Annotated in this window: 53 protein-coding genes, 1 tRNA gene and 1 rRNA gene (1 of these 55 running past the window's edge); 38 read left to right on the forward strand and 17 right to left on the reverse strand. The window is 70.9% G+C overall.

From position 1 onward, the window contains the following. Positions 1-74 (forward strand): 5S ribosomal RNA (gene rrf, locus ACQ5BE_RS00005); the annotation flags it as partial. Positions 75-231: 157 nt separating this feature from the next. On the opposite strand, the gene ACQ5BE_RS00010 is transcribed toward rrf, so the two are convergent. After that, positions 232-1,512 carry a hypothetical protein gene (locus ACQ5BE_RS00010; protein WP_430294944.1) on the reverse strand — a complete coding sequence of 427 codons (1,281 nt, stop codon included), beginning with the start codon at positions 1,510-1,512 and terminating at the stop codon, positions 232-234. Between the two features lie 156 nt (positions 1,513-1,668). On the opposite strand from ACQ5BE_RS00010, the gene ACQ5BE_RS00015 reads away from it, so the two are divergent. From ACQ5BE_RS00015 to ACQ5BE_RS00060, 10 genes are all read left to right on the forward strand, one after another. Then, positions 1,669-2,559, forward strand: a complete 891-nt coding sequence (locus ACQ5BE_RS00015) for a hypothetical protein (RefSeq protein WP_430294945.1) — start codon at positions 1,669-1,671, stop codon at positions 2,557-2,559. A gap of 1 nt (position 2,560) precedes the next feature. Further along, positions 2,561-3,541, forward strand: a complete 981-nt coding sequence (locus tag ACQ5BE_RS00020; RefSeq protein ID WP_430294946.1) for an HAD-IIA family hydrolase — start codon at positions 2,561-2,563, stop codon at positions 3,539-3,541. A 66-nt stretch (positions 3,542-3,607) separates the two neighbouring features. Then, entirely contained in the window at positions 3,608-3,802 is a 195-nt protein-coding gene (locus ACQ5BE_RS00025) for a hypothetical protein (protein WP_430294947.1), read from the forward strand. Between the two features lies 1 nt (position 3,803). Beyond that, a complete protein-coding gene (locus ACQ5BE_RS00030) occupies positions 3,804-4,646 on the forward strand; it encodes a TlyA family RNA methyltransferase (protein ID WP_430294948.1) in 843 nt (280 codons plus the stop codon). After that, the gene (locus tag ACQ5BE_RS00035) at positions 4,643-5,662 is read left to right on the forward strand and encodes an NAD kinase (RefSeq protein WP_208712277.1); all 1,020 of its coding nucleotides are present in this window, start codon (positions 4,643-4,645) and stop codon (positions 5,660-5,662) included. The genes ACQ5BE_RS00030 and ACQ5BE_RS00035 overlap by 4 nt, the downstream gene beginning before the upstream one ends. 14 nt (positions 5,663-5,676) lie before the next feature. Beyond that, positions 5,677-7,425, forward strand: coding sequence for a DNA repair protein RecN (gene recN, locus ACQ5BE_RS00040; RefSeq protein WP_430294949.1), 1,749 nt, complete (start codon positions 5,677-5,679; stop codon positions 7,423-7,425). Between the two features lie 31 nt (positions 7,426-7,456). Beyond that, a complete protein-coding gene (locus ACQ5BE_RS00045) occupies positions 7,457-9,190 on the forward strand; it encodes a CTP synthase (protein WP_208712279.1) in 1,734 nt (577 codons plus the stop codon). Between the two features lie 9 nt (positions 9,191-9,199). Then, positions 9,200-9,883 (forward strand): NUDIX domain-containing protein, encoded by a 684-nt coding sequence (locus ACQ5BE_RS00050; RefSeq protein WP_430294950.1) that lies wholly within the window; start codon positions 9,200-9,202, stop codon positions 9,881-9,883. 2 nt (positions 9,884-9,885) lie between these two features. Beyond that, positions 9,886-10,902: a site-specific tyrosine recombinase XerD gene (xerD, locus tag ACQ5BE_RS00055; protein ID WP_430294951.1), complete on the forward strand. Its 1,017-nt coding sequence runs from the start codon at positions 9,886-9,888 to the stop codon at positions 10,900-10,902. A gap of 13 nt (positions 10,903-10,915) precedes the next feature. Beyond that, positions 10,916-11,398, forward strand: coding sequence for an 8-oxo-dGTP diphosphatase (locus ACQ5BE_RS00060; RefSeq protein ID WP_430295723.1), 483 nt, complete (start codon positions 10,916-10,918; stop codon positions 11,396-11,398). 34 nt (positions 11,399-11,432) lie between these two features. On the opposite strand, the gene ACQ5BE_RS00065 is transcribed toward ACQ5BE_RS00060, so the two are convergent. Genes ACQ5BE_RS00065 through ACQ5BE_RS00080 form a run of 4 tightly spaced genes read right to left on the reverse strand, consistent with a single transcriptional unit; the run spans position 11,433 to position 15,705 of the window. Then, a complete protein-coding gene (locus tag ACQ5BE_RS00065; protein WP_430294952.1) occupies positions 11,433-12,584 on the reverse strand; it encodes a bifunctional 2-methylcitrate synthase/citrate synthase in 1,152 nt (383 codons plus the stop codon). A 31-nt stretch (positions 12,585-12,615) separates the two neighbouring features. Beyond that, the gene (prpB, locus tag ACQ5BE_RS00070) at positions 12,616-13,521 is read right to left on the reverse strand and encodes a methylisocitrate lyase (protein ID WP_344297607.1); all 906 of its coding nucleotides are present in this window, start codon (positions 13,519-13,521) and stop codon (positions 12,616-12,618) included. Next, on the reverse strand, positions 13,521-15,041 hold the full coding sequence (locus tag ACQ5BE_RS00075) for an MmgE/PrpD family protein (RefSeq protein WP_430294953.1): 1,521 nt from the start codon (positions 15,039-15,041) through the stop codon (positions 13,521-13,523). Before ACQ5BE_RS00075 ends, prpB begins: the two co-directional genes overlap by 1 nt. Further along, positions 15,034-15,705 carry a GntR family transcriptional regulator gene (locus ACQ5BE_RS00080; RefSeq protein ID WP_430294954.1) on the reverse strand — a complete coding sequence of 224 codons (672 nt, stop codon included), beginning with the start codon at positions 15,703-15,705 and terminating at the stop codon, positions 15,034-15,036. Before ACQ5BE_RS00080 ends, ACQ5BE_RS00075 begins: the two co-directional genes overlap by 8 nt. 265 nt (positions 15,706-15,970) lie before the next feature. On the opposite strand from ACQ5BE_RS00080, the gene ACQ5BE_RS00085 reads away from it, so the two are divergent. Further along, the gene (locus ACQ5BE_RS00085) at positions 15,971-17,839 is read left to right on the forward strand and encodes an AMP-binding protein (protein WP_430295725.1); all 1,869 of its coding nucleotides are present in this window, start codon (positions 15,971-15,973) and stop codon (positions 17,837-17,839) included. 31 nt (positions 17,840-17,870) lie between these two features. After that, positions 17,871-18,413 (forward strand): acyl-CoA thioesterase, encoded by a 543-nt coding sequence (locus ACQ5BE_RS00090; protein ID WP_430294956.1) that lies wholly within the window; start codon positions 17,871-17,873, stop codon positions 18,411-18,413. A 5-nt stretch (positions 18,414-18,418) separates the two neighbouring features. On the opposite strand, the gene ACQ5BE_RS00095 is transcribed toward ACQ5BE_RS00090, so the two are convergent. Both ACQ5BE_RS00095 and ACQ5BE_RS00100 read right to left on the reverse strand, forming a co-directional pair. Beyond that, positions 18,419-19,819 (reverse strand): DUF1731 domain-containing protein, encoded by a 1,401-nt coding sequence (locus tag ACQ5BE_RS00095; RefSeq protein WP_430294957.1) that lies wholly within the window; start codon positions 19,817-19,819, stop codon positions 18,419-18,421. A 4-nt stretch (positions 19,820-19,823) separates the two neighbouring features. Next, a complete protein-coding gene (locus tag ACQ5BE_RS00100; RefSeq protein WP_430294958.1) occupies positions 19,824-20,342 on the reverse strand; it encodes a MarR family winged helix-turn-helix transcriptional regulator in 519 nt (172 codons plus the stop codon). Positions 20,343-20,445: 103 nt separating this feature from the next. Here ACQ5BE_RS00100 and ACQ5BE_RS00105 point away from each other — a divergent pair, with 103 nt between their 5' ends. From ACQ5BE_RS00105 to ACQ5BE_RS00135, 7 genes are all read left to right on the forward strand, one after another. Next, a complete protein-coding gene (locus tag ACQ5BE_RS00105; RefSeq protein WP_430294959.1) occupies positions 20,446-21,024 on the forward strand; it encodes an NADPH-dependent FMN reductase in 579 nt (192 codons plus the stop codon). A 173-nt stretch (positions 21,025-21,197) separates the two neighbouring features. After that, complete coding sequence (locus ACQ5BE_RS00110; protein WP_430294960.1) at positions 21,198-22,046, forward strand: NAD-dependent epimerase/dehydratase family protein; 849 nt, start codon at positions 21,198-21,200, stop codon at positions 22,044-22,046. A gap of 199 nt (positions 22,047-22,245) precedes the next feature. Next, complete coding sequence (locus ACQ5BE_RS00115; protein WP_430294961.1) at positions 22,246-23,580, forward strand: MFS transporter; 1,335 nt, start codon at positions 22,246-22,248, stop codon at positions 23,578-23,580. Between the two features lie 116 nt (positions 23,581-23,696). Then, entirely contained in the window at positions 23,697-24,344 is a 648-nt protein-coding gene (locus ACQ5BE_RS00120) for a GntR family transcriptional regulator (protein ID WP_430294962.1), read from the forward strand. 56 nt (positions 24,345-24,400) lie between these two features. Next, positions 24,401-25,189: an aspartate/glutamate racemase family protein gene (locus ACQ5BE_RS00125; protein WP_430294963.1), complete on the forward strand. Its 789-nt coding sequence runs from the start codon at positions 24,401-24,403 to the stop codon at positions 25,187-25,189. Further along, positions 25,189-26,658, forward strand: coding sequence for an amidohydrolase family protein (locus ACQ5BE_RS00130; protein ID WP_430294964.1), 1,470 nt, complete (start codon positions 25,189-25,191; stop codon positions 26,656-26,658). Before ACQ5BE_RS00125 ends, ACQ5BE_RS00130 begins: the two co-directional genes overlap by 1 nt. Position 26,659: 1 nt before the next feature. Then, entirely contained in the window at positions 26,660-27,385 is a 726-nt protein-coding gene (locus ACQ5BE_RS00135; RefSeq protein WP_430294965.1) for a maleate cis-trans isomerase family protein, read from the forward strand. A gap of 20 nt (positions 27,386-27,405) precedes the next feature. On the opposite strand, the gene ACQ5BE_RS00140 is transcribed toward ACQ5BE_RS00135, so the two are convergent. Next, complete coding sequence (locus tag ACQ5BE_RS00140; protein ID WP_430294967.1) at positions 27,406-28,092, reverse strand: SGNH/GDSL hydrolase family protein; 687 nt, start codon at positions 28,090-28,092, stop codon at positions 27,406-27,408. A gap of 292 nt (positions 28,093-28,384) precedes the next feature. On the opposite strand from ACQ5BE_RS00140, the gene ACQ5BE_RS00145 reads away from it, so the two are divergent. Continuing rightward, positions 28,385-31,285, forward strand: a complete 2,901-nt coding sequence (locus tag ACQ5BE_RS00145) for a chitobiase/beta-hexosaminidase C-terminal domain-containing protein (protein WP_430294969.1) — start codon at positions 28,385-28,387, stop codon at positions 31,283-31,285. Here ACQ5BE_RS00145 and ACQ5BE_RS00150 read toward each other — a convergent pair. The 6 genes from ACQ5BE_RS00150 to ACQ5BE_RS00175 all read right to left on the reverse strand — a co-directional run bounded on the left by ACQ5BE_RS00150 (position 31,282) and on the right by ACQ5BE_RS00175 (position 35,257). Next, entirely contained in the window at positions 31,282-31,860 is a 579-nt protein-coding gene (locus tag ACQ5BE_RS00150) for a nucleotidyltransferase family protein (protein ID WP_430294970.1), read from the reverse strand. The two genes, ACQ5BE_RS00145 and ACQ5BE_RS00150, sit on opposite strands and share 4 nt — an antisense overlap. Positions 31,861-31,945: 85 nt before the next feature. Beyond that, positions 31,946-32,149: a cold-shock protein gene (locus ACQ5BE_RS00155; protein WP_208712300.1), complete on the reverse strand. Its 204-nt coding sequence runs from the start codon at positions 32,147-32,149 to the stop codon at positions 31,946-31,948. A gap of 212 nt (positions 32,150-32,361) precedes the next feature. After that, positions 32,362-32,562, reverse strand: a complete 201-nt coding sequence (locus tag ACQ5BE_RS00160; RefSeq protein WP_413250641.1) for a hypothetical protein — start codon at positions 32,560-32,562, stop codon at positions 32,362-32,364. Positions 32,563-32,625: 63 nt separating this feature from the next. Continuing rightward, a complete protein-coding gene (locus ACQ5BE_RS00165) occupies positions 32,626-32,796 on the reverse strand; it encodes a hypothetical protein (protein ID WP_208712302.1) in 171 nt (56 codons plus the stop codon). 143 nt (positions 32,797-32,939) lie between these two features. Next, positions 32,940-33,656: a response regulator gene (locus ACQ5BE_RS00170; protein ID WP_430294971.1), complete on the reverse strand. Its 717-nt coding sequence runs from the start codon at positions 33,654-33,656 to the stop codon at positions 32,940-32,942. Then, positions 33,653-35,257, reverse strand: coding sequence for a sensor histidine kinase (locus ACQ5BE_RS00175; RefSeq protein WP_430294972.1), 1,605 nt, complete (start codon positions 35,255-35,257; stop codon positions 33,653-33,655). Before ACQ5BE_RS00175 ends, ACQ5BE_RS00170 begins: the two co-directional genes overlap by 4 nt. A 132-nt stretch (positions 35,258-35,389) precedes the next feature. Between ACQ5BE_RS00175 and ACQ5BE_RS00180 the strand changes: the two genes are divergently transcribed. From ACQ5BE_RS00180 to betT, 9 genes are all read left to right on the forward strand, one after another. After that, positions 35,390-36,769, forward strand: coding sequence for a cation:dicarboxylate symporter family transporter (locus ACQ5BE_RS00180; protein ID WP_430294973.1), 1,380 nt, complete (start codon positions 35,390-35,392; stop codon positions 36,767-36,769). Between the two features lie 247 nt (positions 36,770-37,016). After that, the gene (locus ACQ5BE_RS00185; protein ID WP_430294974.1) at positions 37,017-37,916 is read left to right on the forward strand and encodes a ParA family protein; all 900 of its coding nucleotides are present in this window, start codon (positions 37,017-37,019) and stop codon (positions 37,914-37,916) included. Between the two features lie 136 nt (positions 37,917-38,052). Then, positions 38,053-38,865, forward strand: a complete 813-nt coding sequence (locus ACQ5BE_RS00190; RefSeq protein ID WP_430295727.1) for a segregation and condensation protein A — start codon at positions 38,053-38,055, stop codon at positions 38,863-38,865. After that, on the forward strand, positions 38,855-39,412 hold the full coding sequence (scpB, locus tag ACQ5BE_RS00195; protein ID WP_430294975.1) for an SMC-Scp complex subunit ScpB: 558 nt from the start codon (positions 38,855-38,857) through the stop codon (positions 39,410-39,412). The genes ACQ5BE_RS00190 and scpB overlap by 11 nt, the downstream gene beginning before the upstream one ends. Positions 39,413-39,540: 128 nt before the next feature. Then, entirely contained in the window at positions 39,541-40,575 is a 1,035-nt protein-coding gene (locus ACQ5BE_RS00200) for a pseudouridine synthase (RefSeq protein ID WP_430294977.1), read from the forward strand. A gap of 14 nt (positions 40,576-40,589) precedes the next feature. Then, positions 40,590-41,690 (forward strand): prephenate dehydrogenase, encoded by a 1,101-nt coding sequence (locus ACQ5BE_RS00205; RefSeq protein ID WP_430294978.1) that lies wholly within the window; start codon positions 40,590-40,592, stop codon positions 41,688-41,690. Continuing rightward, positions 41,672-42,499, forward strand: a complete 828-nt coding sequence (gene cmk, locus ACQ5BE_RS00210) for a (d)CMP kinase (RefSeq protein WP_430294979.1) — start codon at positions 41,672-41,674, stop codon at positions 42,497-42,499. Before ACQ5BE_RS00205 ends, cmk begins: the two co-directional genes overlap by 19 nt. A gap of 31 nt (positions 42,500-42,530) precedes the next feature. Next, complete coding sequence (der, locus tag ACQ5BE_RS00215) at positions 42,531-44,078, forward strand: ribosome biogenesis GTPase Der (protein WP_430294980.1); 1,548 nt, start codon at positions 42,531-42,533, stop codon at positions 44,076-44,078. Between the two features lie 177 nt (positions 44,079-44,255). Further along, complete coding sequence (gene betT / locus ACQ5BE_RS00220) at positions 44,256-46,502, forward strand: choline BCCT transporter BetT (protein ID WP_430294981.1); 2,247 nt, start codon at positions 44,256-44,258, stop codon at positions 46,500-46,502. Between the two features lie 27 nt (positions 46,503-46,529). Here the strand turns inward: betT and ACQ5BE_RS00225 are convergent, their stop codons facing one another. Continuing rightward, a complete protein-coding gene (locus tag ACQ5BE_RS00225; RefSeq protein ID WP_430294982.1) occupies positions 46,530-47,654 on the reverse strand; it encodes an ABC transporter permease in 1,125 nt (374 codons plus the stop codon). A gap of 101 nt (positions 47,655-47,755) precedes the next feature. Between ACQ5BE_RS00225 and ACQ5BE_RS00230 the strand changes: the two genes are divergently transcribed. The 7 genes from ACQ5BE_RS00230 (at position 47,756) to ACQ5BE_RS00260 (ending at position 54,358) form a co-directional block, all read left to right on the forward strand. Beyond that, positions 47,756-48,352, forward strand: coding sequence for a TetR/AcrR family transcriptional regulator (locus ACQ5BE_RS00230; protein ID WP_430294983.1), 597 nt, complete (start codon positions 47,756-47,758; stop codon positions 48,350-48,352). Positions 48,353-48,780: 428 nt separating this feature from the next. Next, positions 48,781-48,854 (forward strand) — tRNA-Pro (locus ACQ5BE_RS00235). A 237-nt stretch (positions 48,855-49,091) separates the two neighbouring features. Further along, complete coding sequence (locus ACQ5BE_RS00240; protein ID WP_430294984.1) at positions 49,092-50,030, forward strand: wax ester/triacylglycerol synthase domain-containing protein; 939 nt, start codon at positions 49,092-49,094, stop codon at positions 50,028-50,030. Next, a complete protein-coding gene (locus ACQ5BE_RS00245) occupies positions 50,018-50,470 on the forward strand; it encodes a WS/DGAT domain-containing protein (protein ID WP_430294985.1) in 453 nt (150 codons plus the stop codon). Before ACQ5BE_RS00240 ends, ACQ5BE_RS00245 begins: the two co-directional genes overlap by 13 nt. A gap of 187 nt (positions 50,471-50,657) precedes the next feature. Then, positions 50,658-52,559, forward strand: coding sequence for an FAD-binding monooxygenase (locus ACQ5BE_RS00250; protein WP_430294986.1), 1,902 nt, complete (start codon positions 50,658-50,660; stop codon positions 52,557-52,559). A 104-nt stretch (positions 52,560-52,663) separates the two neighbouring features. Beyond that, entirely contained in the window at positions 52,664-53,713 is a 1,050-nt protein-coding gene (locus ACQ5BE_RS00255; RefSeq protein WP_430294987.1) for an LLM class flavin-dependent oxidoreductase, read from the forward strand. A gap of 51 nt (positions 53,714-53,764) precedes the next feature. Further along, positions 53,765-54,358, forward strand: a complete 594-nt coding sequence (locus ACQ5BE_RS00260) for a dienelactone hydrolase family protein (RefSeq protein ID WP_430294988.1) — start codon at positions 53,765-53,767, stop codon at positions 54,356-54,358. On the opposite strand, the gene ACQ5BE_RS00265 is transcribed toward ACQ5BE_RS00260, so the two are convergent. Then, on the reverse strand, positions 54,303-55,400 hold the full coding sequence (locus ACQ5BE_RS00265) for a hypothetical protein (protein WP_430294989.1): 1,098 nt from the start codon (positions 55,398-55,400) through the stop codon (positions 54,303-54,305). The genes ACQ5BE_RS00260 and ACQ5BE_RS00265 overlap by 56 nt on opposite strands. A 155-nt stretch (positions 55,401-55,555) precedes the next feature. Here ACQ5BE_RS00265 and ACQ5BE_RS00270 point away from each other — a divergent pair, with 155 nt between their 5' ends. Further along, complete coding sequence (locus ACQ5BE_RS00270; RefSeq protein WP_430294990.1) at positions 55,556-57,088, forward strand: acetyl-CoA hydrolase/transferase family protein; 1,533 nt, start codon at positions 55,556-55,558, stop codon at positions 57,086-57,088. Here the strand turns inward: ACQ5BE_RS00270 and ACQ5BE_RS00275 are convergent. Continuing rightward, positions 57,081-57,227 carry the final stretch of an Fpg/Nei family DNA glycosylase gene (locus ACQ5BE_RS00275; protein ID WP_430294991.1) on the reverse strand. The gene runs 777 nt beyond the window's last position, so the window shows 147 of its 924 coding nt (coding positions 778-924); its start codon lies off the right edge, out of view; it ends in the stop codon at positions 57,081-57,083. The genes ACQ5BE_RS00270 and ACQ5BE_RS00275 overlap by 8 nt on opposite strands.

The following is a 57,227-nucleotide window of genomic DNA, read 5'->3' on the forward strand; positions in this document are numbered from 1 at the left end:
ACCCGGAAGCTAAGACCCACAGCGCCGATGGTACTGCACCCGCGAGGGTGTGGGAGAGTAGGACACCGCCGGACAACACCACCAGGTCGAGCCCCCCAGCACCCGCCGGGGGGCTCCCTGCATTTAAGGACAGCTCTGCAGGGCGAAGGCAGCCAACGTAGACTTGATGGCGCGTGCGTCGGTCAGGTTCACGGCTGCGGTGCGCCTCCGCATCGAGACTGACAGCTTTATTCAAAGTACATAGGGACGTGACGGCGCCAAGTCGCCGATCACCAAGGACATCAGGGAAGAGGAGCCACCATGGCAGACGAGAACGGGCGAGGCAACAGGGGACGGGGATTCGACGGTCCTCGCCGGGGTGGCTCCGATCGGGGCTCCGATCGGTCTGGCGCTCCATTCCGGGGCACCAGCAACTCTGGCGGCCGCCCGCGTGGCTTCCGTGACCGTGATCGGGATGGCCAGGGTGGTCCCGTAGGGGAGCGGCGTTCGTTCGGTGACCGCGACGACCGCGGTTCGTACGGTGAGCGCGGCCAGCGGGGCTCCTACGGTGACCGTGGTGAGCGTCGTCCGTTCCAGCGGGATGACCGTGGTGAGCGTCGTTCCTTCGGCGACCGTAACGACCGCGGTGACCGTGGTGAGCGTCGTCCGTTCCAGCGGGATGACCGTGGTGAGCGTCGTTCCTTCGGCGACCGTGGTTCGTCTGGCGAGCGGGGCTCCTATGGTGATCGTGGTGAGCGTCGTCCGTTCCAGCGGGATGACCGTGGTGAGCGCCGGTCGTTTGGTGATCGTGGTTCGTCTGGTGAGCGTCGCTCCTTCGGCGACCGAGGCGACCGTGGTGAGCGTGGTGAGCGTCGTCCGTTCCAGCGGGATGACCGTGGTGAGCGTCGTTCCTTCGGTGATCGTAACGACCGGGGCGACCGTGGTGAGCGCCGGTCGTTTGGTGATCGTGGTTCGTCTGGTGAGCGTCGCTCCTTCGGCGACCGAGGCGATCGTGGTGAGCGTGGTGAGCGTCGTCCGTTCCAGCGGGATGACCGCGCGGGCGGTGAGCCCCGTTCCTTCGGCAACCGTGGTTCGTCTGGCGAGCGCGGCGCCTACGGTGACCGTGGTGAGCGCCGTTCCTTCGGCGACCGTAACGACCGGGGCGATCGTGGTGAGCGTCGTCCGTTCCAGCGGGATGACCGTGGTGAGCGTCGCCCGTTCCAGCGGGATGACCGTGGTGAGCGTCGTTCCTTCGGCGACCGCGGGGACCGTGGTGAGCGTCGCCCGTTCCAGCGGGATGACCGTGGTGAGCGTCGTTCCTTCGGCGACCGTAACGACCGGGGCGACCGTGGTTCGTCTGGCGAGCGTCGCCCGTTCCAAAGGGATGACCGCGCGGGCGGTGAGCGTCGTTCCTTCGGCAACCGCAGGGACTTTGGCGGCCGACCTGGGCGCGATGACCGTGGCGATCGTCAGGACCGTGGCGATCGCGGCGAGCACGGTTTCGAACCGCGCGAGGACCGGGAGCGCCGCCACAACGCCGCTGATCTCAGGGTTTCGAACCGGCCCGATCGCGAGCGGTCTCCGGAGATCGACCCGGACGTGACGGGTCGGGAGCTCGACCGCGCTACGTTCGGACAGCTTCGCACTCTCGAAGGCAACAACAGCGAGTGGGTCTCGAAGCACCTGGTCATGGCAGGCCGGCTCATCGATGATGACCCGGAAGCCGCCTACCAGCACGCCCTTGCCGCGAGCCGGCGCGGGGGGCGCATCGGCGCCGTCCGCGAGGCCGTCGGGATGACGGCCTACGCCGCCGGGCGCTACGACGACGCGCTCCGCGAGTTCCGGACGTTCCGCCGCATCACCGGTTCGAGCATCCACATCGCACACATGGCCGACTGCGAGCGTGGTCTCGGGCGCCCCGAGAAGGCACTCGAGCTCGCCCACTCGGATGAGCGCAACATGCTGGACAACGCCGGCAAGGCGGAGCTCGCGATGGTCGCCTCCGGGGCCCGCGCCGACATGGGGGACTACAAGGGCGCTGTCGAGGAGCTGGAGATCCCGCAGCTTGACATCAACCGCGCTTTCTCCTTCAGCCCCCGCCTCTTCGAGGCGTACGCCGACGCCCTGTCCGCAGCAGGGCGCTCCGACGAGGCGGCCAAGTGGTACCGACAGATCGGCGTTGCCGAGAGTGCTCTGGGCGTCGGCGAGTTCGAGGAGCCCGAGATCATGGACCTCGGCTGGGACGAGGAGGAGGAACGCCGCGAGGAGGAGGAACGCGCGGCGCGTTCGGCGGCCGCCGCCCCTCAGGACGGGGACGGCTCGCCCGAAGGCAGCGATGCCGATTCGACCGGAGGCGATTCGACCGGAGGCGATTCGACCGGAGGCGATTCGAGCGATGCCGATTCGAACGGAGCCGAGCCTGTTGGACTCGACGCCGTTGGCGAAGAGGACGCAGCGCCCGAGACCGGCCTCGCCGAGGATGAGATCGGCATGACCACCTCCGAGACCCTCGACCAGGAAGACCTCGCCCCGGAGTTCCCCTCCGTGGAGGACGACGAGCGCCCGCAGGGCGACGCCTAGGATGGGAGCCCTCATCGACGGCTTCGACGCCGTCCTGTCCGACCTGGACGGAGTCGTGTACGCCGGTCCGCATGCGATTCCCGGCGCCGTCGACGCGCTCAGGGCCCTCGCCCCCCGCGGCGTGCGGCTGGGCTACGTGACGAACAACGCGTCGCGCACCCCCGCCGAGGTGGCCGCCCATCTGAGGGAGCTCGGCGCGCCCGCTGCGGATGACGACGTCGTGAGCTCAGCCCAGGCGGGCGCCGACCTGCTCGCGCAGCACGTCCCAGCGGGCGCGCGCGTCCTGGTGACAGGCAGCGCGGCGCTGGCGCGCGAGGTCGAGATGCGCGGGCTCGTCCCCGTCCGCTCGAGCGAGGAGCAGCCCGACGCCGTGATCCAGGGCTTCAGCCCGGACCTCGGCTGGAGGGACCTCGCCGAGGCGGCCTACGCGGTCGCCCGCGGCGCCCTGTGGATCGCGACCAACACGGACCTCTCCATCCCGCAGGCCCGGGGGATGGCCCCGGGCAACGGAACGCTCGTCGAGGCGGTCCGGGCGGCAACAGGACGTGACCCTCTCGTCGCGGGGAAGCCGGAGGCGCCGCTCTTCCTCGCAGCGGCGGACAGGCTCGGGGCCAGCCGGCCGCTCGTGGTGGGCGACCGCCTCGACACGGACATCCTGGGCGGCAACCGCGCTGGCTTCGCCACCGCCGCCGTGCTGACCGGAGTCGACACGCCCGAGAGCATCCTTGCTGCGCGCGCCGCGGAGCGACCCTCGTTCATCCTGGGCACGCTGGACGACTTCTTCGCTCCCTATCCCGAGTCCGTCGCGCACGACGGCGCGTGGCGGGTGGGCGGCGCCGTCGCCCGGGCAGAGGGCGCGGCCGTGAGCGTCGAAGGCGAACCCGGCGACCTCAATGCGTGGCGTGCAGCCTGCGCGGCATGGTGGGAGGCCCACCCTGACGCCGACCTCCCCACCGCACCGGAGGTGCGCTGGGCAGGCTGAGCCCTCAGGCCCGCTCCATTGGCAGGGTCGGCGAAACTGCCGCCCGGTCTCGATAAGCTGGGGTCCATGAGCGAGGATCCACAGCTTCCGGGACCGGGCGCTGCCCGCGGACGCGAGCACGAGGCCGTGGTCCCCGAAACGGAGCAGGCGCTTGCTGCCCTCGACGCGGCCGAGGCGCTGCCCCTCGCGGAGCGTGCCGCGGCCTTCGAGGCGTTCCACGCGGCGCTGTCCGGCGTCCTCGGCGTGGAGCCGGGGGAGTAGGGTGGCGCGGCTCGACCTCGAACTCGTCCGGCGCGGGCTCGCGCGTTCGCGCACCCACGCCGCTCGCCTCATCGGTGACGGTGCCGTGCGCGTCGATGGATCGTCCGTCACCCGCGCGTCCCAGACCGTGGGCGAGGGCGCCGACATCCACGTCGAGGCCACCGAGCACGACCGCTATGTGAGCCGCGCGGGCCACAAGCTCGCCGGTGCCCTCGCGAGCTTCCCGGACATCGACCCCCGCGGGTCCCGCTGCCTCGACGCCGGGGCCTCGACGGGCGGCTTCACCGACGTCCTCCTCCAGTCCGGCGCCGATCATGTCGTGGCTGTCGACGTCGGCCACGGGCAGCTCGTCGACAGCCTGCGCAGCGATCCCCGGGTCGAGGTCCACGAGGGCGTCAACGTCCGCGACCTTGATCCTGCCGCCATCGGCGGCCCCGCGAGGCTGACGGTCGCGGACCTCTCGTTCATCTCGCTCACCCTCGTCCTCAGCCCCCTCGCGGCCTGCACCGAACCCGGCGGAGACCTCCTGGTCATGGTCAAGCCCCAGTTCGAGGTCGGCCGGGAGCGGCTCGCGCGCACCGGCGTCGTCGGATCCGACGGCGAGCGACGCCGCGCGGTGACCGCGGTCGCGGAGGCGGCGGTCGCTGCTGGCCTCGCCCTGCGCGGCCTCGCCAGGAGCCCCCTGCCGGGACAGGACGGCAACGTCGAGTACTTCCTGTGGCTCACCCGCCCGCCCGGGCAGCCGCCCGCGCCCGAAGTGCCGGCCGGGGCGTGGGTCGAGGCGCACTGGCCAGCCGAGCAGGCACAGACAGCAGCAGAACGTCGAGGCAAGGAGCGCGCATGAACCGGAGGGTCCTGGTCCTCGCCCATACCGGCCGCGAGGATTCGATGGTCGCGGCGAGGGAGGCCTGTGCCCAGCTCTACGGCTCGGGGCTCGCACCCGTCATGTCGGCTTCGCAGCAGCGTGATCTCGAGGCGCACTTCGGCGGCCTCGACCATCCCACGGAGATCCTGGGAGAGGACGTCGAACTCGACGAGGTGGAGCTCGTGATGGTTTTGGGCGGGGACGGGACGATCCTGCGCGCCGCCGAGCTCGTCCGGAACGTCAAGGTCGATGTCCCCCTCCTCGGCGTGAACCTGGGGCACGTGGGCTTCCTTGCCGAGAGCGAGCGGGCCGACCTCGCGCAGACGGTGCAGTGGGTCGCCTCGCGGAGCTACTCGGTCGAGGAGCGCATGACCATCGACGTCACGGTGTGGCACCACGGCACCAAGGTCGCCCACACGTGGGCGCTGAACGAGGCCGCGATCGAGAAGGCCGCCCGCGAGCGGATGATCGAGGTCGTCACCGAGGTCGACGGGAAGCCGCTGACGTCGTACGGCTGCGACGGCGTCGTCCTCGCCACCCCGACGGGAAGCACCGCCTACGCCTTCTCTGCCGGCGGCCCCGTCGTGTGGCCGGAAGTCGAGGCGCTCCTCATCACGCCGATCAGCGCCCACGCGCTGTTCGCGAAGCCGCTGGTCGTCTCGCCCAGGTCCCGACTCGCCGTCGAGATCCTGGGGCGCACCGACGCACACGCGGTCCTGTGGTGCGACGGCCGCCGGTCGGTCGACCTCCCACCGGGCGCACGGGTCGAGGTCACGAAGTCCCCGGTCCCGGTCCGCCTCGCGAGGATCAGCGCCACGCCGTTCTCGGCCAGGCTCGTACGCAAGTTCGAGCTCCCGATCCACGGCTGGCGCGGACCCGTTCCGGCCAGGCCCGGCGCTGGCCCGGAGCCGGGCGTACCCGAGGTGCCCGCCGTTCCATGGGGGGCCCGCCGCGAGGGCGACGTCGCCCCGGCCGGAGACGACCCGACGAACTGAAACCAGGAGGACACGTGATCGAGGAACTCAGGATCCGCGACCTCGGCGTCATCACCGAGGCCTCCCTGCCCTTGGGACCCGGGCTGAGCGTGGTGACGGGCGAGACCGGTGCCGGCAAGACCATGGTGGTCACCGCGCTCGGGCTGCTCCTGGGCGGCCGCTCCGACGCCGGCGCGGTGCGCACAGGCGCCAAGTCGGCCCTCGCGGAGGCGAGGGTCCGGCTGGAACCCGGCCACGCCGCCGTCGTGCGCGCCCAGGAGGCCGGGGCTGACATCGAGGAGTACGACGGCGCCGCCGAGCTCCTGCTGGCCCGTACGGTCGGCGCCGACGGGCGCAGCCGTGCCCACGTGGGCGGACGCAGCGCGCCCGTAGGCGTCCTCGCCGAGGTGGGCGGGGCGCTCGTGGTGATCCACGGACAGTCCGAGCAGCTCCGGCTCAAGAGCCCGGCAGCCCAGCGGGAGGCCCTCGACAAGTTCGCGGGGGAGAAGCTCGCCGCGGTCCAGAAGGACTACGCGGAGACCTACACCCGCTGGACGGCGGCGCGCCGCGAGCTCGACGAGCTGGTCTCCTCCTCGCGCGAGCGCATCCGCGAGGCCGAGTCGCTCGAGGCGTCCCTGGCCGAGATCGCCGAGGTGGACCCGCAGCCCGGCGAGGACGAGGAACTGCGGGCCGAGTCGGCGCGCCTCTCGAACGCGGAGGCGCTGCGCGTCGCCGCCCAGCAGGCGCACGAGGCCCTCGTCGCCGAGGACTTCGCTGAGGGCGCCGATGCGACCACGCTCGTGGACACCGCCAAGCGCACGCTCGAGCAGGTCGCCGAGCACGACGCCGAGCTCGGCGCCTCTGCCGAGCGGCTCGCCGAGGTGGGCTACCTCCTTGCCGACATCGCCGCCTCCCTCGCGAGCTACGGCGCGTCCCTCGACTCCGACGGGGCCGGCCGCCTCGCCGAGGTCGAGGAGCGACGGGCGGCCCTGACAGGCCTCACCCGCAAGTACGCCCCGACGCTGGACGAGGTCATCGCCTGGGCCGAGACTGGCCAGAAGCGGCTCTTCGAGCTGCAGGACGACGACGGCCGCATCGAGGTGCTCACCGCCCAGATCGCGGCCGACGAGGCCCGCCTGCGGGAGCTCGCGGCCGAGATGACCGCGCAGCGCCGGGACGCGGCCGGCGCCCTCGCCGCCCGCGTCAGCGAGGAGCTCACGGCCCTCGCTATGCCTGACGCGACCCTCAAGGTCGCGGTCGAGGAGACGGACGAGCTCGGGCCGGAGGGCGCGGACACGATCGCCATCCTCCTCCGGCCGCACGCCGGCGCGCCGGCGCGACCGCTCGGCAAGGGCGCCTCCGGCGGCGAGCTCTCGCGCGTCATGCTCGCAATCGAGGTCGTCCTCGCGGCCGTCGACCCGGTCCCCACGTTCGTCTTCGACGAGGTGGACTCGGGGGTCGGCGGCCGCGCGGCGGTCGAGATCGGGCGGCGCCTCGCGATGCTCGCACAGCACGTGCAGGTCCTCGTCGTCACGCACCTCCCGCAGGTCGCGGCCTTCGCCGACCGGCACATCACTGTGATCAAGAACTCGGTTGCCACCGGCCGGACCTCGGACGGCGTCCAGGGCGTCACATCGAGCGACATCCGGGTGCTCGGCGAGGAGGAGCGGGTGGTCGAGCTGGCCCGCATGCTCGCGGGCCAGGAGGACTCTGCGTCGGCGCAGGCCCACGCCCTCGAACTCCTCGAGGACGCGCAGGCCTCGAGGGCGACGGCGGCGCGCTGACCGGCGCGCCGGCCCATTGCCCGGCGCCGGGGTGATATGCTCGAATTCCGTGGTGCAGCGTACTCATTCCCGTTTTTCAGACTCCGCCCAGACGACCAAACAGATCTTCGTCACCGGCGGCGTGGCGTCCTCGCTCGGGAAGGGTCTGACGGCATCCAGCCTAGGCCACCTGCTGCGGGCCCGCGGCCTCTCGGTGACCATGCAGAAGCTGGATCCCTACCTCAATGTGGATCCGGGAACCATGAACCCCTTCCAGCACGGCGAGGTCTTCGTCACTGAGGACGGCGCAGAGACCGACCTCGACATCGGCCACTACGAGCGCTTCCTCGACGAGTCCCTCGACGGCTCGGCCAACGTGACCACCGGCCAGGTCTACTCGACCGTCATCGCCAAGGAGCGCCGCGGCGAGTACCTCGGCGACACCGTCCAGGTCATCCCCCACATCACGGACGAGATCAAGCGCCGCATGCGCCTTCCGTCCGAGGGCGAGAACGCCCCCGATGTGATCATCACGGAGATCGGCGGCACGGTCGGGGACATCGAGTCCCAGCCGTTCCTCGAGGCCGCGCGCCAGGTGCGCCAGGACGTCGGCCGGACCAACGTCTTCTTCGTCCACGTCTCCCTCGTGCCCTACATCGGGCCGTCCCAGGAGCTCAAGACCAAGCCGACCCAGCACTCCGTCGCGGCCCTGCGCTCGATCGGCATCCAGCCCGAGGCCATCGTCATCCGCTCCGACCGCGCGATCCCGGATGCGATGCGGGACAAGATCGGCCGCATGTGCGACGTCGACACCGACGCCGTGATTAGCTGCCCGGACGCGCCGAGCATCTACGACATCCCCAAGGTCCTCCACTCCCAGGGCCTGGACTCGTACATCGTCCGCGCCCTCGACCTGCCCTTCAAGGACGTGGACTGGACGAAGTGGGACCGCCTCCTTGCGGCGGTCCACCACCCCTCCCACGAGGTCGAGATCGCGCTGGTCGGCAAGTACATCGACCTCCCGGACGCCTACCTGTCGGTGACCGAGGCCCTCCGCGCCGGCGGCTTCGCCAACGACGCCAAGGTCAACATCCGCTGGGTCGCCTCCGACGAGTGCCAGACGCCCGCAGGGGCGAAGAAGGCGCTTGCCGGCGTCGACGCGATCCTCGTGCCCGGGGGCTTCGGCATCCGTGGGCTCGAGGGCAAGCTCGGGGCTCTCACGCTCGCCCGGGAGACCGGCCTGCCGACCCTGGGACTGTGCCTCGGGCTGCAGTGCATGGTCATCGAGTACGCCCGCAACGTGGTCGGCCTCGAGGGTGCGTCCTCGAGCGAGTTCGAGCCCGACTCGAAGTACCCCGTGATCGCCACCATGGAGGAGCAGCTCGACATCGTCGGCGGCAAGGGCGACCTCGGAGGCACGATGAGGCTCGGCCTCTACGACGCGGTCCTCGAGCCCGGCTCGGTGATCGCCGAGACCTACGGCGCGACCAAGGTGGCCGAGCGCCACCGCCACCGCTACGAGGTCAACAACGCCTACCGGGAGCAGATCGCGGGCAAGGGCCTGAAGTTCTCCGGCACGTCCCCCGACGGGAAGCTCGTCGAGTTCGTCGAGCTGCCGCGCGACGTCCACCCGTACTACGTGGCGACGCAGGCCCACCCCGAGCTCGGCTCGCGCCCGACCCGCCCCCACCCGCTGTTCGTGGGCCTCGTCAAGGCGGCCCTCGAGCGCCAGAACGGCGCCACGGAGACCGCGAAGGTGCCCGCCTCGGCCGCCAAGGGCAAGTAGGCTGCGGACATGACGAAGCACGCGCCGCGGCCCCACGACGCCCCGGCGGTCGAACACACTGCCACGACCGTCGAGGATGCCGTGAGCCCGCGGCGCGTGCTGTCCTCCCATACCGTCTACGAGGGCCGCATCTGGGACGTCCGCAGCGACGCCTTCGAGCTCTCCGAGGGGTCCGGGACGCTGCACCGCGACTTCATCGACCACCCCGGAGCCGTTGCCGTCCTTCCCATGGACGACGACGGCCGCATCCTCCTCCTGCGCCAGTACCGGCACCCTGTCGGGATGGACCTCTGGGAGATCCCCGCCGGGCTCCTCGATGTCGACGGCGAGTCCAACCTCGCCGCCGCCGCGCGCGAGCTCGCCGAAGAGGCGGACCTCGCCGCTGACGAGTGGCACGTCCTGGCCGAGTTCTTCACCTCCCCGGGCTCCTCGAGCGAGGCGATCCGCATCTACCTCGCCCGTGGCCTGCGCGAGGTCCCGCACCACGAGCGCCACACCCGCACCGACGAGGAGTCGGAGATCGAGTTCGCCTGGGTCGAGCTCGACGACGCCGTCCGGGCGGTCCTCGAGGGCAGGCTGCACAACCCCAGCGCGGCAGTCGCCGTCCTGGCCGCCCACGCGGCGCGCGCCGCGGGTTTCTCTTCGCTGCGCCCCGGCGACGCCCCGTGGCCGGCGCACCCCACGCAGCGGTGACCGTGCCCCCGGTTCAGGCCCCGGACCCGGCGCTAGCCGCCGCCGCGGCGAGCCCCGCCCCCGCCGCGGGGCCAGCAGAGCCGCCGCCCGCCGTCGCCCGTGGCGTCGAGGACTACCTGCGGCACCTCGCGGTGGAGCGGGGCCTCGCCGCGAACACCCTTGCCGCGTACCGCCGCGATCTCGCCCGCTATGGCGCCTATCTCGGCGCGGCCGGCCTCACCTCGCCGGCGCACGTCCAGCGGCAGCACGTGGGCGCCTTCGCGCAGGCTCTCCGGGACGGGGCCGACGGCGGAAGCCCGCTCACCGCGAGATCGGCGGCCCGGACCGTGGTCGCCGTGCGCGGGCTCCACCGCTTCTGGGCGCTCGAGGGCACGACGCCGAACGACCCCGCCGTCGACGTCCACCCCCCGCTCGCCGGCCAGCGCCTCCCCAAGGCCATCACGGTGCACGAGGTGACCCGGATCCTCGAGGCAGCTGCCGCGGACACGCCCTCGGGCCTGCGCGACCGAGCGCTGCTCGAATTCCTCTACGCGACGGGTGCGCGCATCAGCGAGGCGGTCGGTCTCGACGTCGACGACCTCCGGCTCGATTCCGCGGACGGCGGCCCCCCGGTCGTGCGGCTCTTCGGCAAGGGCTCGAAGGAACGACTCGTCCCGATCGGCAGCTTCGCCGCCCGGGCGCTCTCGGCCTACCTCGTCCGCGCACGCCCCACCCTCGTGTCCAAGGGCCGCGGTACCCCTGCGCTGTTCCTCAACGCCCGGGGTGGCCGTCTGAGCCGCCAGAGCGCCTGGACCATCCTGAAGGACGTCGCCGGGAAGGCCCAGATCGGCCGGGACGTCTCGCCCCACACGCTGCGCCACTCCTTCGCGACCCACCTCCTCGAGGGCGGCGCGGACGTGAGGGTGGTCCAGGAGCTGCTGGGCCATGCCTCAGTCACCACTACGCAGGTCTACACGCTCGTCACGGCAGACACGCTGCGCGAGGTCTACGCTGCGGCGCACCCGAGGGCCAGAGGATGATGCGGAGCCACCGCTGATGGGCGCCCCCGTCGCACTCTGCTTCCTCCTGCGCGAGGCTCCCCTCGGCCGCGAGGTGCTGCTGGGCCGCAAGAAGCGCGGGTTCGGCCTCGGCAAGGTCGTGGGCCTCGGAGGGCACATCGAACCGGGGGAGACCCCGGCGGAAGCGGCCGTGCGCGAGCTGGCCGAGGAGGCCGGCGTCGTGCTCGACGCCGCGCTCCTCGCCCCGGCGGGCAGCGTCGACTTCCGCTTCCCCGCCCGCCCGGCCTGGGACATGGAGTGCACCATGTTCACCTCGACGGTGTGGACGGGGGAGATCGGCGAGACCGAGGAGATCGCCCCGGCGTGGTACCCCGTGGACCGGCTCCCCGTCGAGCACATGTGGCAGGACGCGGACCACTGGCTGCCCGTGGTCCTGTCCGGGACGGTCGGGGACTTCTACGTGGAAATGGCCGAGGACAACGAGACGGTGGCCCGTTTCGTCGTCCTCGGCCAGTGACCGCCCCGGCTGGCGCCGGGACCTCAGCGGAGGGTCAGTCGAGGTGCCGCTCGTCCGGCCCGTTGTAGGCCGAGAGCGGGCGGATGAGGGAGTTGCTCTCGAGCTGCTCCATGACGTGGGCCGTCCAGCCCACGATCCGGCTTGCCACGAACAGCGGCGTGAACGTCGGGATGTCGAATCCCATGAGGTGGTAGGCCGGGCCGGTGGGGTAGTCGAGGTTGGGCTTGATGCCCTTGGCCTCGTCCATCGACTGCTCGAGGCCGTCGTAGAGCCCCAGGACCTCGGGCCGCCCGTAGAACGCGATGAGGTCGTCGAGGGCCGCCTTCATGGTCGGCACGCGCGAGTCGCCGTGCTTGTAGACGCGGTGGCCGAAGCCCATGACCTTCTTCTTGGCAGCGAGCGCGGCGTCCATCCACGCCTTGGCGCGGGTCTTGGCCTCCTCATGGGATTCGTCGGTGCGGATCCCGATCTCCTCGAAGGTCTCCATGACGGCCTCGTTAGCCCCGCCGTGGAGGGGTCCCTTGAGGGCTCCGATCGCAGCCGTCACGGCGGAGTGCAGGTCGGACAGTGTCGAGGTCACGACGCGGGCCGTGAACGTCGAGGCGTTGAACGAGTGCTCGGCGTAGAGGATCATCGACACCTCGAAGGCGCGCACCACCTCCGGGGCCGGCTCCTCGCCGAACGTCATCCAGAGGAAGTTCGCCGCGTAGCCGAGGTCGCTGCGGGGCTCGATGAGGTCCTGGCCGCGGCGCCGGCGCTGGTCGTAGGCGACGACGGCGGGCATGGCGGCGAAGAGCTCGAGGGCCTTGGTGAGGTTGGCCTCGCGCGACGAGTCCGCCGCGAGCGCGTGCCGTGCACCGTGCACGCTGGCCGCCGTGCGGCACACGTCCATCGGGTGGGAGGTGGTCGGCAGAGCATCCACGACCTGCTTCACGACCGGGTCGAGGGAGCGGCCCGAGCGCTCCCGCGCCTCGAACTCGGCGAGCTGGTCCTGGGTCGGGAGCTCGCCGTTCCAGAGAAGGTAGGCGACCTCCTCCATGCTGCAGCGGGCGGCGAGCTCCTGGACGGGGTAGCCGCGGTAGAGGAGGGAGTTGGTCTCGGGGTTGACCTTGGAGATGGCGGTGTAGTCCACCACCACGCCGGCCAGGCCCTTCTTGATCTCTTCGGTATTGGGCACTTGCGTCATCGCAGGACTCCTATTCTGTGGTCCTTGGCACTCAGTATCGGCCGGGAACCTGGAAGTTGAACACGCCGGTGTCGAAGCGGTTGTACGCCTCATAGTCGACCAGCTCGTAGAGGCGCGAGCGGGTCAGCATGTTCTCCACCTCGGCCTCCTGCGTTCCGTCCGCCCTGATGGTATCCAGCGTACGTTCTGCCGCCCCCATCGCAATGCGCAGGAGGGTGACCGGGTAGATCACGAGGTTCACGCCGATCCCCGCGAGCTCGTCGCGGGTGAAGAGCCGGCTCTTGCCGAACTCCGTCATGTTGGCCAGGATCGGCACGTCGACGGCGTCCCGGATCGCCGCGAACTCCTCGAGGCTCGCCATGGCCTCGGGGAAGATCGCGTCGGCCCCGGCGTCCACGAGCGCCTTGGCGCGCTCGACCGCCGCCTCGAGCCCGTCCGCGGCGCGCACGTCCGTGCGCGCCATGATCAGGAAGTTCGGGTCCCGGCGCGCGTCGGCCGCGGCGCGGATCCGCTGGAGGGCCGTGTCGAGGTCGACGACGGCCTTGCCGTCGAGGTGGCCGCACCGCTTGGGATTGACCTGGTCCTCGATGTGGCAGCCGGCGAGTCCGGCGTTCTCGAGTTCCTGCACCGAGCGGGCCACGTTCATGGCCTCGCCGAAGCCCGTGTCGGCATCCACGATGGCGGGCAGGTCGGTCATGCGAGCGATCTGCCCGGCGCGGGTGGCCACCTCGGTGAGCGTCGTGAGGCCGATGTCCGGCAGTCCGAGGTCGTTGGCCAGGACCGCACCGGAGATGTAGACCCCGGGGAACCCCTTCTCCTCGATCAGCCGGGCGGACAGCGGGCTGAACGCTCCGGGGAACTGCTGGAGCGTCCCGGAGGAGAGGATCTCGCGCAGCTTCACCCGCTTCTGCTCGGGCGTGGACTTCGAGTACAGCATCAGAACAGTCCCTTCGGGGCCGCGGCGAGGTCGATCACGCCGTCCTTCGCCACGATGTTGAGCGCGTCGAGCTCGCGCGCGCCGAGCTCGGGGAGGCGCTGGACCGCATCGAGGAAGCGGTCGATCTCCTCCGGTGCCACGGCCTCGGCCGCGAGCGTGCGGAACTTGGCGATGTACTGCTCGCGCCCGAACGGGCGGGCCCCGAGCGGGTGCGCGTCGGCGACGGCGATCTGGTCCTCGATGACGGTACCGTCGGTGAGCGTGATGACCACGGAGCCGCCGAAGGCCTTCTCGGAGATGTCCAGCGAGTGGTAGCGGCGGGTCCACTCCGGGTCCTCCTCGGTGGCGACCTTGTGCCACAGGGCCACGGTGTCCGGCCGCCCGGCCCGCTCGGGCGAGTAGGAGTCCACGTGGTGCCACGCGCCGTCCTGGAGGGCAACGGCGAAGATGTAGGGGATCGAGTGGTCGAGCGTCTCGCGGGAGGCCGTCGGGTCGTACTTCTGCGGGTCGTTGGCCCCCGAGCCGATGACGTAGTGCGTGTGGTGGCTCGTCCTGATGAGGATGCTCGCCACGTTCGCCGGGTCGGTCACCTCGGGGTGCTCGCGGTTCAGCTTCCGCGCCAGGTCGATCCAGGCCTGCGCCTGGTACTCGGCCGAGTGCTCCTTCGTGTACGTGTCGAGGATGGCGCGCTTCGCCTCGCCGTCGGCCGGGAGCGGGACCTCGTACGAGGCGTCGGGGCCATCGAGGAGCCAGGCGATGACGCCGTCCTCGCCTTCGTAGATCGGCACGGGCGAGGTCTGGCCGCGCATCGCCCGGTCCACGGCCTCGACGGCCATCTTGCCCGCGAAGGCCGGAGCGTGCGCCTTCCACGTCGAGATCTCGCCCTTGCGCGACTGGCGGGTCGCGGTGGTCGTGTGCAGGGCCTGGCCCACGGCCTGGAAGATCGTTTCGACGTCGAGGCCGAGCAGCGTCCCGATCCCGGCCGCGGCGGAAGGGCCGAGGTGGGCCACGTGGTCGATCTTGTGCTTGTGCAGGCTGATGGCCTTCACGAGGTCTACCTGGATCTCATAGCCGGTCGCGATGCCGCGGATGAGGTCGCGGCCGCTCGAGCCGACGTGCTGGCCCACGGCAAGGATCGGCGGGATGTTGTCGCCGGGGTGGGAGTACTCCGCCGCGAGGAACGTGTCGTGGTAGTCCAGCTCGCGCACGGCCACCCCGTTGGCCCAGGCGGCCCACTCGGGGGAGACCCGCTCGGTGACGCCGTACACGAGGGCGCCACGGCCGCCGGACGACGGCGCGTGGGCCAGTGCCTGCGCCCGCGCGGCGACGATGGGGCCGCGGTTGAGGGAGGCGATGGCGACGGAGGCGTTGTCGATGATGCGGTTGATGATCATCTCCGTCACCTCGGGCGTGACTTCGACCGGGTCGGCGGCGACTTTCGCGATCCTGTGCGCGAGCTGCTCCTCGCGCGGAAGGTTCTCTTCGCTCTTGTAGACGCGGACCTTGTGCATCTCAACCATGGGAGACCTCTCGGATGTGGGGGGTGGGAGACGTGTGGGTGGACTTGATGTGGTTCAGGCTGTTGCTGAGGTGGACCGCGGTCGCGGCCGCGGCCAGGTGCGCGTTGCCGTCGGCAATGGCGGCGGCGATCGCGGCATGCTCGGACGCCGCCTGCCTCAGCCGCGCGGCGTCGTCCTTCGCGAGGCGGCGCACCCGGGTGAGGTGGACGCGCAGGCCCTCGAGCGACTGCGCGAGGTAGGAGTTCCCGACCGCGGTGTCGATCGCCGCGTCGAGCTCTGCGGCGAGGGCGTAGTACTCGTGGCGCTGCGGGTCCTCGTCATTCAGGAGCGCCGGTGCCGCCGCGAACCGGTCGCGCAGGACCGCGAAGAGCTCGCGGTCCCCCCTGAGGGCGGCGAGCGCGGCGGCCTTCGACTCGAGGGCCTCGCGGAGCTCGAAGAGCTCGTCGATGTGGGCCAGGGAGATGTCGCTCACGACGACGCCCCGCCCCCTCTGGGCGGAGGCCAGTCCCTCGGCGGTGAGCCGCGCGAGCGCCTCACGCAGCGGCGTCCGCGAGACCCCGAGCCGCTCGGACTGCTCGACCTCGCCGAGCACGGTCCCGGGGGGCAGCCGCCATTCGACGATGTCGTCACGGAGTGCCGCGTAGGCCCGGTCGCTGGCCTTCATGACACTCCTCTCGACGGACGGCCCGATTCACTTCTCTGTATACATTGGCAGGGGATCGGTCCGAAAGCAAGCGTTCCGACACGGCAATTCACCACAAATGTATACATCGACCCTTGTGGTCCGCCCCCCCGGTCCCCTACGCTGGGGACATCACGACGAAGTGAGGAGCACCACAGTGACGCAGGGGACGACGCAGGGTACAGGGACGACGCCGGGGGCCGGGGAGCAACCAGCCGCGGCCCGGGGGACCGGCACGTACGAGCGCCTGTACAGGCGCAGCCTCGAGGACCGCGAGGGCTTCTGGCTCGAGGCCGCGGATTCGATCGCGTGGACTACCCGGCCCACCGCCGCGCTGGATGCCGGCGAGCGCCCGCTGTACCGCTGGTTCCCCGGCGGCGAGCTGAACACCTGCTACAACGCGCTCGACCGCCATGTGGAGGCCGGGCGGGGGGCGGACGCCGCCCTCGTCTACGACTCGGCTGTCCTCGGCACCCAGCGTGTGTACACCTACGCCGAGCTGACCGACCTCGTCGCCCGGTTCGCCGGGGCCCTGCGGAGCCAGGGCGTGGGCAAGGGCGACCGCGTGGTCCTCTATCTGCCGATGATCCCCGAGGCCGTGATCTCGATGCTCGCGTGCGCGCGCCTCGGCGCAGTCCACTCGGTCGTGTTCGGCGGCTTCGCGCCGCGCGAGCTCGCCGCCCGGATTGCCGACGCGCGCCCGAAGCTCATCGTGACGGCCAGCGGCGGCATCGAGCCGAACCGCCGGGTCGAGTACCTGCCCGCCGTCGAGGAAGCCCTCAAGGTCGCCGGCGTGCCCGATCTCCCGGTCGTCGTCGTGCCCCGCGAGGGCTTCGGCCATGCGCTCGCCGACTACACCGGCTGGCTCGGCTTCGACGAGGCCCTCGCCGGCGCCGACCCCGTCGCCCCGGTGCCCGTGGCGGCGTCGGACCCGCTGTACATCCTCTACACCTCGGGGACCACCGGCACGCCGAAGGGCGTGCAGCGCGACAACGGGGGCCACGCGGTGGCCCTCTCGTGGACCATGCGCAGCCTCTACGGGGTCGGCCCTGGGGAGGTGATGTGGACCGCCTCCGACGTCGGCTGGGTCGTGGGCCACTCCTACATCGTCTACGGCCCGCTCCTGGCGGGAGCGACGACGGTCCTGTACGAGGGCAAGCCGGTCGGCACACCCGACGCCGGGGCGTTCTGGAGGGTCGTGCAGGACCACCGCGTCAAGGTCCTCTTCACGGCGCCGACGGCGCTGAGGGCAATCCGCCGCGCGGACCCGGAGCTCGGGCTCCTCACCGGATACGACGTCTCGCCCCTGGTGCGGCTCTACGCTGCGGGAGAGCGGCTCGACCCGGAGACGTACCGCTGGGCGGGGGAGAAGCTCGGCATCCCCGTCGTGGACCACTGGTGGCAGACCGAGACGGGCTGGGCGATCTGCGGGAACCCGGCCGGAGTCGAGGAGCTGCCGCTCAAGGCGGGCTCGCCGTCACTGCCCATGCCGGGCTACGAACTCGAGATCCTCGACGGGGCCGGCGCCCCGCTGGGACCGGGCGAGGAGGGGAACATCGCGCTGCGGCTGCCGCTGCCGCCCGGCACGCTCACGACCCTGTGGCACAACGACGAGCGGTTCGTCGCCTCGTACCTCTCTGCCTTCCCGGGCTTCTACGCCACCGGCGACTCGGGCTACCGCGACCCCGACGGGTACGTCTACGTCATGGGGCGCACCGACGACATCATCAACGTGGCCGGCCACCGCCTCTCGACCGGGGCCATCGAGGCCGTCCTGGCCCGTCATCCGGCCGTCGCCGAGTGCGCCGTCATCGGGCTCAAGGACCAGCTCAAGGGGCAGCGGGCTGTCGGCTTCGTCGTGCTCAAGGCCGGAGCTTCCGTCCCCGAGGACCAGCTCGCGGCCGAGCTCGTGGCGCTCGTGCGGCGCGAGGTCGGGCCGGTGGCCGACTTCAAGCAGGCGGTCGTCGTGGACGCCCTGCCCAAGACCCGCTCGGGGAAGATCCTGCGCAAGACCATGCGCCAGATCGCCGATGGGGAGGACTACGCCGTCCCGTCGACGATCGAGGATGCCACGGTCATCGACCGCCTTCTGCCGGTCCTGACCCAGCGGACATGACGGCGAAGTTACTCACCAGTAGCATGGGGCCATGCACCTCCTCCTGCGCACGCTCCTGCTCCTGATCACGTCCCGCCGGCGCACGCCCCTGAGTGTGTGGGAGACCTCCTCCCTGCCGCTTCGGGTGCTGCCCACGGACATCGACCTCGCCATGCACGTCAACAACGGGATGTACTTCTCCCTCATGGACCTGGGCCGGTTCGACCTCATGGTCCGCGCGGGCGCGTGGGACAGGATGAGGGCCAGGGGGTGGTCCCCGGTCGTGAACCTCGAGACGATCACCTTCCGCAAGTCGCTGACGCTCTGGCAGCGCTACACGGTCGAGACCCGCATCATCGGATTCGACGAGAAGGCGATGTTCTTCGAGCAGCGCATGGTGGCCGACGGCGAGGTGTACGCCCGCGCCTACATCGCGGCCCGCCTCGTCTCCTCCGCCGGGCCCGTGCCCAACGAGGAGATCTTCGCCGAGGTGGGACACCCGCCGGCGGACCTGGTGCTGCCGGAGTTCCTCCACCGGTGGCGCGAGGAGAATGCGCTGCCGAGCACCCGGCGCCCCGCTCCGCACGCCTGGTAGCGCCCCTAGGAGCCGAGCTCCTTGATGGCCGCGGCCAGCGTCGGGTAGCGGAAGGCGAAGCCTGCCTCGTTCAGCACGCCGGGCACCGCGCGCACGCTGTCCAGAGCGAGGGCGGGGTTGGTGCGCATCACCCCCGCGCCGAGCCGCACCAGGACGGCCGGGGCGGGGATGCCGACCGGGACCCCCACGAGCTCTCGCAGGTGCGCCATGAGCTCCCGGTTGGTCACGGGCTGCGGTGAGGCGGCATTGACGACGCCGTCCGGCAGGGCCGCGAGCCCTGAGCCGCCGGGATCGGCCGCCAGGCCGAGGGCGGCCCGGGCGATCCGCACCCAGTCCGCGGCGTGGATCCAGGTGAACCACTGCCCGCCCGTGCCGAGGTGGCCCCCGGCGCCGATCCGGGCGGGAACCGTCAGGCGCGTCATGAGCGGCGCGTCGCGGTGGAGCACGACGGCGGTGCGGAGCACCGTCCGGTGCTCCGCGGCGGCCCCGTCCGCGGCGCCCTCCCACGCCCTGACGACGGCGGCGAGCCCGCCGGCGAGCTGCGGTGGCTGGGTCGACTCGTCCGCGACGTCCCCGCTGTCGCCGTAGATCCCGACGGCGCTCTGCTGGAGCCAGTGCTCGACGGGCCGGTCCCACGAGCGGCTCGCCTCGACGAGCGCCCGGGTCGGCTCGACCCGGCTGGCGGTCAGCAGGGCGAGGTTCTCGTCCGTTCCCGGGCGGTCCAGGCTCACCCCGGACAGGTTGGCGAGGCGCAGGCGGGGCTCGGCGCCCAGCCGGGCCGACCACTCGCCGTCGTGCGCGCCGTCCCAGGTGATCTGCTCGAAGGGCGAGGCGCTCGCGGAACGGGTCAGCACCGCGACGCGCTGGCCGTCGCACGCCAGGTCAGCGGCCAGCAGGGTTCCGAGGAAGCCCGAGCCCCCGACGATGACGGTGAGGGCGCGTGCGTCGACGTCCGCGGACGGCGCCGGCGGGGCGGCGAGCCGGAACAGGCGCGCGCACTGCAGCTCGAAGCCGCGCACGAGCGGCTCCCCTGCGGTGAGGCCGAACTGCTGGGCGAGCGGGCCGGCCACCGAGACGCGCTGGGTCAGGACAGTGCCCCCGTCCCGCTCCTCGAGCGTCCACTCGATGTCCTGCGCGCCGCCGGGCTGGGGCTGCCGGAGGGCGAGCCGCCGTCCATCCTGGACGGCGGTCAGGCTGAAGGCTGGCGCGGTCCGGCGGTGCAGCGGCCCGATGAGCCGGTGGCTGGGGGAGTAGCGGCCGGACGTCCCCTCGCGGAGGGGTCCGTCGAGCTCGGCGTGCGCCACGGCCGGGTTCCACTGGGGCCACAGCTCGAGCCGCGAGATGACCTCCCACAGCTGCCGGGCCGGGAGGCGGAACCATTGCGATGCGCTGCGCTGCCAGGTCACGCGGTCAGTCTAGCTGTCGCCCCGGTCCGTCCCCGGCCTCCGCCTCGACGGTCATGGCGGCGTCGATGATCCGGCTGCATGCCTTTCGGAGGAGGTCCTGCTGCTCCGGTGTGAGAGGGTCGAAGACTGTCCTGCGCACGAACTCCACGTGGCCCGGGGCGGCGTCGACGATCGCGGCACGGCCTGCATCGGTGAGGTGGACGTCCTGTCCGCGCGCGTCGTCGGCCGAACAGGTGCGGAAGATGAGCCCCTTGGCCTCCATGCGCTTGAGGATGTGCGAGAGGCGGCTCCGCTCCCAGCCGAGCTCCTGTGCCGCGGTGCCCGACCGGAGCACGCCGTCCGGGCATTCGGAGAGGGTCGCGAGCACCGAGTACTCCGGACCGGACAGGCGCGAGTCGCGGGTGAGCTGGCGGTCGATCGCGGGCGGTAGGCCCCACATGAGCCGGCGCAGCGCGAGCCAGACCTCCCGCTCGCGCGCGTCGAGCCAGCGCGGCCCGGCCTCGGTTGCAGCCTGTGTGCCCACGATCACTCCTCCATGTCCCCCATCGGTGCTTGACACATCAATTATGCCCATGTTCTAGTTGAACCATCAAGTTTTGATTGATGCGTCAACAAGGAGAGACCCCATGACCAAGATCGCCGTCGTCACTGGCAGCACCCGCCCCGGCCGCAACAACCGCCAGGTCGCCGAGTGGGTCCTCGAGCGCGCCCAGCAGCAGAAGCCCGAGGTGGAGTTCGAGCTCGTCGACATCGCCGACTACAGCCTCCCGCTCCTGAACGAGGCCATGCCCGCCGCCTACCAGTCATACAGCAACGAGGCCACCAAGGAGTTCTCGGCCCGCATCGACGAGTTCGACGGCTTCATCTTCATCTCCCCCGAGTACAACCACTCGGTCGCGCCGGCCCTCGCCAACGCGCTCTCGTACCTCAACGCCGAGTTCGCCAACAAGGCGGCCGGCATCGTCTCCTACGGCTCGGCCTTCGGCGTGCGCGCCGTCGAGCACCTCCGCGGCATCCTCTCGGAGCTCCAGGTGGCCCACGTCCAGAAGACCGGCATGTTCTCGCTCTTCAGCGACTTCGAGAACTTCTCCGACTTCAAGCCCACCGAGATGCAGGCCGCCTCGGTCGACCCGATGCTCGACCAGCTCGTGGTCTGGACCAAGGCCCTCGAGTCGGTCCGGGCTTCCCTCAACGTGGCCGTCTGACCCTTCCCCTTTCCAGACTGCCAGCGCGCGACGGCGGCATCCGGGTGAGCTCACAAGGCTCACCCGGGTGCCGCCGTCGTGCGTGTCGGGGCCGTGAGGCATAGCCGTCGGCGGTGCAGGCCAGCGAGGATGGTCGGGGCGGCCACCGTGGGCGCCGAGAAAGGGAGTGAACCATGCAGATCGCACTCACCGGCGGAAGCGGGAAGCTCGGGCGGGCGGTGGTCGAGCACCTCCGCGGCGCCGGGCACACCGTGTGGAACCTCGACACGGTGGGGGAGCGAGGCCCGGGCTACGTGCGCATCGACCTCACCGACTACGGCCAGGTCGCCGACGCGCTCGCGGGCATCGACGACCGCCACAGCGGAATCGACGCCGTCGTGCATCTCGCAGCCATCCCTGCGCCCGGGCTGGCCCCGGACGCCGCGACGTTCCGCAACAACATGCTCGCGACCTACAACGTGTTCCAGGCGGCCCGCCGGGCGGGCGTCAAGCGGATCGTCTATGCCTCGAGCGAGACCGTCCTGGGCCTGCCGTTCGACACGCCGCCTCCCTACATCCCGGTCGACGAGGAGTACCCCGCCCGACCCGAGAGCACCTACTCGCTGGTCAAGCACCTCGAGGAGCAGATGGCCATCCAGCTGTGCCGCTGGGACCCCGAGCTGAGCGTGAGCGCCTTCAGGTTCTCCAACGTCATGGTCCCCGCGGACTATGCCGCCTTCCCGGGCTTCGACGCCGACCCGCGTGGGCGCAAGTGGAACCTCTGGGGATACATCGACGCGCGCGACGGCGCGCAGGCGGTCGAGCGCGCGCTCGAGGGCGCCCGGCCGGGCTTCGAGGCGTACATCATCGCCGCTGCGGACACGGTCATGTCCCGCAGCTCCGCCGACCTCGCTGCCGAGGTGTTCCCCGGGGTGCCCGTCACGAAGGAACTCGGCGAGCACGAGACGCTCCTGTCGATCGACAAGGCGCGCCGCGTCCTCGGGTACGACCCGCAGCACTCCTGGAGGGACGAAGTCGGCTGAGCCTCAGAGCCCCTCACTCCGGATCCCAGATTGGGATCCCAAAACCTTGACTGTGGTCTGGGACACTGCGTAAGCTCTCTCTTGGGATCCCAAATCGGAATCCCAAGAGAGAGCTCTCCCACACGTTGCGCACCGCCCACCCGGGCGCGGCATCCGCCTGTTCGGCTGCCGCACTTCCCACCGCTGTGAAGGAGGACGTGTGTCCCTTCGAGAAGAAGCCACCGCCCCGCGGCCGCTCGCCAAAGATGGCGGGCAGCCCGCGCCCAAGCGCACCAGTGTGCGCTGGAAGCTGTTCATCCTGCTCCTGGTCCTGGTCACCGTGAACTACGTGGACCGAGGATCGATCTCCGTCGCGCTGCCGGTCATCCAGAAGGAGTTCGACCTCTCGCCCGAACTGGTCGGGCTCCTGCTCTCAGCCTTCTTCTGGACCTATGCGCTGATGCAGGTCCCCGTCGGCTGGCTCATCGACCGCTTCGGCCCGCGCAAGGTCATCACGGTCTCCTGCGTCGGCTGGGGCGCGGCGACTGCTGCGTCCGGCATGGCCGGCGGATTCCTGAGCATGTTCATCGCCCGCATGGGCATCGGCGTCACCGAGGCCGGCATCATGCCGGCGGGCGGGAAGCTCAACGCCCTGTGGATGCACTCCAAGGAGCGGGGCCGCGGCGCCACGATCCTCGACGCGGGTGCCCCTCTCGGCGCCGGCGTGGGAGCCGTCATCATCACCTGGCTCATCAGCGCCGCCGGCGGCTGGCGCGCGGCATTCGTCATCGCCGGCATCGCGACTGTCCTGCTCGGCGCGCTCACCTGGTGGTACATCCGGGACAATCCCCGGGCCCACAAGGCGGTCAACGAGGCGGAGGCCGAGTACATCGAGGCCTCGCACCGGGCGGAGGACGAGGCCGCCGGTGTCAACGGCGAGGGCCGTCGCGCGCTCCTGCCCTACCTGAAGTTCCGCTCGTTCTGGGCGATGTGCCTCGGCTGGCTCGGATTCAACGGCGTCTTCTACGGCCTGCTCACCTGGGGCCCGCTCTACCTGTCCCAGGCGAAGGGGTTCGATCTGAAGACCATCGGGTGGTCCACCTTCGTGATCTTCGGCGCCGGGTTCGTCGGAGAGATCCTCGGCGGCACGCTCGCAGACAGGCTCCGTGCCCGCGGGCTGGGGGCGAACCTCGTGATGCGCACGCTTCTGGGCATCTCGAGCGTGATCGTGGCCGGCGGACTCGTCGGGGTCACGGTCGTCTCGGATCCGATCGCCGCGGTCGTGCTCCTCTCCGTGGTCCTCTTCTTCCTGCGGTGGGTGGGCCTGTTCTGGGCCGTGCCCGCGACGCTGGGCGGACGCACGAACGCAGGCGTCCTCGGCGGGGCGATGAACCTCAGCGGCAACATCGCCGGCTTCGTCACCCCGATTGCCGTGGGCTTCATCGTCGGCGCCACCGGGGGCTACACCTGGGCCCTCCTCTACTTCGTCGGCTCGGCGATCATCATGGGGGTCTCGGTGCTCGCGCTCGACTACAGCAAGCGACTCCCCGTCTGATCCGGCGGTGCCCGGCCGGCGGGCTGCCGCCGGCCGGGCACCGCCCCCGTGGTCGAATGGACCACAGCACGAACCGTCACGGCGGGCCGAGGCCCGCACTCACCTGAGGAGCGATCATGGCACAGCCAGTCGAGGAGCCCGGCCGGGACCGCCCGCTGCGGGAGGTCATCCGCGACACGCTGCGCTCGCGGATCTTCGAGGGGTACTACGCCCCCGGGACCCGCCTCATCGAGCGGGACCTCGCCGGAGAGTTCAACGTCTCGAGGCTCCCCGTGCGCGAGGCCCTGCGCATGCTGCAGCAGGAGGGCCTGCTCGCTCCCCGCGCCACGCGGGGCTCGGTGGTGGCAGGGCTCAGCGAGAAGGAGGTCGAGGACCTCTTCGACGTCCGGGCGTCCCTCGAGGTCCTCGCGTGCCGGCTCGCGTCACAGCGCGCCACGCCCGAGGACGTGTCCCGACTGGAGGCTCTGCTGGCCCAGGCGTCGGACGCCCTGCGTCGCGGGAGCGTCCATGAGGCACACCGGTTCAACAACGACTTCCACGACGAGGTCACGGCGATCGCGGACAACGAGTTCCTCCGGACTGCGCTCGAGCCCCTCCAAGGGCGCATGCACTGGCTCTTCCGGCACGTGACGGACCTGCCTGAGCTCATCCAGGAGCACCGCGACCTCCTCGCCGCGATTGCCAGCGGCGATCCCGACGCCGCCGCGGCCCAGTCCGCACGGCACATCGGCAAGTACCGGGCGCAGTACCCGGACACCGTCTGACTATCCCGACACGGCCTCCGCGAGAGCGCCGGCCGTTCCCCTCAAGGAACCCGTACATGAGACTTCTGGTCATCAACCCCAACATCAGCGAGGACGTGACCGCGCTGATCCGCTCGGAGGCGGAGCGGTCCGCAGCCCCCGCCACCGAACTCGTCGTCCGCACCGCGGGCCACGGTGTCGAGTACATCGAGACCCGCCTCGAATCGCTGATCGCCGCCGGCGCCGTGGCCGAGCTCATCGCCGAGCACGCCGGCCAGGTCGACGGCGTCGTGGTCGCGGCCTTCGGCGATCCGGGCATGCCCGCCCTCAAAGAACTCGCCGACGTCCCGGTGCTCGGGATCACCGAGGCAGCCCTCTGCGCCGCCGCGCTCCAAGGGCACCGGTTCTCGATCATCGCGATCTCGGACCGCATCACCGCCTGGTACCGCGACTGCGTCGAGCGGTTCGGCTTCGGCTCCCGGCTGGCGTCGATCCGCTCGATCACGGAGGCGCTGCGGGGCATCGGCAGCGTCCAGGAGGACTTCCGCCCGACGCTCGTCGAACTCGCGCGGCTGGCCGTGGCCGAAGACGGCGCCGACGTCGTGATCCTCGCCGGTGCGCCGCTCGCGGGCCTGGCGCGCGAGGTCGCCGACGAGATCCCCGTTCCCGTCGTGGACGGCATCGGCGCCGGCATCCGGCTCGCCGAGGCCGTGGTAGGGCTCGCCTCAGGCCCCCACCGCGCGGGCTCGTTCGCTGCCCCGCCGCTGAAGCGGCGCAGCGGCCTCTCGCCGGCGCTCGACGCCGCGCTCGACGCGGCCCAGCTCGCCGCCGGCCGCACGCCCCAGGGCGCGGGGAGCGTGCAGTGATGGCCGGGATCGCAGACCTCGTCATCGCCAACGGCCTCGTGGTCAACGCGGATTCACGCCGGCTCGCCCATGTCGCGGTCGACGGCGGGCGGGTCACCGCCGTCGTCGACGCCGCCGAGCCAGTCCCCGCCGCCGAGCGCACCATCGACGCAGCAGGGCGCGCCGTCATCCCGGGAGGGATCGACGCCCACTGCCACGTGGCGCAGACCACGGGGGGCTGGCGCACCCTGGACGATTTCGCCATCGCCTCCGCAGCAGCGCTGTGGGGAGGGACCACGACCATCCTCGACTTCGGCATCCCGAGGGACTCCTCCGAGACCCCTCTGGAGGCGGCGAGGCACAAGCTGGCCCTCGCGGCGGAGTCCCGCTGCGACGTGGCCCTCCATGGGGCCGTCGTCGAGTGGGACGAGACCGTCCCCGCCCAGCTCGAGGAGCTCGCCGCCCTGGGAATCCGGTCCGTCAAGATGTACATGACCAACCGGGGATCCACGATGGCGGACGACGACACGGTGCTGCGGGTCATGCGCGAGATGGTGCGGCTCGACGGCCTCACCTACATCCACGCCGAGCACGACGCCATGATCGTCGACTGCACCCAGGAGCACGCCTCGGCAGGCCGGATCGGGATCGCGCACCTGCACGAGACCCGCCCGGAGCTCGCCGAGGAGGCGTCCGTCCGGGAGGTCCTCGCCCTGGCCCAGTACACGGGGGCCCCCGTCTACTTCGTGCACCAGTCCACGCCCGGGGCGATCGACCTCGTGGCAGAGGCCCGCGCTCGGGGTCTGGACGCGCATTCCGAGACCTGCCCCCACTACCTCGTCCTCGACGACGGCGTCTACTCGTCCCAGTTCCCGCACTGGTACGCCTGCTGCCCGCCGATGCGCTCCCCTGAGACCGTCGCGGCGGTCCGCCGGCGCTTCGCCGATGGCTCCGTCCACACCGTCTCGAGCGACCACTCGTGCTACGACCTCACGCAGAAGCGCGAGCGGGCGGACGACGTCCGCCAGATGCCCCACGGCCTGCCCGGCGTCGAGACCCGCATGCCGGTGGCCTTCACGGCCCTCGCCGACGCGTGGGCGGACCGGGAGGCGCACGACGGCGCGCGGCTGCTCGAACGGTTCGTCGACCTCTTCGCGGCCTCGCCCGCGCGGATCAACGCGATCCCCGGAAAGGGAACCATCGCTCCCGGCTACGACGCGGACCTCGTCGTCTTCGATCCTGCCGAGGCGCGGACGGTGGACAGCGCCGCCCTCCACATGGGCACCGACTTCTCCCCGTTCCACGGGCGTGTGCTGCGCGGGTGGCCCCAGACCGTCGTCGCGGGCGGCCGAGTGGTCCTCGATGAGGACGGCTTCCACGACCCAGGCCCCGTGGGCCGGTTCGTGGAGCGGCGCGGCTACGCGGAATTCCGGGACGCGTCCGGCACGGGCGTGCGCGTCCCCTCCATCGCTGACCAGAGAGGGAACTGAGATGCCCCAGACCGCCCGCCCCACCCGCATCGGGATGATCGTGCCTTCGTCCAACACCTGCCTCGAACCGATGAGCCACCGCCTCCTCGGGGACCGCGAGGACGTCACGATCCATTCCACGCGCATCCCGGTGACCCGGATTGCGCTCGATTCCGGATCCGACAGGCAGTTCGACGTCGGGGCCATGCGCGCCGCCGCAGAGCTCCTCGCTACGGCGGACGTCGACGTCATCGCCTGGAACGGCACCTCGGGGTCATGGCTCGGCGTCGGGCACGACAGGGAGATCGCCGCGGAGATCACGGCCGCCACCGGAATCCCGGCCACAACCTCCACGCTCGCCTACCTCGACGCCTTCGCAGCGTTCGGCATCGGGACCATCGGTCTCTTCACGCCGTACACTGCCGACGTGAACGAGCAGGTGATCGCCCGGTACGCCGAGGCGGGCGTGCGGACCAGCGGTCATCGGGCGCTGGGCCTGAGCGACAACGAGTCGTTCGCCAGAGTCGCCGCGGAGGAGCTCGTCCCCGGCTCTCTCGAGCTCACCGCCGAACGCCCGGACGCGCTGGTGTACCTCTGCACCAACCTCTACGGGGCCCCGGTCGTCGCGGAGCTCGAGTCGCGGACGGGCGTCCCCGTGCTGGACTCGGTCGCCGTCACGCTGTGGCGGTGCCTCGACATCGCCGGGGCCCCGCTCTTGGACGCGCGCTGGGGGAAGCTCCTCGCCTGAGGAGCCGTGGAGGATCGCCCTCAGAGCCCGAGGGCGCGGGCCATCTCGTCGCGCAGGTAGTACTGCCCGGCCACGCTCGGGTGGACACCGTCCGGACCCACGAGGCCGTCCAGCCCGACAAACCACTCCTGCGCAATCGGGTCCACAAAGTCCGCGCCCTCGCGCGCGGCCGCGGCCTCGAGCGTGTCGTGCACCGCGACCCGCTCAGGTTCGGGGTCTGCGGTATACGACGGCGGGCCCACGACGACGAGCCGCGCCTTCGGGGAAGACGTCCGAGCGGTCTGCAGGGCCTCGTCGACGGCGGCGCCGAGTTCGGAGTCGTCGGCGCCCATGTCGTTCTCCGAGCCGAAGAAGACGACCATCTGGGCATCCGGCCGGGCAGCCTCGGCGACGTGGGAGACGAAGGTCCCGTTGTCGTCGCCCACGGCAAGGAAGCCGTCGCCGTTCTCGGAGGAGTTCACGACGTCGACCCGCCCCATCTCCTCGGCGGAGAGCAGCGTGGGCCACGCGAGGTCAGGAGAGGTGCCGTAGCCGGTGCTCAGGGAGTCCCCGACGACGACCACGTGGAATGCGTCGGCACGGGGTGATACTGCGGCGGGGGCCGGCGCCCGCCAGAGCCCGGCTGTGGCGCAGACTGCCCCGGTCAGGGCCACCGCCGTCAACGCGAACGCCGCGCGTGCGAAGGGGAATCTGGGCGGAGGGGCCATCTGAGCACTCCTCCCTGCGCTGTCGGGTCCAATCATCATGACCCAACCATGATCGCAAATGACTGGGGCGCAGAGGCTGTGACCGGGCTGTGGAGTTGAGCACTCTGCCTGTGATTCTGGGGACTTTGATCACTTCCCGCGCATGGCACCCGCGCGTACTCTGATCCGTGGATGTGGCGTTGTCAGGGAGCGGCAACGGGTCTCACATACCGATCTCGGACTCGCCGCAGGGGGCGGATCCTCCGGGAGCCCGCGCTGCTGCGGGCGCGTTCATCAGTGATTGGGGTTGACCGTGGACACTCAGACGCCTTCGCACCCGGACCGGAGGACACGGTTCCAGCCCTCCCCGAGGGGCGGCTCTGTCCGCAGGATGGCGGCGGCCGTCCTCGCCGCCGTCCTGGGCGCCGCTGCTCTCGTGGGGCTCCAGGCGCCAGCACCGGCGCGGAGCGCCACCGCGTGCGCCAACGGGGACATGAACATCGTGGCCCATACCGACGACGACCTGCTCTTCCTGAGCCCTGACTTCATGCGGGACCTCGAAGTGGACCGCTGTTCCCTCACGGTCTTCACCACGGCAGGGGAGGCGGGCGAAGGCGCCTCCTACTGGCAGAGCCTCGAGGCCGGCATCCAGGCGACGTATGCGCAGATGGCCGGCAAGGCGAACTCGTGGGTCGACATCGATGACGGCATCGCCAACCGGGACATCGCGCGGTCGCAGCTGAGCGGCTCCAACATCCAGGTGATGTTCCTCCGCATCCCGGACGGCTTCCCCGACGGCTCGGGCAGCGACACCTACAACTACCAGAGCATCCTCAAGCTCTGGAACGGCACGCTCAGCTCCGTCACACCCGTCGACGGCCGCGCGGCGTACACGAAGGCGCAGCTGGCCAGCATCCTGCTGCAGACCATGCAGTCCTTCAAGCCGACGACGCTGCGCACCCAGGACTGGACCGGCTCCTACACCAATCCCTACGACCACAGCGACCACTGGGCCACGGCGAAGTTCGCGCAGCAGGCCAGCGCGTCCTACTCTGCGCCGCACACCCTCACGGGCTACGACGCGTACGTGATCGACGAGTACGCGCAGAACGTGTTCGACCCCGAGCTGACCAAGAAGGTGGACGCGTTCGTGACGTTCGCGGACTACGACCACAACGTCTGCAACTCGCCGGGGGAGGGGTGCCCGGACTCGCCGTACAACGAGTGGCTCAAGCGCGAGTACCCCACTGCCATCCAGTGGACCAAGAACGCCGCCAAGGACTCCGGGACCACCGTCCAGGCGTCCTCCCAGGCGTCCAGCACCCAGAGCCCGGACCGCGCCCGCGACGGCTACGCGTGGGGCGCCCCCCAGGCTTCCGGGAAGGAATGGGTCTCCAACGGCGAGAAGACCGGCGCCTGGATCCAGTACACCTTCGGCTCGCCCACCGCCATCTCGATGGTGAACCTGTTCGACCGTCCGCTCGCTGACCAGCAGGTCACGTCGGGTGTGCTCGACTTCTCCGACGGCACGTCGGTGCCGGTCGGCGCGCTCTACAACAACGGCGCCGGCACGACCGTGACGTTCCCTGGCCGCACCGTGACCTCGGTGAAGTTCACCGTCACCGGGGTGAGCCCGACGACGACGGCGGCCGGCCTGGCCGAGTTCGAGGTGTTCAAGGGCGCCGACACCACGGCACCAGTGATCACGGCGACGCCGCCCGGAGGCACCTACCCGTCGGCGCAGACCGTGACGCTGAGCTCGAACGAGCCCTCCACGATCCGCTACACGACCGATGGCAGCACGCCGACCGCGTCGAGCCCTGCCTACAGCGCGCCGATCACGATGGGCGCAGGGACGCTGAAGTACTTCGGCGTCGACGCGGCGGGTAACACCTCGCAGGTCGCGACCCAGACCTACTCGCTGGCTGACGACAAGACGCCGCCGACAGTGACTGCGACCCCGGCCGCAGGCGCCTACCCCGTCGGGACCGAGATCAAGCTCGCCGCGGACGAACCGGCGACCATCCGGTACACGACCGACGGGTCGGACCCCACGTCGTCCAGCCCCGTCTACACGCCGGGGACGACGATCATCACCCTCAACGCTCCGATGACCCTGAAGTACTTCGGCACGGACACCGCGGGGAACACCTCCGCGATCGGCGCTCAGGCCTACACCATCGCCGCCGACACGACCCCGCCGACCATCACGGCGAGCCCGCTCACGGGGACGTATCCCTCGGGGCAGCAGATCACGCTCTCCTCGAACGAGGCGGACACGACGATCTACTACACGACCAACGGCTCGACACCGACTGAGGCCAGCGCCGTCTACTCGGGTCCGCTGACGCTGACTCAGACGTTCACGCTCTCCTACTTCGGGAAGGACTTGGCGGGGAACACGTCAACCGTCCAGAGCCAGACCTACACGCTCCAGCCCAAGCCGGTCACACCCTCCTGGCATGACTACACCGGCGACGGCTACGCGGACGTCCTCGCGGCGGACGGCGACCTCCTCAAGCTCTACAAGGGCGACGGTGCCGGCGGCATCGCGGCGGGCGTGCAGGTCGCCACCGGCTGGAGCGGGATGAACGCCACGGTGACGCCGGGCGACTTCAACGGCGACGGCAAGAACGACGTCCTGGCCCGCAGGACCAGCGACGGCGCCCTCTTCCTCTATCCCGGCAACGGTTCGGGCGGCTTCGGCACCCGGGTCCAGGTCGGCTGGGGGTGGAACGTCATGACAGCGGTCCTCTCGCCCGGCGACTTCGACGGCGACGGCAACAGCGACGTCCTGGCACGGGACAGCGGCGGCGCCCTGTGGCTCTACCCGGGCAACGGCATCGGCGGCTGGAAGTCACGCGTCCAGGTTGGCTGGGGCTGGAACGTCATGAACGCGATCGTCAGCGGCCGCGACTTCAACGGCGACGGCAAGAACGACGTCATCGCCCGGGACACCAATGGCGTCCTGTGGCTCTACCCGGGCGACGGGGCCAACGGCTGGCTCAGCCGCTCCCAGATCGCCACCGGGTGGGGGTCAATGACGGCAATCGCTGCTCCCGGCGACCTCACGGGCGATGGCAAGGCCGACATCATCGCCCGAGACGGCAGCGGTGTCCTCTGGCTCTACCCGGGCACCGGCACGGGCGGCATCGACGTGAACGGGCGCACGCAGCTCGCCACGGGGTGGGGTGCCTTGAAGTTCATCTCCTAGCCGGGCGAGGTCTGGGGACCCGGCAGGTCGATGTCGAGGTCCCCGCCGAGGCCCGTGCAGTCCACCGCTTCGGCGCCGTGCGCGGCGAGGTAGGGGCCGGCGCCCCGGTCGCCGGCGAGCTCGGCGAGGAGCCGGGCCCAGTGGTCCCGCCCGATGAGCACGGGGTGCCCTGGGCGGCCGCCGTACTCCGCGCGGCGGAGCGAGCCCGGACCGACGGGGCCGGCGAGAACCTTCCTGAACGCCTCCTCCTGCAGCGAGGGCAGGTCGACGAGGGTCACGAGCACTGCATCCGGACGCGGGCCGAGCGCTGCCGCGGCCTCGATGCCGGCACGGAGCGAAGCCGCCATGCCGGAGGCCCAAGCGGGCGCGACGACGGGGACGATCCTCGGATCGGCTGGCAGGAGCTGGCGTGCCTCCTCAGCTGCAGCGCCGAGCACGGCCAGCACGCGCGAACAGCCTGCCGACAGCGGAAGCAGGGCCGCCCGCGCGAGCCAGGGGCCGCCGTCGTCCGCCACCAATGCCTTGGGGCACCCCATCCTGCGGCCGGCGCCCGCCGCGAGCACTAGACCGACCACCTGCGCAGACGCCGGAGGGCCGGCAGCGGGAAGCTGCCGGCCCTCCGGGAGACCGCGATGCGTCAACCGATTGGTCAGACGCAGATCAGAGCGGGCGGACCTTGGCGGCCTGGAGGCCCTTCGGGCCCTGCTGGGCCTCGAACTCGACCTTCTGGCCTTCCTGGAGCTCGCGGTAGCCCTTGGACTCGATCGCGGAGAAGTGCACGAAGATGTCCGCGCCGTTGTCATCAGGCGCGATGAACCCGAAGCCCTTTTCACTGTTGAACCACTTGACGGTGCCAGTTGCCATGCGTCCTCCTCGGGACGGGTGCAGCCTCGGCCTTCGGGGCTGCTCGCAGCGGTGTCCAGAAACCGCCAAGCAAGCACGGCCCCGGCCTCCGGCGGAGGATGGGCGCCGTGCAGACACAACGTGAAACACAACGACTACAGCTCAACCCTACAGGAGCAGAAAGGGGTCCGGCCAGTGGCACACGCGTGCCCGGATACCAGCCGGGACGCCGTCTAGTCGAGACCGAGCTCGATGTCCGGGTTCTCCTCCTCGACGTCGAGCTCGATCAGCCGGTGCGGGTCATGCAGGGGGTCGATCTCATCCATCGTCTCGGGGTTGTCGCTCGACCCCTCGGGGGCCTGGCTGTCCCTGCCGTCCAAGGGCTCGGTGAGGTCGTCGTCTTCGGTGTCGCCATAGTCGAGGCTGTGGGTCATGGCTCCTCTTCTCCTCGTTGCCGCCGGGACCCGTCCTGGCCCGGCACTGTGCACGTCGCTGCGTCAGCCCGCGTCGAACCGCTCGTCGTCGGTCTCGTCGCCGTCGCGGTCATTGCCCGAACCGTCGGGCAGGGAGTCGATGTCGGGAAGCACGGGCTCCGGTGCCTCGCGGGCCTCGGCTGTCGCGGTGGCCGCGCCGTTGGGCTCGACCAGTTCGGGGCTCTCGCTGCTCATCGCTGCTCCTTTCCGTCGCCGGGAAGCCGCGCGGGCGGCTCCCTGATTCAACGGTAGGCCCGTCCAGCGTCGAGCGACAGGAGCCAAGGGCCCTGTCTGCGGCGCGCCGCGTGTGCGGCGCCGACGGGCTCCGCGGACCGCCCCTACCCCGCCCAGCGGTACTCGTTCTCCGGCCGCCCGGGGGTGCCGTACCGGGCGGAGCGCGTCAGCTCGCCGACGTCGGCCAGGTGCTCGAGGTAGCGGCGTGCCGTCACGCGGGAGATGCCGACGGCCTCCGTCAGCTCAGACGCGGAGACGGCGTCGCCGCGCATGCGCAGGTAGTCCCGCACGGCCTCGAGGGTGTGCGCCGAGAGGCCCTTCGGCAGCGGCTTCGACACCGGCGCGCGCAGCGCGGCGAGCGCCTCGTCCACGGCGGCCTGCGAGGTCGGGCCGGCGTGTCCGGCCAGCGCCTGGCGGTACGCCCGGTAGTGCTCCAGGCGCTCGGCGAACGCGGCGAACGTGAACGGCTTGATGAGGTAGTGCACGACCCCCACCGAGATCGCGCGCCGCACGACAGGCAGCTCGCGGACGGCGGTGATCGCGATGATGTCCACGGGATGCCCCGCCGCCCGCAGGCGCCGGCCCACGTCGAGGCCATGGAGGTCGGGGAGGTTCATGTCGAGCAGGACGAGGTCCACCGGTGTCCCCGCCGCGGCGAGCTGGCCCGCGAGGCGGAGGGCCGACGCGCCGTCGTGCGCCGTGCCCGCGTGGACGAAGCCCGGCACCCGCCCGACATAGGCCGCGTGGGCGTCCGCTGCGATCGGCTCGTCCTCGACGACGAGCACCCGGATGGCGCGGGTTGCCTCTGCTGCCTGGGTCACGGCACGTGCTCCTTCCGTGGCAGGACGACGGTGAAGACGGCACCCTTGCCGGGCGTCAGGGCCAGGGATCCGCCGAGCCGCTCGACGGAGCGCTTGACGAGCGCGAGGCCCAGTCCCCGGCCCGGGCCCTTGTGCGGCTTGGTCGAGTACCCGTACTGGAGGATCCGGTCGGCCTCCTCCGCCGGCACGCCCGTTCCGCTGTCCGCCACCTCGATCACGACGTCGTCGCCCTCCTCCGCGATCCCGAGCGACACCCAGCGCGGCGGGTCGCCGGCGGCCGCGGCGTCGATCGCGTTGTCGACGAGGTTGCCGACGATGGTCACGAGGTCCTGCGGCGCCATGCCGGATCCGGCCAGCGTCGCGGACGCGTCGGCGTCGAGGCGCACGCCGCGCTCGTTGGCCTGGGCGGCCTTGCCCATGACGAGCGCGGCGAGGACGGGCTCATCGAGGGAGACCACGAGCTCGTCGGCCAGGGACTGGCTCAGCTTCAGGTCCTCGGTGGCGAACGAGAGCGCCTCCGCGGTGCGGCCGAGCTCGAGCAGGGAGACGATGGTGTGGAGCCGGTTCCCGTGTTCGTGGGCCTGGCTGCGCAGGGCGTCGGAGAGCGTGCGCAGCGTCTCGAGCTCGCTGCCGAGCGCGGCGATCTCGGTCCGGTCCCGGAGGGTCGCGACCGCGCCGATCACCTTGGGGCGCCGTCCCTCGCGGATGGTCGCCGGTTCCTGGTTGACCACGAGCACGCGGTCCGACGTCAGGTGGATCTCGTCGTGGGCGCTGCGGCCGCTGGCGAGCAGCTCGCGCAGGCTCTCGGGCAGCCCGAGGCCGTCCAGCCCGGCCGGCTCCGCGCCGTCGTCGTGCTCGGGCAGGCCCAGGAGGCGCGAGGCCTGGTCGTTGCGGATCACCACCCTGCCCCGCCGGTCCACGAGCACCACGCCCTCCCGGACCGAGTGCAGCACCGACTCGTAGTACGCGAACAGCTGGCCCAGCTCCTCCGGGCCGTAGCCGCGCGTGACGCGGGACAGGTACCGGCCGAGGCCGAGCGAGCCGAGCGACCCGAGGGCGAGCACGACGGCGGCGATCGCCAGGAGCGCCGGGAGCCGGCCCGCGGCGGCCACCTCGAGCGCGCTCACGCGGACGCCGGCCGCGACCATGCCGACGACCTTGCCCGCGTCGACGATCGGGACGATCGACCGGACCGAGGGCCCCAGGGTCCCGGTGTACGTCTCCGTGAGAGCGTGCCCCGCGAGCGCCTCGTCGACGCTCCCGAGGTACTTCCCGCCGATCTGCTCGGGATTCGCGTGGGTCCAGCGGGTCCGGTCCGGGGCCATGATCGTGACGAAGTCCAGGTCCGCGTCCTGGATGACCTGCTCGGCGTAGGGCTGCAGGACGGGGGAGGGGTCCCTCGTCGCCGCGTTCCGCGCGGCGTCGATGACGAACGGGCTGTCGGCGATGGCCTCCGCCGTCGAGAGCGTCCGCCGCCCGGCGTTCTGATGGGTCTGGTCTCGGGCGTCGACGTACATGGCCGTCCCGATGAACGCGGTCAGCGCGACGACAGCGAGGACCAGGATCGCGAGGAGCCTGCTCGCGAGGCTCATCCTCCTCATGCTGGTCCTTTCGATGTCGCGCGTTTCCTGTGACCAATATGACCGCAACGGTGAGGTCTGTCACAGCGGGCGAAAGAGTAGGGGGTGAACAGGCCCACACCGGGCCCCAGCCAAAGTATCAAGGAGCATCCCGTGGCAACGTCGCCAACGGCACCCGAGCGGGCGCCCGCCAAGAAGCCTGCCGACCGCACGCACGTCCTCTACATCGCCGTCATCGTCGCCGTCGTGCTCGGCGTCGTCGTCGGCCTCCTCTTCCCCGGCAAGGACGGGTTCGCCGCGGACCTCAAGCCGCTCGGCGACGGATTCGTGGCCCTCATCAAGATGATGATCGCCCCGGTCATCTTCTGCACGATCGTGCTGGGCATCGGCTCGATCGCGAAGGCCGCCACCGTCGGCAAGGTCGGCGGGCTCGCCCTCCTGTACTTCATGGTCATGAGCACCTTCGCGCTCGCGATCGGCCTCGTGGTGGGCAACTTCATCCACCCCGGCGAGGGCCTGAACCTCAAGGACGCCACGTACAAGGCTACCGAGTCCGCGGACACCACCAACTTCCTGCTGGGAATCATCCCCAAGACGCTCGTGTCCTCCCTGACCTCAGGCGAGATCCTCCAGACGCTGTTCGTGGCGCTCCTCGTCGGCTTCGCACTCCAGCGCATGGGCAAGACCGGCGCGCTGCTGCTCGAGTTCATCCGCCAGGCGCAGGTGCTCGTGTTCCGCATCCTCATCATGATCATGTGGCTGGCCCCGATCGGCGCCTTCGGTGCCATCGCCGCCGTGGTCGGCGCCACCGGCTGGAAGGCCGTCCTGAGCCTGCTGACGCTGATGGTCGCCTTCTACATCACGTGCATCCTGTTCATCGTCTTCATCCTCGGCACGATCCTGAAGGTCGTCTCGGGCGTGAACATCTTCAAGCTCATGAAGTACCTGGGCCGCGAGTACCTCATCATCGTCTCGACGTCCTCCTCCGAGGCCGCCCTGCCGCGCCTCATCGCCAAGATGGAGCACCTGGGCGTCTCCAAGCCGGTCGTCGGCGTGACGGTTCCGACGGGCTACTCGTTCAACCTCGACGGAACCGCGATCTACCTGACGATGGCATCCCTGTTCATCGCCACGGCCATGGGCCAGCCTCTTGCCCTGGGCGAGCAGATCGGGCTCCTCGTGTTCATGATCATCGCCTCCAAGGGCGCGGCCGGCGTCTCCGGCGCGGGCCTCGCGACTCTGGCCGGCGGCCTCCAGGCGCATGCGCCCCAGCTCGTGGGCGGCGTCTCGTTCATCGTCGGCATCGACCGCTTCATGTCCGAGGCCCGCGCGCTGACCAACTTCACGGGCAACGCCGTCGCCACCGTCCTGATGGGCACGTGGACGCGGGAGATCGACACGGACCGTGTGGGCGAGGTCCTCTCGGGCCGGCGGCCGTTCGACGAGACGACCATGCTCGCCGGCCACGGCCACGGCGGCGAGCCCGAGAGCGAGGACGTCGTCGGCACACCGGGCGAGCCCGCCCGCGCCTGACGCGCCCCATCTGAGGGTCACCTCCTGAGGGTCACCTCCCGTGGGTCTTTGCCTGGCATCGACCCGCCGGAGGTGGCCCTCAGCCGTGTCCGGAGGGGAAACCTTGAAGTTCCAGTTGAAGGTGAGGCGCGCCGGACGGGCATTTGTCAAGGTCCCCGGGATGCGTGTTGCCGCTGTGTAGGCTGAGGACTCAAGGACGCCGCAGGCAAGCCAGCCCAGCAAGCGAATCGAAAGTGTGGATGGTTACGTGAGCACAGAGCAGAGCGCCGCGACTCTGGACGGCATTTCCGCAGACATCGCCGGGACCGAGCTCGGCCCCACGGGGCGGCCCCTGCGCGAGTTCCCCGAGCCCGCGCCGCTGTCCTCCCACGGCCCGGCCCGCATCATCGCGATGGTCAACCAGAAGGGCGGCGTCGGCAAGACCACCTCGGCCATCAACCTCGCCGCCGCGCTCGCGGAGTACGGCCGCAAGGTCCTGATCGTCGACTTCGACCCGCAGGGTGCGGCCTCGGCCGGCTTCGGGATCAACCCCCACGAGCTCGAGACGACCGTCTACAACGTCATGATGGACCGCCATGTCGACGTCCACTCGGCGATCCGGCACACCGAGGTCGAGAACGTCGACCTCCTCCCGGCGAACATCGACCTCTCGGCGGCCGAAGTCCAGCTCGTGACCGAGGTCGCGCGCGAACAGGTCCTCGCTGGCGCGCTGCGGCGTGTCGAGGAAGAGTACGACGTCATCCTCATCGACTGCCAGCCGTCCCTGGGCCTCCTGACGGTCAACGCGCTCACGGCCGCGCACGGCGTCGTGATCCCGCTCATCTGCGAGTTCTTCGCCCTGCGCGCGGTGGCCCTGCTCGTTGAGACGATCGAGAAGGTCCAGGACCGCCTGAACCCGCGCCTCACCGTGGACGGCGTCCTGGCCACGATGTACGACGCCCGCACGCTCCACTCCCGGGAGGTCCTCGCCCGGCTCGTCGAGGCCTTCGGCGACAAGGTCTTCGACACGGTCATCAAGCGCACCATCAAGTTCGCCGACGCGACCGTCGCCGCCGAGCCCATCACCCGCTACGCGTCCAACCACCCGGGCGCCGAGGCGTACCGCCGGCTGGCCCGCGAGCTCGTGGCCCGCGGTGGCGCCCCCTAGCCAGGAGGCGGGGACGGCGCACGACGCCGCGCGGCCGGCATCCGCGGACCTCTCGCCCGAGCTTCCCGGCGACCAGCCGTCCGGGAACCGCGGCGGCTTCGAGGTCCGCCTCGAGAACTTCACCGGCCCCTTCGACCTGCTCCTCGGGCTCATCGCGAAGCACCGCCTCGACATCACCGAGGTGGCCCTGGCGACCGTCACGGACGACTTCATCGCGTACATCCGGGCGCTCCAGGAGCGCGGCGAGGACTGGGCCCTGGACGAGGCAAGCGAGTTCCTCGTCATCGCCGCGACCCTCCTCGATCTCAAGGCCGCCCGCCTGCTTCCCGCCGGGGAGGTCGAGGACGAGGAGGACGTGGCCCGGCTCGAGGCCCGGGACCTCCTGTTCGCGCGCCTCCTGCAGTACAGGGCCTTCAAGGAGATCGCAGCGGTCTTCGCCTCGACCCTCGAGGAGGAGGGCCGTCGCTACCCCCGCACCGTGACCCTCGAGCCGTCCTTCGCCGCGCTCCTGCCCGAGCTCGTGTGGCAGCACACCCCCGAGCAGTTCGCGGCCATTGCCGCGAAGGCGTTCGCGCCCAAGGAGGAGCCCCCGAGCGAGGTCGGCGTGGAGCACCTCCACGCTCCTCCCGTGAGCGTGCGCGAGCAGGCCGAGCTCATCGGGCTGCGCCTGCAGGCTGCCGGCCCCCTGAGCTTCCGGGCCCTCACGGCGGACGCCGCGAGCCGGCTGGTCGTCGTCGTGCGCTTCCTCGCGCTCCTGGAGCTCTTCCGCGACCGTGCGGTGGCGTTCGAGCAGGCCGCCCCGCTGGCGGAGCTGAGCGTGCGGTGGACCGCCGCCGACGGCTGGACCTCGGAGCGGATGGGCGAGGAGTACGACGGCGCCGCCGTCCCCGCCGTACCGGGCGGCATGTCCGAGACCGACGAGACCTGGGAGGACGGCCATGACGGATGAGGGCAGGATCGGAGCCGCGCTCGAGGCGGTGCTCATGGTGGTCGACGAGCCGGTGAGCGCGGCCGAGCTCGCGAGCGTGCTCGACGTGCCGCAGCCGGAGGTCGAGGCGCACCTCTCCCGCCTCGCGGGGGAGTACGACCGCCAGGGACGGGGCTTCGAACTGCGGTCCGTGGCAGGGGGATGGCGCTTCTACTCGCGGCCCGACTTCGCGGAGGCCGTGTCCCGCTACGTCATCGAGGGGCAGACCGCGCGGCTCACGCAGGCTGCGCTCGAGACGCTCGCCGTCATCGCGTACCGCCAGCCTGTGGCGCGCTCGCGGGTCGCCGCGATCCGAGGCGTCAACGTCGACTCGGTGGTCAAGACGCTCGTGACCCGCGGACTCGTCGAGGAGGCCGGCACGGACGCCGAGTCGGGGGCCATCCTGTACTCCACGACCTCCTACTTCCTCGAGCGGCTCGGGATCGGCTCCGTGGCCGAGCTGCCCCAGATCTCCCCGCATCTCCCGGGGCTCGACGAGCTCGGCTCGATCGACGGCGCGTACCCCTGACCGCGTGCCGCCGGGGCGCCGAGCGGGCCATCCGGTATCCTTGACTGCGGGCATTCGCCCTCACCTACCAACGCGTCCCTCCGGCAACCCCGGATTTCCGGGCGCTTCATACTGCAAAGGCATTGGTCATGACACAGGCGGGACGCCAGGGTTCACCCAACGGAGGAAACCCTCGCAGGAACGGTTCATCGGGCGCCGGGTCGCGCGGCGGCGCCGCGCGCGGAGGTGCGAAGGGCGCCCCCAAGTCGCCCGCGCGCAAGCGGGGCGATCGCCCCCAGGCCAAGGGATCCGGGGCGGCGCCGTTCGCGGGGGAGCGCTTCGGGAAGAACCTCGGCCCCGTCCGCGGGGACAAGCCGCAGCGGCACTCCGCCGGGGGCCGCAAGTCGCCCACCCCGCTGCCCCAGCACACGCCGCGGTCGCGGGCCGAGATGAGCGAGGACGGCGTGCGCCTGCAGAAGGTCATGGCCAACGCCGGCGTCGCGTCGCGCCGCGTCTGCGAGGAGCTCATCGCCGAGGGCCGCGTCGAGGTCAACGGGCAGATCGTCACCGAGCTCGGTTCGCGGGTCAACCCTGAGACCGATGTCATCCACGTGGACGGTGTGCGGGTCCAGACCAACGAGCACCTCGTCTACATGGCGTTCAACAAGCCGCGCGGGGTCGTGTCCACGATGGACGACCCCGAGGGCCGGCCGTGCATCTCGGACTACCTCCGCCCGGGCTCGCCGGAGCGGCTCTTCCACGTCGGGCGGCTCGACACCAACACCGAGGGCCTGCTGCTCCTGACCAACGACGGCGAGCTCGCGAACCGGCTGACGCACCCGTCCTACGAGGTGCCCAAGACCTATGTCGTGCAGGTGCGCGGCCCGATGCCGCAGGGCGTCGGCGCCCAGCTGCGCCGCGGCGTCGAGCTCGAGGACGGCCTCGCGAAGGTCGACTCGTTCCGGCTCGTCGACTCGACCCCGGGCTTCGTGCTGTGCGAGGTCGTGCTCCATTCCGGCAAGAACCGGATCGTGCGCCGCATGTTCGACGCCGTCGGGTTCCCCGTCCAGCGCCTCGTGCGCGCCAAGATCGGCCCGATCGGCCTCGGAGACCAGAAGCAGGGCACCGTCCGCCGCCTCGGCAAGCAGGAGATCGGCCACCTCATGGCGGCGGTCGGGCTCTGACGCGGGACGAGAGAATGGCTGTCACCCACCTTCACGGGCCCGTCGTCGTGATCGGCACGGGCCTCCTCGGAACGAGCATCGGGCTCGGCCTCGAGCACCGCGGCGTCCCGGTGTTCCTCGAGGACCCCTCGCCGACCAACCAGGCCGTCGCGGTCGACATCGGAGCCGGACGGCCGGTCGCGGAGCTGGAAGCAGACCCCGGCGCGCAGCCCGAGGTCGTCGTCGTCGCCGCGCCGCCCGACGTGACCGCCGACGTCGTCGCGCGTTCCCTCCAGCGGTGGCCGCGCGCCGTCGTCGTGGACATCGCGAGCGTCAAGGGCGCGATCCTCGCCGACCTCCGCGGGCGCGGGGTGGACCTGTCCCGCTACGTGGGCACGCACCCCATGGCCGGGCGGGAGAAGTCCGGGCCGGTTGCCGCCCGCGGCGAGCTGTTCACGTCGATGCCCTGGGTCGTGTGCCCCGGGGGAGAGGCGGCGCCCGACGCCGTCCGCGCGGCCAAGGCGCTCGGCGCGGATCTCGGCGCCATGGTGGTCGAGTTCGGCCCCGAGGAGCATGACGAGGCGGTGGCCCTCGTGAGCCACCTCCCGCAGGTCATGTCCTCGCTGCTCGCCTCGCGGCTGCAGGGCACGGACCTGCGCCTGCTCGCCCTCGCGGGCAACGGGCTCCGCGACACCACGAGGATCGCCGCGAGCGACCCGGGCCTCTGGGTGCAGATCCTCGGGGCGAATGCGCCGAAGATCGTCGAGCACCTCTACGGCGTCCGCGAGGACGTCGAGCGGCTCATCCGCACTCTGGAGGCCCCGGCGGCGCCGGGTGCGCGGCTCGACCTCGCGCAGCTCATGACTGAGGGCAATGCCGGGCAGGCGCGGATCCCAGGCAAGCACGGCGGGCCGCCGCAGGCCTTCGCCTGGCTCACGGTGCTCGTGGACGACCGCCCGGGCCAGATCGCCAGGCTCCTGACGGAGATCGGCGAGATCGGGGTGAACCTCGAAGACCTCCGCCTCGACCACTCGTCGGGACGGAATGTGGGCATGGTGGAGATCTCCGTGCTCCCGAGCAAGCACGATGCACTGGTAACGGAACTGGAGGAGCGCGGATGGCGGGTACTGCAATGAGCGCGCGGCAGGATGCGCAGCAGGGTGGGTCGCTGAGCTCGGCGAGCACGTCCGAGGGGACGTCCGTGCGGTACACCCCGGGCCCCGGCGGCCGTCCGGCGCATTCGAGCCTGCCGCTGCGCGTGGGCCGTCCCCTCGTCGTCGCGATCGACGGGCCCTCGGGCTCGGGGAAGTCGAGCATCTCCAAGGAGGTGGCGCGCCGGCTGCGGCTCGCGTACCTCGACACGGGGGCGATGTACCGGGCCGTGGCCTGGGACTGCCTCGAGCGGGGCCTCGACCTCGCCGACGGCGCCCTCGTCGAGGCCGCCGCGCGGGCACTCGACCTCGAGCTGAGCACGAGCGCCGACGCCGAGCGCGTCGTCGTGCGCGGCCACGACGTGACCGCGGCGATCCGCGAGCCACGGATCTCCTCCGCCGTGAGTGCCGTCGCCACGAATCTCGGCGTCCGCGACGAGCTCATCCGCCGCCAGCGCGCCCTCATCGCCGCGCACGGCCGCCGCATGGTGGTCGAAGGCCGGGACATCACCACCGTCGTGGCGCGCGACGCCGAGGTGCGGCTCCTGCTGACCGCCTCCGAGGAGGCGCGCATGCGCCGCCGCGGCGCCCAGCTCGGCGGGACGCAGACGGCCGAACAGCTGCGCGAGCAGGTCGTGGCCCGCGACGCGAAGGATTCGACCGTCGCAAGCTTCACCCAGGCGGCAGACGGCGTCTTCACCGTCGACTCGTCCGACCTGGACTTCGACCAGACCGTCGACGCCGTGCTCGGCGTCGTGCACGCGGCCGTCGGCGGCCGCCCGGCCGGCGCCTGAGCCGGCCCCCAAAGATGTCAAGGAGACTCACATGACCGAATCCGTGGAAACCGGATCCTCATCTGCCCAGGACGACGAGTTCGTGCCCGAGGGCACCGACGAGGTCGCCGAGCACCTCGCCGCGATGGACGACTCCGAGGCGGAGCAGCGTGCTGCGACGCTCCGGGCCGGGCTGGACGACTACGAGCTGGACGACGAGGACGCGCGCCTCCTAGCGGGCCTCGGCGAGGAGTGGGACCCCGACGCGCCCACGCGCATGGACCCCGTCCTCGCGATCATCGGCCGCCCGAACGTGGGCAAGTCCACGCTCGTGAACCGCATCATCGGCCGCCGCGAGGCGGTCGTCGAGGACGTCCCCGGCGTCACCCGGGACCGCGTGTCCTACCCGGCAGAGTGGAACGGACGGAAGTTCACCCTCGTCGACACCGGCGGCTGGGAGCGCGACGCCAAGGGCATCCACGCCATGGTGGCCGAGCAGGCCGAGATCGCCGTCGGCCTCGCCGACGCCGTGATGTTCGTGGTCGACTCCACCGTGGGGGCCACCGCAACCGACGAGGCGGTCATGCGCATGCTGCGCAAGTCCAAGAAGCCGGTCCTGCTCGTGGCCAACAAGGTCGACGACTTCGCCCAGGAAGCCGACGCCTCGGTCCTGTGGGGCCTCGGCTTCGGCCAGCCGTGGCCCGTCTCGGCGCTGCACGGCCGCGGCGTCGCCGACCTCCTCGACGCCGCACTGAAGGTGCTGCCGGAGTTCTCGGCCGTCGCCGGGGTCGAACGCTCGGGCGGCCCGCGCCGCGTGGCCCTCATCGGCCGTCCCAACGTGGGCAAGTCCTCGCTCCTGAACAAGCTCGCCGGCTCCGAGCGTGCGGTCGTGAACGAGATGGCCGGGACCACGCGCGACCCGATCGACGAGTACATCGAGCTCGGCGGCAAGACGTGGCGCTTCGTCGACACGGCGGGCATCCGCCGCCGCCAGCACATGTCCCAGGGCGCGGAGTACTACGCGTCCCTGCGGACGCAGGCCGCGCTCGAGAAGGCGGAGGTCGCCGTCGTGCTCCTCGCCGCGGACGAGGTGCTCGCGGAGCAGGACGTGCGCATCCTCAACCTCGCGATCGAGTCGGGGCGCGCGCTCGTGATCGCATTCAACAAGTGGGACCTCATGGACGACGAGCGGCGCCGCTGGCTCGAGCGTGAGATCGAGAAGGACCTCGCCCACGTCGAATGGGCTCCGCGCGTGAACATCTCGGCGAAGACGGGCTGGCACCGGGACCGCCTCGTGCCGGCGCTCGAGAAGGCGCTCGAGGGATGGGACACCCGCATCCCGACCGGTCGGCTCAATGCGTTCCTGGGCGAGCTCGTGGCCGCACATCCCCATCCAGTGCGCGGCGGCAAGCAGCCGCGCATCCTGTTCGGGACCCAGGCGCAGAGCCGCCCGCCCAAGTTCGTCCTGTTCACCACCGGGTTCCTGGACCCGGGCTACCGCCGCTTCATCACGCGCCGGCTGCGCGAGACGTTCGGCTTCGAGGGCACCCCGATCGAGATCGGGATGCGCGTGCGCGAGAGGCGCTCGAAGAAGAAGTAACGGCCACCACCGCGGACGACGGCGGCGCCTCACCCACGCGGGTGAGGCGCCGCCGTCGTGCTTCCCGGGATACCAGAAAGGTTGAAGGTAGTACCATTGGAAGGTTGGCAGCGCTCCGTCGGACCGCCGGACAGCCCGGACTCCTGACGATGCGACGGCCAGAGAACAGGAGGATGAGTGGCAGAAACAGCGGATGTCCAGGGATTCGACACCCCGTCGCCGAGGGCGGCGATCGAACGCAGCCGGCTCGGGGGAACCGAGCGTCGCCGGACCGGCGGGGGCGAGGGCCGGCCTCCAGTCTCCAGCGCCGAGCTGGGACGAGGGCCGGAGGAGTTCGGGGAGAGTCGGGGACCCAGGGTCCGCTGGAGGGTGTTCGTCATCTCCTCTGCCATCATCCTTGCCTTCTCGGTGTGGGCCATGGCGATGCCGGGGCACGCCGCCTCGACGATGCATGCGGTCGTCGAGTGGATCGCGACGAACCTCGGATGGTTCTACGTGCTGACCGTGACGCTCGTGATCCTGTTCGTGGTGTGGGTCGCGCTGTCCAAGGAGGGCAGCGTCCGGCTCGGCCCGGACCATTCGCGTCCGCAGTACCGCCTGTTCACCTGGGTGGCGATGCTCTTCGCGGCCGGAGTCGGCATCGACATGCTCTTCTACTCCGTCACGGGCCCGATCACCCAGTACATCGCGCCGCCCTCGGGCTCCGGCCAGACCCCTGAGGCCGCCCAGGATGCGGTCGTCTGGACGATGTTCCACTACGGGGTGGCCGGCTGGGCCATGTACGCGCTGCTGGGCATGGCCATGGGCTACTTTGCGTACCGGTGGGGCATGCCCCTGTCCATCCGAGCCGCCCTCTACCCCCTGCTGGGCAAGAGGGTGCGGGGAGCCATCGGCGACACGATCGACATCTTCGCGCTTGTCGGGACGGTCTTCGGGGTCGCGACGTCGATGGGCATCGGCGTGGTGCTGCTCAACGTCGGCTTCGCGACGCTGTTCGGGCTTGAGCAGGGCCTCGGCCTGCAGATCGCCCTCGTGGTGGTGGCTGTCGTCATGACGATCGCCGCCTGCACCTCGGGCGTGGACAAGGGGATCCGCCTCATCTCCGAGCTCAACCTCTGGAGCGCCGGTGCGCTCCTGCTGTACATCCTCGTGACCGGGCAGACCTCGTTCGTGCTCAACGCGACCGTGGAGAACATCGGCCGCTTCGTCGCCACGCTCCCGGGGCGCACGCTGCAGACCTTCGCCTACGAGGAGGGCGGTTCCTCCTGGATGGCGGTCTGGACGCTCTTCTTCTGGGCGTTCTGGCTCGCGTGGGGCCCGTTCGTGGGCCTGTTCCTGGCCCGCATCTCCCGCGGCCGGACGCTGCGCGAGTTCGTCATCGCGGCCATCACCGCGCCCGTGCTGTGCGACCTGCTCATCGTGGCGATCTTCGGCAACAGCGCACTGTACGAGGTGATGCACGGCAACATGGACTTCGCGACCCTGGCGATGGAGAGCCCCGAGCAGGGCTGGTACGCCCTCCTGGAGAAGTTCCCCGGAGCGCCCTTCCTCATCGGCCTCGCGACGCTGTCCGGCCTGCTGTTCTACCTCACGAGCGCGAACTCCGGCGCCATGGTGATGTCCAACTTCTCGTCGTCGATCCCGGACCCGGGCCAGGACGGGGCGAAGTGGCTGCGCATCTTCTGGGCGGTGCTCACTGCCGTGCTCACCGTGGCCATGCTCATGGCCGGCGGGGTGACCACGATGGAGTACGCCACCCTGATCTTCGCGCTGCCGGTGACGGTCATCGCCTATCTCGTGATGGCGTCCTTCTCGAAGGCCCTCCGGATGGAGCGCGCCGAGCGGGAGGGGCGCGTGCTGCGGAGCAGGTCCACGGCTGCGACCGGCGGCGCGGTGCCCGAGCGCAGCTGGCGCCAGCGCCTGGCCGGGCTCCGGTCCTATCCCTCGAAGAAGTCCGTGGCGCTGTTCATGGAGCGCACGGTGGAGCCGGCGCTGCGGGACGTCGCCCTCGAGCTCACCCAGCAGGGCTATGAGGCGAGCCTCGTCACCGCCGCGGGGGACGGGACGGGCATCCCGACCCACACCCTCGTGGTCAGCATGGACGAGTACCGCAGCTTCCACTACCAGGTCGCAGCGGTCGCGGCGCCCGTGCCGATGTTCGGCGGGCGGGTGAACCAGGAGGAGGACGTCTACTACCGCCTCGAGGTGTTCACCCAGACCGGATCGGAGGGCTACGACCTCATGGGCGTGACCCGTCAGCAGGTCATCGACGACGTCCTGGACCGGTACGAGGCGCACCTGGGCTTCCTCGCGTACTCCGCCGAGCACTCCGCGGCATCGATGCTCACCCCGCCGGTCGACCTCACCACCGGCCAGGTCCCGAGCGTGCCGCTCGACGGCGAGCCGGAGAAGGCCCCCGCCTGAGCGGGGGCGCCCGGGACGCGCGGCACGCTACACCTCGGCGACCGCGGGCTCGTTGCGGAAGTGCCCGACGGCGATGAGCACAGCGCCGACCACGGCCCAGCCGACCAAGACGAGCCATGGGAACAGCGCCGAGGCCTCCGGGAAGTAGGAGAGGTCGCGCAGGAGCGTGCCCGACGCGCCGGGGACGAGCCACTGCCCGACATCGCCCCACGGCGCCGGCAGGAACTCCTTGGGCTGGGCGAGCGACGAGAGGGGATTGCCGACGAAGAGCGTGAGGACCGCGCCGAGGGCGATGCCTGCCCGGCCCAGGAGCGCGTTGAGGCCCACGATGATCGCCGCAGTGGCGACGACGCCGAGGCCTATCGCCCCCGCGTTGGCCCAGAAGCTCCCCTGGAGGATGTGGAACCAGCCCTGCAGGATCCCCGCCAGACTCAGCCCTGCCAGGACGCCGTAGGCGGCGATCGCACCGAGCCGGCGCCACGTCCCGGAGACGAGCAGCGAGATGAGCACGCCGCCGATCATCCCGCCCATGGCGAGCGGCAGGCCGGCGACGGCGAGCCCGGTGCCGCGCGGGTCGTCGGGGGAGAGGGGCGCGACGTCGGTCACCGTCACCGTGGGCGTCGCCGGCGCCTGCTGGGGGGCCGGGCTCTGCTGGGCCGCTGGCCCGGGGCCCTGCGCCGCGTGCTGCGCAGCCTGGACGAGGGCCTCCTGCAGCCTGGCGATGGCCTGCGCCTGGATCTGGGACTGCATCTGCTGGCCCACCTGGGTCAGGGCCTGCGCGGCGGCTGGGCTCGCCGCGCTCGCGATGAGTACCTCGGGCGCGTTCCCGAGGATGATTGCTCCGTAGGCCTCCTTCGTCCGGATGAGCTCCACCGCCTCGTCGCGGCCCGCCGCTGTCCGCACGTCGAGTGCGCCCGCGGGCGCCTTGGACGCGACCTGCGCGACCTGCTCCGGCGTGCCGACCGCAGCGACGGGCAGGTTCTGGACCTTTGCCGTGACGCTGGGCCATGCGAAGGCCAGGAGCACGATGCACACTGCGATGGCCGCGAGGACCGCCGTGCGGAGGGCGTGCCCCCATGGTGTGTGGGCGCCGCGGGCGGGGCCGTCCCGATGCGCAGGGGCGGGTGCTGGGGTGAGCGTTCCGGTAGACATGATCGTCCCTCTCGCTAAAACGAATGCCTGTTCTCTATTGTCCTCGCGCGCAGGGATGGGTCAAGAATGATCATTCGTTTTCTTTGCGGTACCGTGGCCTCATGCCGAAAGTGAGCGAGGAGCACCGCGCGGCCATGCGCGAGCGGATCCAGGCTGCGGCCCTCGCCTGCGTCGCGGACAAGGGCTTCTCGAACGTGTCGATGGCGGACATCATCGCCGAGGCTGGTCTCTCTGCCGGCGCGGTGTACGTGTACTACCGCTCCAAAGAGGAGCTCGTCGTCGACGTCGGCCGCAGGGTCTTCGGCGAGCGGATGACCGCGCTCGAGCAGCTCGGCGGCCACGACCCCGTTCCCCCTCCCGCCGAGGCCGTCACCGCGCTCATGAGCGGTCTGGCCAGCACCGCCTTCTTCCCGGGGGTCGCCGTCCAGGTATGGGGAGAGGCAGTGCGCAACGACGAGTTGGGCGCCATTGCCCGGGACATCATCGCCCAGATCCGCGCGCACATCGAGCACTATCTGACGGCGTGGCTCGCCGCCTCGCGGGGCCGGGCGGCCGACGCCGCAGCCTCCGAGGCGCGACACCTCGCCCCTGCTGTCATGGGACTGATCCAGGGCTTCGCCGTCCAGGCCGCTCTCGGGGGGCCGGGGATCGAGGCGCGGTACGTCGAGTCGGCGCGGGCCCTACTCGCCAGCCTCTGACCGGCGCAGAATGTCCGAGTGGATCCACTCGCAGTCTTCACGCGCCTCATCATGGAGGGCTTCGCCACGGGCAACGACGCGGTGGTGCGCGGCGTGCGGCCATGATCCTCGACGTCGCCTGCACGATCGATGACCACGTCCTCGACGGGGACACCCTGTGGGTTCGCATGACGTCCAGGGGCACCCACTCCGTGCCCGTCATGGGGCGTGCCCGAACGCTTCGCGCTCATGTCCCAGGTGGGCGCGTTGCGCCGTCCGACGCCGCCGACGGACGCCTGAGCACGGGGCGATGACTGGCCGGATGGGCCCTCGTCAAGGAGCCACGCGGACCTTCGGCCGATTCGCGCGATCCGCCCTCGTCGGATATGCTGGAGCGGTTGCTTGGCCGGGCGCGAGAGCGAAAGTGATCGTGTTGGGCGTGCGATGTTCGGGCTGTAGCGCAGCTTGGTAGCGCACTTGACTGGGGGTCAAGGGGTCGCAGGTTCAAATCCTGTCAGCCCGACGAACAAGCCCCGGCGAGACGATGTCTCGCCGGGGCTTTTGGCGTCCCCCACCGCGGACCGGGCCGTTGGTCCCTAGCCTGCAGCACACCGCTGAGCTTGACTGTGCGGAGGAGCCTCGAGGAGAGGCATCCCGAACGGGCCGACGCCGGGGGCGACGACGCCGGCCCCACGACGCCGCTCGCGGAGGTCAAGCAGCTGGCCTCCGGGGACGGTTCCGTGGAGGGGCGGGAGGGCGGATGCCGAGGTCACGCGATCGGCTCAGCGCCCTCGACTCTCTGTTCCTGCGCCTGGAGACTGGAGTCCAGTCGCTGCACGTGGGCGCCGTGCTCATCCTCGAAGGACCAGCCCCGAGCCCGGAGCAGTTCCGGCACCACGTCGCGGAGCGGGTCGCCTCCGTGCCGATCCTGGGCCGGCGTGTCCTGCAGATGCCCCTCGGGCTCGGACGTCCGATCTGGGTCGACGAAGAAGGATTCGACGCCTCCGACCATGTGCACCACTCCCGCCTCGACGAGCCCGGCTCGGACGACCAGCTCCGCGCCGCGGCGGCGCGTCTCATGGCCCCCCGGCTCGACCCGCGCCGCCCGCTCTGGGAAGTCTGGCAGGTCGACGGACTCGCGGGCGGGCGATGGGCTGTGGTGGCCAAGGCCCACCACACCATGGTCGACGGCCGGTCCGGCGTGGGCCTCGTGCAGGCGCTCCTGGCCGACGGCGCCGGCCGGGTCCCCGCTGCTGCCCCGGCCGCCCAGCCTCGGCCGAAGCCGTCGACGGTCCAGCTCGCCGTCGACCTCCCCATCTGGGCGCCCGGCCTTGCGCTGCGGACGCTCCGGCTCGCCGTGCGCTCGCTTCTGGCCCCCGGCGCTGCGCTGCAGAAGCTGCGGGCCGTCCGATTCGGACTGGCCCAGGTCATCTGCCCAGACCTTCCCCCGTCCGTCCTGAACGGCCCGCTGGGCGCCGAGAGGCTGTGGGGATGGGCGACTGCCGACCTCGCCGCCGTCCAGCGGCGCGCACGCGCCGCGGGCTGCACCGTGAACGACGTCTTCCTCGCAGCCTTGGCCGGCGCCTTTTTCGGCGATTCCTGCTGGACCGGGGAGTGGACCTCCGGACGGTGGTGCTCCGGACCATCGTGCCCGTTGCAGGCCCTGACCGACGCCGGCCGGGAGCGGTGCGCAATCTGACCTCGGCGATGTTCGTCGAGCTGCCCGTCCAGCTCGCCGACCCTGCGGCCCGGCTTGCCGCCGTCACGGCGCGGACCGCCGAGCAGAAGGCCCGGGGGGTGGCCGAGGCGACGGCCGCGTTCGTGGCCATGGCAGACCACCTCCCCGCCCCGCTGCTGGCCCGTGCCGGCACCGCCTACGGCCGGGCCCGGCAGGGCAGGGTCAACGTCGCCGCGACCAACCTCCGCGGCCCCGGTCAGACCCAGTACCTGGCCGGCCGCCGCGTCCTCGCCGTCATCCCATGGGTCCCGGTGGCGCTCGACGTCCGCGCCACAGCGGCGATGATCAGCTACGCCGGGGCCCTGACCGTCGCCGTCACCGCCGACGCCCAGGCGCTGCCCGACGCCGCCCGCCTCGTCAGCGCCGTCGGGGAGGAGCTGGCCCTGCTCTCCGACGACTGACCCACCCACCCGCCCTCCTGCGGCAGGTGCTGCTCCCGCGGCGCGGCCTCCGCGATGGCCGCGGCTTGAAACCCAGCCGTGAGCCAGCTTACTATCGATTGAGCGATATGCGAACGTGCGTTTCTAATATCGAACACATCAGCAACCGGCGGCACATCGCCACCCCCACAGAGAAGTGAGGAAGACCGTGCAGTTCCACCATCACGGCTATGTCTCCACGGACCCCAAAGTCCAGCCCGCCGCCGGCGTCGGCCTCAACCGCCCCGAGGAGCTTCCGGACCAGGTCGACGTCCTGATCATCGGCACCGGTCCCGCGGGCATGATCACCGCGGCCCAGCTCTCGCAGTTCCCGGACGTGACCACGCGCATCATCGAGCGCCGCCCCGGCCGCCTTGAGATCGGCCAGGCCGACGGCATCCAGGCCCGCAGCGTCGAGACGTTCCAGGCGTTCGGCTTCGCCCCGGAGATCATCGCCGAGGCGTACCACATCACCGAGATGAACTTCTGGAGCCCGGACCCCGAGAACCCACAGAACATCGTCCGCACCTCCCGCGCGGTCGACGACGAAATGGGCATCAGCGAGTTCCCTCACCTGATCGTCAACCAGGCCCGCGTCCTGGACTACTTCGCCGAGGTCATGAAGAACTCCCCGACCCGGATGACCCCCGACTACGGCTGGGAGTTCCTCGGCCTCGAGATCGGCGAGGGCGAGTACCCGGTGACCGTGCGGATCGTCGGCTCCGGTCCCGACAACCAGGGCCAGGAGCGATCCATCAGCGCCAAGTACGTCGTCGGCTCCGACGGCGCGCGCAGCAAGGTGCGAGACTCGATCGGCTGCGAGATGAGCGGCGACCGTGCCAACCACGCGTGGGGCGTCATGGACGTCCTTGCGAACACGGATTTCCCGGACATCCGCACCAAGTGCGCCATCCAGTCCCACGACGGCGGCAGCATCCTCCACATCCCGCGCGAGGGCGGCTACCTGTTCCGGATGTACGTGGACCTCGGCGTGGTGCCGGACGACGACCACGGCAAGATCCGCCAGACCCCGCTCGAGACCATCATCGAGAAGGCCAACAGGATCCTCCACCCGTACTCCGTGGACGTGAAGAGCGTCGCGTGGAACAGCGTCTACGAGGTGGGCCACCGCGTGACCCACCGCTTCGACGACGTCCCCACCGAGCTGGCCGGCACCCGCACTCCGCGGGTCTTCATCACCGGCGACGCCTGCCACACGCACAGCGCCAAGGCCGGGCAGGGCATGAACGTGTCGATGCAGGACGGCTTCAACATCGGCTGGAAGCTGGGCCACGTCCTCGAAGGCCGCAGTCCCGAGAGCCTCCTCTCGACCTACACCGCCGAGCGCCAGGTCATCGCCCAGAACCTCATCGACTTCGACCGCACCTGGTCCTCCATGATGGCCAAGAAGCCCGAGGAGTTCGAGAACCCCCAGGAGCTCGCGGACTTCTACGTGCGCACCGCGGAGTTCCCCGCAGGGTTCATGACCGAGTACACGCACTCGATGATCGTGGGCGAGGCGAAGCACCAGGCGCTCGCCACCGGCTTCCCCATCGGCAAGCGCTTCAAGTCGGCCAAGGCCGTGCGCATCTCCGACACGAACCCGCTGCACCTCGGCCACCTCGCGGCCGCGGACGGGCGCTGGCGCATCTACGTCTTCGCCGACTCCGCCAAGCCCGGTGCCGAGGATTCGATGCTCGTGAAGTTCGCCGACTGGCTTGCCGCCGACCCCGCCTCGCCGGTGGCCGCGACCCCCGAGGGCCTCGACCGCAACGCGTGGTTCGACGTCAAGGTGGTGTACCAGGCCGACCACCGCTCGTTCGACCTCAACGATGTCCCGGCGGTGTTCAAGCCGCAGGTGGGCCCGTTCCAGCTCAACGACCTCGAGAACGTCTTCGGCACCCTCAAGGACGAGGACATCTTCGAGGAGCGCGGGATCGACCGCGAGGGCGTGGTCGTGGTGGTGCGCCCGGACCAGTACGTGGCCAACGTCCTGCCGCTCTCAGCCACGGACGAGCTCGGGGAGTTCTTCGCCGGCGTCCTGGGAGCCAAGAAGGCCCAGACCGTCTGACAGAACCCCTCCGGCAGCGTGGCCCGGGCAGTGCCCGGGCCACGCTGACCTTCGGCGGGTCTCGTCGAGGAATAGACGCCGTCCGAGAAAGGTTGAGGTTTCACGTGAAAGCGTTCGGTTTCCTCTCCTTCGGCCACTACGGCGCGTTCCGCGGATCCGAGACCCGGGGGGCGGCGGACATGATCCGTCAGGCCCTCGACCTCGGAGTCGGCGCAGACGAGCTGGGCGTGAACGGCGCCTACTTCCGCGTCCACCACTTCGCCCCGCAGCAGGCGGCGCCGGTCCCGCTGCTGTCCGCGATCGCAGCCAGGACGAAGCACATCGAGGTCGGTACCGGAGTCATCGACATGCGGTACGAGAACCCCCTCTACCTGGCCGAGGAGCTCGCGGCGCTCGACATCATCAGCGCCGGGCGGATCGCGATGGGCGTGAGCCGAGGGTCGCCCGAGCCCGCCCTCCGCGGCTACGAGGCGTTCGGCTACACCGGATCGACGGACGAGCGCGGCGCCGACCTCGCACGGCGGCACTTCGAGCTGTTCCTCAAGGCCATCGACGGGGAGGGCATCGCCCGTGCCGATCCGCGCCAGGCGCCGGCCGGGACCCTTCTGCCGGTCGAGCCGCACTCGCCCGGCCTCCGCGACCGCATCTGGTGGGGGAGCGGCACCCGCACCACCGCCGAGTGGACCGGGAAGCTGGGACTGAACATGATGAGCTCGACCCTCCTCACGGAGGCCACGGGTGTGCCGTTCCACGAACTCCAGCGAGAGCAGATCGACGCGTACCGGGCGGCGTACAAGGCGGCAGGCCACACCCGGCCGCCGCGCGTCTCGGTGAGCCGCAGCATCTTCCCGATCGTGAACTCGAAGGACGCCATGTACTTCGGCATGCGCACTGACGCCGACCAGATCGGGGTGATCGACGGGTTCCAGTCGACGTTCGGCAAGACCTACGCCGCAGAGCCGGACGACCTCATCGAGCAGCTCAGAGCGGACTCCGCCGTGATGGCTGCTGACACCGTCATGCTCACGGTCCCGAACCAGCTCGGGGTCGACTACAACCTCCACATCCTTGAATCGTTCGCGAAGCACGTCGCTCCCGAACTCGGCTGGAAGCCGAACACGGACGGCCCCGTCCAGGGCGATCCGGTGGACTGAGGCTTCCCCTCGCCTCTGGCCGGACGCCTGCGTGCCCGATAGCGTGGCGGGATGGCAGACGTCCTCCTGTTCCACCACGCGCTCGGCCTCACGTCCGGCATCGCATCGTTCGCCGAGACGCTCCTCCGCAACGGCCACACGGTCACCACGCCTGACCTGTTCGACGGCAGGACATTCGCCACCGTGGAGGAGGGGGTCGCGCACGCCCAGTCCATCGGCATCGGCGAGCTCATCGCCCGGGGGGAGCGGGCGGCGTCGTCCATGCCTGAGAATCTCGTCTACGCCGGATTCTCCCTCGGCGTCCTCCCGGCGCAGAAGCTCGCCCAGACCCGCCCGGGCGCAGCCGGGGCGCTCTTCTTCTACTCGTGCCTGCCGCTCACCGAGTTCGGAAGCGCGTGGCCGAAGGGCGTTCCCGTGCAGGTCCACGCCATGGACCATGACCCGGTCTTCATGGAGGAGGGGGATCTCGAGGCGGCGCGGGATCTCGTCTCGCAGGCCGACTCCGGCGAGCTCTTCCTCTACCCGGGCGACCAGCACTACTTCGCGGAGCCGACCCTGCCGAGCTTCCGGCCCGAGCAGGCGGCCCTCCTCACCGAGAGGGTGCTGGCGTTCCTGGATTCCGTGGGGAAGCCTGCGCGATCCTGACGAGGGCCACGAGCGCGAGCATCTCGAGGCCCGTCCAGACGATGATCCCGCTCCAGACCTCCGTCGAGAACGTCAGCCTGCCGTCGCGCATCGCGACCGACGCGAAGTAGGTTCCCCAGAAGAGGAGCGGGGCGAAGGCCAGGGCCATCATGAGCCGGCCCCAGAGCCCGGGCCTCGGGCCTGCGGCCGCCCAGACAGCGCCGACGAGCGCGGCGCCCACCGCGGCCGCGGCCACGAGCCCTGGATCGCGGAATGCCACCATTGCCTGGAGCGCCACTGACGGAACGAAGGCCAAGGCTGCGGCCAGCCACGCCGGGATGCGCCAGCGGGAGGCAAGGAGCAGGTGCGGGACGAACAGCGTCGCGGTGGAGACGAGGAAGGAACCCTGCGCGACGATGATGCTCGACGAGGCCGGGGGCGACGACACCTGCCGGGACCCGGGCGGCCCCGAGTAGGTCTGGACGAGCCCCTGCCGCGCGTACACGGCGAACTGCTGCAGGATGAACGCGGCCACCATGCCGCAGAGCATGGCGCTCACGACGGCGGGTGCGAGCCTCCCCACGGACGTCGCCTCAGGGTTCTGGGACGCGGCGGCGAAGGGTGCGCCGAGGATGAGGAAACCGCCGGTCGCGAGCCCCAGATGGGAGGGGCTGAAGAGCGCCGAGATCCCCTGTTCGATCCCGAACTCCGAGTGCCAGCCGAAGTCGGCAGCCCCGGAGACGAGGAAGAGGCCCACGCCGAGCGTCGCCGCCCCGTACTCGGCGGGCACCGCGTCCGGCCAGGGGGCGCCCGGCGCGCGCCGTCGCCAGACCAGGAGCCCGATCCAGACGGCGCACGCCGCGAAGCCCGAATAGAGCACAGCGTGCCAGGGGGTGAAGAACGTCTCGAGGTCGTGCAGGTTGTTGTGCGCCCAGCCGTCCAGGTAGGTCCCGGCGAGGAGCCACACGCCGGCGGCCAGCGTGATGAGGTCCTCCGTTGGCGTCGTCGGCCGATGCGCGGCGGCTGGCTGGCCGGCCACGAGCGGAGCTGGAATCGCACCCATGCCTCAACCGTAGATCCCGGCGGGGCCGGGCGGAACGGCGCGGGACGGCGAGCTGTGGCATCCGTCCATGGCACGGGTCACAGCGTGCGCCGGCCAAGAGGAATAGAGTGATCTCCGGCACGGGCAGGGCAGCCCGGCCAGAGGAAAGGGATCAGGTGCACGAGCGAATCCGCCACGCCGGGATGCTGCAGAAGAGAATGAGTCCGGAGCAGGCGGCGGCCCTGATCAGGCCCGGCATGACCGTGGCGATGAGTGGCTTCACGGGCGCCGGCTACCCGAAGGCCGTGCCCCAGGCGCTCGCGGCCCACATGGAGGCGGCGCACTCGGCCGGGGAGCAGTTCAAGATCAAGGTCCTCACCGGCGCGTCGACGGCCCCGGAGCTCGACGGCGTGCTCGCCAGGGCGGACGGCATGGAGCTTCGGCTTCCGTACATGTCCGACCCGGCGCTGCGGAAGCGGATCAACGACGGCGAGCTGGACTACATGGACATCCACCTGAGCCACGTCGCCCAGCACACGTGGTTCGGCTTCTACGGCGACGTGGATGTCGCCGTCGTCGAGGTGGTCGGCATCCTCGAGGACGGACGGCTCATCCCGTCCTCCTCGGTGGGCAACAACAAGACCTGGCTCGACATGGCCAGCAGGGTGATCCTCGAGGTCAACTCCCGCCAGCCGGCCGCCATGGAGGGCATGCACGACGTCTACTACGGCACGGCCCTGCCGCCGAACCGCCGTCCGGTCCCGATCCTCGCCCCCAGCGACCGGATCGGCGAGCCGTACCTCCGGGTCGACCCGGAGAAGGTCGTCGCCGTCGTCGAGACCGACGCCCCGGACCGGCTCTCAGGCTTCAGCGCCCCCGACGAGGCTTCCCGCGCCATCGCGGCGCACCTTCTGGACTTCTTCGACCATGAGGTCCGCCGCGGTCAGCTCGGCGAGCGACTCCTGCCCCTCCAGTCCGGGGTGGGCAACATCGCCAACGCGGTCCTCGCCGGCCTCGCCGAGGGCGGCTACCGGGGCCTGAGCGCCTACACCGAGGTCATCCAGGACGGAATGCTCGGCCTGATCAAGGACGGCACGATCGAGTTCGCGTCCGCCACGTCGTTCTCCCTCAGTGAGGACGGCGTCGCCGACTTCACCGCCAACGTCGACCTCTACCGCGAGCGCATCCTCCTGCGCACGCAGGAGATCTCCAACCACCCGGAGGTGGTCCGGCGGCTGGGGTGCATCGCGCTGAACGGCATGATCGAGGCGGACATCTACGGCAACGTCAACTCGACCCACGTCGCGGGGAGCGCCGTGATGAATGGGATCGGCGGCTCGGGCGACTTCGCGCGCAACGGCTTCCTGAGCGTGTTCATGTCCCCGTCGACGGCGAAGGGCGGGAAGATCTCGGCGATCGTGCCGATGGCCAGCCACGTGGACCACACCGAGCACGACACGATGATCCTCATCACCGAGCAGGGCCTCGCCGACCTGCGCGGCCTCGCACCCAAGCAGCGTGCACGCGCAGTGATCGCACGGTGCGCCCACCCGGAGTACCGCCCCGCCCTCGAGGACTACTTCGAGCGTGCGCTCCGGGACAGCTACGGCAAGCACACGCCACACCTGCTCGGCGAGGCGCTCTCGTGGCACGAGCGGTTCGTCTCCACAGGGGACATGCGCCCGGCGGTGCCCGACGCTGCTATTTGAGGAACTTGGAGGTCCGCCGGTCCGCCAGCGGCTTGCCGCCCGTCTGGCAGGTCGGACAGTACTGGAGCGCGGAGTCCGAGAAGGAGACCTCGAGGATGGTGTCACCGCACACGGGACAGGGCTCTCCGGCGCGGCGGTG

The sequence above is a fragment of the Sinomonas sp. B1-1 genome, assembly GCF_050474465.1.
In the GTDB taxonomy this organism is placed as follows: domain Bacteria; phylum Actinomycetota; class Actinomycetes; order Actinomycetales; family Micrococcaceae; genus Sinomonas; species Sinomonas flava.

Bases quoted from the DNA above. Each gene is read 5' to 3' on its own strand.
- ACQ5BE_RS00050 (WP_430294950.1), top strand. From the start codon at position 9,200: ATGACGAAGCACGCGCCGCGGCCCCACGACGCCCCGGCGGTCGAACAC.
- ACQ5BE_RS00065 (WP_430294952.1), bottom strand. From the start codon at position 12,584: ATGACGCAAGTGCCCAATACCGAAGAGATCAAGAAGGGCCTGGCCGGC.
- ACQ5BE_RS00135 (WP_430294965.1), top strand. From the start codon at position 26,660: ATGCCCCAGACCGCCCGCCCCACCCGCATCGGGATGATCGTGCCTTCG.
- ACQ5BE_RS00105 (WP_430294959.1), top strand. From the start codon at position 20,446: ATGACCAAGATCGCCGTCGTCACTGGCAGCACCCGCCCCGGCCGCAAC.
- ACQ5BE_RS00015 (WP_430294945.1), top strand. From the start codon at position 1,669: ATGGCAGGCCGGCTCATCGATGATGACCCGGAAGCCGCCTACCAGCAC.
- ACQ5BE_RS00175 (WP_430294972.1), bottom strand. From the start codon at position 35,257: ATGAGGAGGATGAGCCTCGCGAGCAGGCTCCTCGCGATCCTGGTCCTC.
- cmk (WP_430294979.1), top strand. From the start codon at position 41,672: ATGGCGGGTACTGCAATGAGCGCGCGGCAGGATGCGCAGCAGGGTGGG.
- der (WP_430294980.1), top strand. From the start codon at position 42,531: ATGACCGAATCCGTGGAAACCGGATCCTCATCTGCCCAGGACGACGAG.
- ACQ5BE_RS00125 (WP_430294963.1), top strand. From the start codon at position 24,401: ATGAGACTTCTGGTCATCAACCCCAACATCAGCGAGGACGTGACCGCG.
- ACQ5BE_RS00165 (WP_208712302.1), bottom strand. From the start codon at position 32,796: ATGAGCAGCGAGAGCCCCGAACTGGTCGAGCCCAACGGCGCGGCCACC.
- ACQ5BE_RS00035 (WP_208712277.1), top strand. From the start codon at position 4,643: ATGAACCGGAGGGTCCTGGTCCTCGCCCATACCGGCCGCGAGGATTCG.
- ACQ5BE_RS00230 (WP_430294983.1), top strand. From the start codon at position 47,756: ATGCCGAAAGTGAGCGAGGAGCACCGCGCGGCCATGCGCGAGCGGATC.
- ACQ5BE_RS00025 (WP_430294947.1), top strand. From the start codon at position 3,608: ATGAGCGAGGATCCACAGCTTCCGGGACCGGGCGCTGCCCGCGGACGC.
- ACQ5BE_RS00075 (WP_430294953.1), bottom strand. From the start codon at position 15,041: ATGGTTGAGATGCACAAGGTCCGCGTCTACAAGAGCGAAGAGAACCTT.
- ACQ5BE_RS00110 (WP_430294960.1), top strand. From the start codon at position 21,198: ATGCAGATCGCACTCACCGGCGGAAGCGGGAAGCTCGGGCGGGCGGTG.
- ACQ5BE_RS00240 (WP_430294984.1), top strand. From the start codon at position 49,092: ATGCCGAGGTCACGCGATCGGCTCAGCGCCCTCGACTCTCTGTTCCTG.
- ACQ5BE_RS00265 (WP_430294989.1), bottom strand. From the start codon at position 55,400: ATGGGTGCGATTCCAGCTCCGCTCGTGGCCGGCCAGCCAGCCGCCGCG.
- ACQ5BE_RS00140 (WP_430294967.1), bottom strand. From the start codon at position 28,092: ATGGCCCCTCCGCCCAGATTCCCCTTCGCACGCGCGGCGTTCGCGTTG.
- prpB (WP_344297607.1), bottom strand. From the start codon at position 13,521: ATGCTGTACTCGAAGTCCACGCCCGAGCAGAAGCGGGTGAAGCTGCGC.
- ACQ5BE_RS00120 (WP_430294962.1), top strand. From the start codon at position 23,697: ATGGCACAGCCAGTCGAGGAGCCCGGCCGGGACCGCCCGCTGCGGGAG.
- ACQ5BE_RS00080 (WP_430294954.1), bottom strand. From the start codon at position 15,705: ATGAAGGCCAGCGACCGGGCCTACGCGGCACTCCGTGACGACATCGTC.
- ACQ5BE_RS00260 (WP_430294988.1), top strand. From the start codon at position 53,765: ATGGCAGACGTCCTCCTGTTCCACCACGCGCTCGGCCTCACGTCCGGC.
- ACQ5BE_RS00160 (WP_413250641.1), bottom strand. From the start codon at position 32,562: ATGACCCACAGCCTCGACTATGGCGACACCGAAGACGACGACCTCACC.
- ACQ5BE_RS00205 (WP_430294978.1), top strand. From the start codon at position 40,590: ATGGCTGTCACCCACCTTCACGGGCCCGTCGTCGTGATCGGCACGGGC.
- ACQ5BE_RS00130 (WP_430294964.1), top strand. From the start codon at position 25,189: ATGGCCGGGATCGCAGACCTCGTCATCGCCAACGGCCTCGTGGTCAAC.
- ACQ5BE_RS00200 (WP_430294977.1), top strand. From the start codon at position 39,541: ATGACACAGGCGGGACGCCAGGGTTCACCCAACGGAGGAAACCCTCGC.
- scpB (WP_430294975.1), top strand. From the start codon at position 38,855: ATGACGGATGAGGGCAGGATCGGAGCCGCGCTCGAGGCGGTGCTCATG.
- ACQ5BE_RS00020 (WP_430294946.1), top strand. From the start codon at position 2,561: ATGGGAGCCCTCATCGACGGCTTCGACGCCGTCCTGTCCGACCTGGAC.
- ACQ5BE_RS00225 (WP_430294982.1), bottom strand. From the start codon at position 47,654: ATGTCTACCGGAACGCTCACCCCAGCACCCGCCCCTGCGCATCGGGAC.
- ACQ5BE_RS00090 (WP_430294956.1), top strand. From the start codon at position 17,871: ATGCACCTCCTCCTGCGCACGCTCCTGCTCCTGATCACGTCCCGCCGG.
- ACQ5BE_RS00155 (WP_208712300.1), bottom strand. From the start codon at position 32,149: ATGGCAACTGGCACCGTCAAGTGGTTCAACAGTGAAAAGGGCTTCGGG.